The 57,671-nt window shown below is 54.8% G+C and carries 55 protein-coding genes, 1 pseudogene and 1 other annotated feature (1 of these 57 running past the window's edge); of the genes and pseudogenes, 24 read left to right on the top strand and 32 right to left on the bottom strand.

The annotated features are described in order from the left end of the window. The 8 genes from fimA to K2184_RS00245 all read left to right on the top strand — a co-directional run. Positions 1–528: the 3' portion of a type 1 fimbrial major subunit FimA gene (gene fimA, locus K2184_RS00280; protein ID WP_004103576.1), read on the top strand. Its footprint begins 15 nt before the window's first position; the window shows 528 of its 543 coding nt (coding positions 16–543); its start codon lies beyond the left edge, outside the window; it ends in the stop codon at positions 526–528. Positions 529–600: 72 nt separating this feature from the next. Further along, positions 601–1,140: a fimbrial protein gene (locus tag K2184_RS00275; RefSeq protein WP_023321258.1), complete on the top strand. Its 540-nt coding sequence runs from the start codon at positions 601–603 to the stop codon at positions 1,138–1,140. A 76-nt stretch (positions 1,141–1,216) separates the two neighbouring features. Beyond that, the gene (locus tag K2184_RS00270) at positions 1,217–1,900 is read left to right on the top strand and encodes a fimbria/pilus periplasmic chaperone (RefSeq protein ID WP_172438011.1); all 684 of its coding nucleotides are present in this window, start codon (positions 1,217–1,219) and stop codon (positions 1,898–1,900) included. A gap of 71 nt (positions 1,901–1,971) precedes the next feature. After that, a complete protein-coding gene (locus K2184_RS00265; protein WP_163525807.1) occupies positions 1,972–4,599 on the top strand; it encodes a fimbrial biogenesis usher protein in 2,628 nt (875 codons plus the stop codon). A gap of 13 nt (positions 4,600–4,612) precedes the next feature. Then, positions 4,613–5,140, top strand: a complete 528-nt coding sequence (locus K2184_RS00260; protein ID WP_024274432.1) for a fimbrial protein — start codon at positions 4,613–4,615, stop codon at positions 5,138–5,140. Positions 5,141–5,152: 12 nt separating this feature from the next. Further along, entirely contained in the window at positions 5,153–5,653 is a 501-nt protein-coding gene (locus K2184_RS00255) for a fimbrial protein (protein WP_004103586.1), read from the top strand. 17 nt (positions 5,654–5,670) lie between these two features. Continuing rightward, entirely contained in the window at positions 5,671–6,576 is a 906-nt protein-coding gene (locus K2184_RS00250) for a fimbrial protein (protein WP_004103588.1), read from the top strand. Next, positions 6,563–8,020, top strand: coding sequence for an EAL domain-containing protein (locus K2184_RS00245; protein WP_196552810.1), 1,458 nt, complete (start codon positions 6,563–6,565; stop codon positions 8,018–8,020). The genes K2184_RS00250 and K2184_RS00245 overlap by 14 nt, the downstream gene beginning before the upstream one ends. 38 nt (positions 8,021–8,058) lie before the next feature. On the opposite strand, the gene K2184_RS00240 is transcribed toward K2184_RS00245, so the two are convergent. Together K2184_RS00240 and K2184_RS00235 are read right to left on the bottom strand one after the other, a co-directional pair. Further along, positions 8,059–9,387 (bottom strand): 6-phospho-alpha-glucosidase, encoded by a 1,329-nt coding sequence (locus K2184_RS00240; protein ID WP_023321262.1) that lies wholly within the window; start codon positions 9,385–9,387, stop codon positions 8,059–8,061. A gap of 11 nt (positions 9,388–9,398) precedes the next feature. Beyond that, positions 9,399–10,934 (bottom strand): PTS transporter subunit EIIC, encoded by a 1,536-nt coding sequence (locus K2184_RS00235; protein ID WP_004113899.1) that lies wholly within the window; start codon positions 10,932–10,934, stop codon positions 9,399–9,401. A 259-nt stretch (positions 10,935–11,193) separates the two neighbouring features. On the opposite strand from K2184_RS00235, the gene K2184_RS00230 reads away from it, so the two are divergent. After that, a complete protein-coding gene (locus K2184_RS00230; protein WP_032744796.1) occupies positions 11,194–11,892 on the top strand; it encodes a GntR family transcriptional regulator in 699 nt (232 codons plus the stop codon). 118 nt (positions 11,893–12,010) lie between these two features. Here the strand turns inward: K2184_RS00230 and K2184_RS00225 are convergent, their stop codons facing one another. The 4 genes from K2184_RS00225 to K2184_RS00210 form a co-directional block, all read right to left on the bottom strand. Next, positions 12,011–12,349, bottom strand: a complete 339-nt coding sequence (locus K2184_RS00225) for a DUF1869 domain-containing protein (protein ID WP_004113900.1) — start codon at positions 12,347–12,349, stop codon at positions 12,011–12,013. A 1-nt stretch (position 12,350) separates the two neighbouring features. Further along, positions 12,351–12,683 (bottom strand): DUF1971 domain-containing protein, encoded by a 333-nt coding sequence (locus K2184_RS00220; RefSeq protein WP_163525808.1) that lies wholly within the window; start codon positions 12,681–12,683, stop codon positions 12,351–12,353. A 210-nt stretch (positions 12,684–12,893) separates the two neighbouring features. Further along, on the bottom strand, positions 12,894–14,816 hold the full coding sequence (locus K2184_RS00215) for a putative bifunctional diguanylate cyclase/phosphodiesterase (RefSeq protein ID WP_004103601.1): 1,923 nt from the start codon (positions 14,814–14,816) through the stop codon (positions 12,894–12,896). Between the two features lie 10 nt (positions 14,817–14,826). Beyond that, positions 14,827–15,324, bottom strand: coding sequence for a molybdopterin-dependent oxidoreductase (locus K2184_RS00210; protein ID WP_004103602.1), 498 nt, complete (start codon positions 15,322–15,324; stop codon positions 14,827–14,829). A gap of 303 nt (positions 15,325–15,627) precedes the next feature. On the opposite strand from K2184_RS00210, the gene shiA reads away from it, so the two are divergent. Both shiA and K2184_RS00200 read left to right on the top strand, forming a co-directional pair. Then, positions 15,628–16,962, top strand: coding sequence for a shikimate transporter (gene shiA, locus K2184_RS00205; protein WP_004103603.1), 1,335 nt, complete (start codon positions 15,628–15,630; stop codon positions 16,960–16,962). Between the two features lie 9 nt (positions 16,963–16,971). Next, the gene (locus K2184_RS00200; RefSeq protein WP_004103604.1) at positions 16,972–17,703 is read left to right on the top strand and encodes a lipoyl protein ligase domain-containing protein; all 732 of its coding nucleotides are present in this window, start codon (positions 16,972–16,974) and stop codon (positions 17,701–17,703) included. On the opposite strand, the gene K2184_RS00195 is transcribed toward K2184_RS00200, so the two are convergent. Beyond that, positions 17,696–18,613 carry a LysR family transcriptional regulator gene (locus tag K2184_RS00195; RefSeq protein WP_163525686.1) on the bottom strand — a complete coding sequence of 306 codons (918 nt, stop codon included), beginning with the start codon at positions 18,611–18,613 and terminating at the stop codon, positions 17,696–17,698. The two genes, K2184_RS00200 and K2184_RS00195, sit on opposite strands and share 8 nt — an antisense overlap. Before the next feature lie 113 nt (positions 18,614–18,726). On the opposite strand from K2184_RS00195, the gene K2184_RS00190 reads away from it, so the two are divergent. Beyond that, the gene (locus K2184_RS00190; protein ID WP_134882863.1) at positions 18,727–19,116 is read left to right on the top strand and encodes a tautomerase family protein; all 390 of its coding nucleotides are present in this window, start codon (positions 18,727–18,729) and stop codon (positions 19,114–19,116) included. Here the strand turns inward: K2184_RS00190 and K2184_RS00185 are convergent. The 6 genes from K2184_RS00185 to K2184_RS00160 form a co-directional block, all read right to left on the bottom strand. Beyond that, on the bottom strand, positions 19,113–20,117 hold the full coding sequence (locus K2184_RS00185; protein WP_032744789.1) for a LacI family DNA-binding transcriptional regulator: 1,005 nt from the start codon (positions 20,115–20,117) through the stop codon (positions 19,113–19,115). The two genes, K2184_RS00190 and K2184_RS00185, sit on opposite strands and share 4 nt — an antisense overlap. A gap of 123 nt (positions 20,118–20,240) precedes the next feature. Further along, positions 20,241–21,182, bottom strand: coding sequence for a sugar phosphate isomerase/epimerase family protein (locus K2184_RS00180; protein ID WP_016809176.1), 942 nt, complete (start codon positions 21,180–21,182; stop codon positions 20,241–20,243). After that, positions 21,179–21,628, bottom strand: a complete 450-nt coding sequence (locus K2184_RS00175) for a PTS sugar transporter subunit IIA (RefSeq protein ID WP_004103610.1) — start codon at positions 21,626–21,628, stop codon at positions 21,179–21,181. The genes K2184_RS00180 and K2184_RS00175 overlap by 4 nt, the downstream gene beginning before the upstream one ends. 23 nt (positions 21,629–21,651) lie before the next feature. Then, a complete protein-coding gene (locus tag K2184_RS00170; RefSeq protein WP_004113905.1) occupies positions 21,652–22,662 on the bottom strand; it encodes a Gfo/Idh/MocA family protein in 1,011 nt (336 codons plus the stop codon). 21 nt (positions 22,663–22,683) lie between these two features. Further along, positions 22,684–24,108 (bottom strand): sugar porter family MFS transporter, encoded by a 1,425-nt coding sequence (locus K2184_RS00165; protein WP_016809178.1) that lies wholly within the window; start codon positions 24,106–24,108, stop codon positions 22,684–22,686. A 377-nt stretch (positions 24,109–24,485) separates the two neighbouring features. Beyond that, positions 24,486–25,223 carry an HPP family protein gene (locus tag K2184_RS00160; RefSeq protein ID WP_004103617.1) on the bottom strand — a complete coding sequence of 246 codons (738 nt, stop codon included), beginning with the start codon at positions 25,221–25,223 and terminating at the stop codon, positions 24,486–24,488. A gap of 186 nt (positions 25,224–25,409) precedes the next feature. Between K2184_RS00160 and K2184_RS00155 the strand changes: the two genes are divergently transcribed. Next, positions 25,410–26,519, top strand: a complete 1,110-nt coding sequence (locus K2184_RS00155) for an adenosylhomocysteinase (RefSeq protein ID WP_135800787.1) — start codon at positions 25,410–25,412, stop codon at positions 26,517–26,519. Between the two features lie 244 nt (positions 26,520–26,763). Here K2184_RS00155 and cobS read toward each other — a convergent pair whose 3' ends face one another. The 7 genes from cobS to dacD form a co-directional block, all read right to left on the bottom strand. After that, entirely contained in the window at positions 26,764–27,504 is a 741-nt protein-coding gene (gene cobS / locus K2184_RS00150; RefSeq protein ID WP_016809180.1) for an adenosylcobinamide-GDP ribazoletransferase, read from the bottom strand. A 43-nt stretch (positions 27,505–27,547) separates the two neighbouring features. Continuing rightward, the gene (locus K2184_RS00145; protein ID WP_071530297.1) at positions 27,548–27,775 is read right to left on the bottom strand and encodes a bifunctional adenosylcobinamide kinase/adenosylcobinamide-phosphate guanylyltransferase; all 228 of its coding nucleotides are present in this window, start codon (positions 27,773–27,775) and stop codon (positions 27,548–27,550) included. A 188-nt stretch (positions 27,776–27,963) separates the two neighbouring features. Then, positions 27,964–28,299, bottom strand: a complete 336-nt coding sequence (locus K2184_RS00140) for a DUF496 family protein (RefSeq protein WP_004103624.1) — start codon at positions 28,297–28,299, stop codon at positions 27,964–27,966. A gap of 168 nt (positions 28,300–28,467) precedes the next feature. After that, positions 28,468–29,526, bottom strand: coding sequence for an FUSC family protein (locus tag K2184_RS00135; RefSeq protein WP_004103626.1), 1,059 nt, complete (start codon positions 29,524–29,526; stop codon positions 28,468–28,470). Between the two features lie 96 nt (positions 29,527–29,622). After that, a complete protein-coding gene (sbmC, locus tag K2184_RS00130; protein WP_016809182.1) occupies positions 29,623–30,096 on the bottom strand; it encodes a DNA gyrase inhibitor SbmC in 474 nt (157 codons plus the stop codon). Positions 30,097–30,222: 126 nt separating this feature from the next. After that, positions 30,223–31,659 carry a capsule assembly Wzi family protein gene (locus tag K2184_RS00125; RefSeq protein ID WP_032745091.1) on the bottom strand — a complete coding sequence of 479 codons (1,437 nt, stop codon included), beginning with the start codon at positions 31,657–31,659 and terminating at the stop codon, positions 30,223–30,225. A gap of 153 nt (positions 31,660–31,812) precedes the next feature. Then, positions 31,813–32,979 (bottom strand): serine-type D-Ala-D-Ala carboxypeptidase DacD, encoded by a 1,167-nt coding sequence (gene dacD, locus K2184_RS00120; RefSeq protein WP_032745156.1) that lies wholly within the window; start codon positions 32,977–32,979, stop codon positions 31,813–31,815. 180 nt (positions 32,980–33,159) lie between these two features. On the opposite strand from dacD, the gene sbcB reads away from it, so the two are divergent. Then, entirely contained in the window at positions 33,160–34,584 is a 1,425-nt protein-coding gene (sbcB, locus tag K2184_RS00115; RefSeq protein ID WP_032745093.1) for an exodeoxyribonuclease I, read from the top strand. A 105-nt stretch (positions 34,585–34,689) separates the two neighbouring features. On the opposite strand, the gene fusA is transcribed toward sbcB, so the two are convergent. Then, the gene (gene fusA, locus K2184_RS00110; RefSeq protein WP_032745095.1) at positions 34,690–36,792 is read right to left on the bottom strand and encodes an elongation factor G; all 2,103 of its coding nucleotides are present in this window, start codon (positions 36,790–36,792) and stop codon (positions 34,690–34,692) included. Positions 36,793–37,027: 235 nt separating this feature from the next. On the opposite strand from fusA, the gene K2184_RS00105 reads away from it, so the two are divergent. Then, positions 37,028–37,339: an ArsR/SmtB family transcription factor gene (locus K2184_RS00105; protein WP_004103633.1), complete on the top strand. Its 312-nt coding sequence runs from the start codon at positions 37,028–37,030 to the stop codon at positions 37,337–37,339. 251 nt (positions 37,340–37,590) lie between these two features. Here the strand turns inward: K2184_RS00105 and K2184_RS00100 are convergent, their stop codons facing one another. The 4 genes from K2184_RS00100 to K2184_RS00085 all read right to left on the bottom strand — a co-directional run bounded on the left by K2184_RS00100 (position 37,591) and on the right by K2184_RS00085 (position 40,990). Then, positions 37,591–38,949, bottom strand: coding sequence for an APC family permease (locus K2184_RS00100; RefSeq protein WP_004103635.1), 1,359 nt, complete (start codon positions 38,947–38,949; stop codon positions 37,591–37,593). Beyond that, positions 38,939–39,001: a membrane protein YoeI gene (yoeI, locus tag K2184_RS00095; RefSeq protein WP_096335043.1), complete on the bottom strand. Its 63-nt coding sequence runs from the start codon at positions 38,999–39,001 to the stop codon at positions 38,939–38,941. Before yoeI ends, K2184_RS00100 begins: the two co-directional genes overlap by 11 nt. Positions 39,002–39,236: 235 nt before the next feature. Beyond that, positions 39,237–40,127 carry a LysR family transcriptional regulator gene (locus K2184_RS00090; protein WP_023321271.1) on the bottom strand — a complete coding sequence of 297 codons (891 nt, stop codon included), beginning with the start codon at positions 40,125–40,127 and terminating at the stop codon, positions 39,237–39,239. A 38-nt stretch (positions 40,128–40,165) separates the two neighbouring features. Beyond that, positions 40,166–40,990: an SDR family oxidoreductase gene (locus K2184_RS00085; protein WP_004103637.1), complete on the bottom strand. Its 825-nt coding sequence runs from the start codon at positions 40,988–40,990 to the stop codon at positions 40,166–40,168. Positions 40,991–41,165: 175 nt separating this feature from the next. Between K2184_RS00085 and hisL the strand changes: the two genes are divergently transcribed. The 9 genes from hisL (at position 41,166) to hisIE (ending at position 48,402) form a co-directional block, all read left to right on the top strand. Further along, on the top strand, positions 41,166–41,216 hold the full coding sequence (hisL, locus tag K2184_RS00080; protein ID WP_009654477.1) for a his operon leader peptide: 51 nt from the start codon (positions 41,166–41,168) through the stop codon (positions 41,214–41,216). Beyond that, positions 41,192–41,314 (top strand) — a sequence feature (His leader region). Its footprint overlaps the gene before it by 25 nt. Positions 41,315–41,361: 47 nt before the next feature. Next, a complete protein-coding gene (hisG, locus tag K2184_RS00075) occupies positions 41,362–42,261 on the top strand; it encodes an ATP phosphoribosyltransferase (RefSeq protein ID WP_004103638.1) in 900 nt (299 codons plus the stop codon). A gap of 39 nt (positions 42,262–42,300) precedes the next feature. Further along, complete coding sequence (hisD, locus tag K2184_RS00070) at positions 42,301–43,605, top strand: histidinol dehydrogenase (RefSeq protein ID WP_004103640.1); 1,305 nt, start codon at positions 42,301–42,303, stop codon at positions 43,603–43,605. After that, on the top strand, positions 43,602–44,663 hold the full coding sequence (hisC, locus tag K2184_RS00065; protein WP_004103642.1) for a histidinol-phosphate transaminase: 1,062 nt from the start codon (positions 43,602–43,604) through the stop codon (positions 44,661–44,663). The genes hisD and hisC overlap by 4 nt, the downstream gene beginning before the upstream one ends. Further along, positions 44,660–45,727 (top strand): bifunctional histidinol-phosphatase/imidazoleglycerol-phosphate dehydratase HisB, encoded by a 1,068-nt coding sequence (hisB, locus tag K2184_RS00060; RefSeq protein WP_004103644.1) that lies wholly within the window; start codon positions 44,660–44,662, stop codon positions 45,725–45,727. The genes hisC and hisB overlap by 4 nt, the downstream gene beginning before the upstream one ends. Continuing rightward, positions 45,727–46,317: an imidazole glycerol phosphate synthase subunit HisH gene (gene hisH, locus K2184_RS00055; RefSeq protein WP_004103646.1), complete on the top strand. Its 591-nt coding sequence runs from the start codon at positions 45,727–45,729 to the stop codon at positions 46,315–46,317. The genes hisB and hisH overlap by 1 nt, the downstream gene beginning before the upstream one ends. Beyond that, the gene (gene hisA, locus K2184_RS00050) at positions 46,317–47,054 is read left to right on the top strand and encodes a 1-(5-phosphoribosyl)-5-[(5-phosphoribosylamino)methylideneamino]imidazole-4-carboxamide isomerase (protein ID WP_016809191.1); all 738 of its coding nucleotides are present in this window, start codon (positions 46,317–46,319) and stop codon (positions 47,052–47,054) included. The genes hisH and hisA overlap by 1 nt, the downstream gene beginning before the upstream one ends. Then, the gene (hisF, locus tag K2184_RS00045) at positions 47,036–47,812 is read left to right on the top strand and encodes an imidazole glycerol phosphate synthase subunit HisF (protein WP_004113932.1); all 777 of its coding nucleotides are present in this window, start codon (positions 47,036–47,038) and stop codon (positions 47,810–47,812) included. Before hisA ends, hisF begins: the two co-directional genes overlap by 19 nt. Continuing rightward, positions 47,806–48,402: a bifunctional phosphoribosyl-AMP cyclohydrolase/phosphoribosyl-ATP diphosphatase HisIE gene (hisIE, locus tag K2184_RS00040; RefSeq protein ID WP_004103655.1), complete on the top strand. Its 597-nt coding sequence runs from the start codon at positions 47,806–47,808 to the stop codon at positions 48,400–48,402. The genes hisF and hisIE overlap by 7 nt, the downstream gene beginning before the upstream one ends. 41 nt (positions 48,403–48,443) lie before the next feature. Here hisIE and K2184_RS00035 read toward each other — a convergent pair whose 3' ends face one another. The 7 genes and pseudogenes from K2184_RS00035 to K2184_RS00005 all read right to left on the bottom strand — a co-directional run. Then, positions 48,444–49,559, bottom strand: a complete 1,116-nt coding sequence (locus K2184_RS00035) for a glycosyltransferase family 4 protein (protein ID WP_004103657.1) — start codon at positions 49,557–49,559, stop codon at positions 48,444–48,446. Between the two features lie 9 nt (positions 49,560–49,568). After that, positions 49,569–50,714 (bottom strand): glycosyltransferase family 4 protein, encoded by a 1,146-nt coding sequence (locus tag K2184_RS00030; RefSeq protein WP_123829771.1) that lies wholly within the window; start codon positions 50,712–50,714, stop codon positions 49,569–49,571. Between the two features lie 46 nt (positions 50,715–50,760). Next, positions 50,761–53,283 carry a glycosyltransferase family 4 protein gene (locus tag K2184_RS00025; RefSeq protein ID WP_123829772.1) on the bottom strand — a complete coding sequence of 841 codons (2,523 nt, stop codon included), beginning with the start codon at positions 53,281–53,283 and terminating at the stop codon, positions 50,761–50,763. A gap of 10 nt (positions 53,284–53,293) precedes the next feature. Further along, a complete protein-coding gene (locus K2184_RS00020) occupies positions 53,294–55,351 on the bottom strand; it encodes a class I SAM-dependent methyltransferase (RefSeq protein WP_196557168.1) in 2,058 nt (685 codons plus the stop codon). 19 nt (positions 55,352–55,370) lie between these two features. Further along, the gene (locus K2184_RS00015; RefSeq protein WP_032728450.1) at positions 55,371–56,663 is read right to left on the bottom strand and encodes an ABC transporter ATP-binding protein; all 1,293 of its coding nucleotides are present in this window, start codon (positions 56,661–56,663) and stop codon (positions 55,371–55,373) included. Between the two features lie 2 nt (positions 56,664–56,665). Beyond that, a complete protein-coding gene (locus K2184_RS00010; RefSeq protein ID WP_439237709.1) occupies positions 56,666–57,451 on the bottom strand; it encodes an ABC transporter permease in 786 nt (261 codons plus the stop codon). Positions 57,452–57,456: 5 nt separating this feature from the next. Continuing rightward, positions 57,457–57,671: pseudogene (locus K2184_RS00005) on the bottom strand (phosphomannomutase CpsG); the annotation flags it as partial.

The raw sequence follows: 57,671 nt of genomic DNA, 5'->3' as shown, positions 1-57,671 counted from the left end.
CTTATCGTTATTTCAGCATTGTCCCTGAGTTCTGCTGCGGCTCTGGCCGATACCGTTACGGTGAACGGCGGTACGGTGCATTTTAAAGGGGAAGTGGTTAATGCGGCCTGCGCAGTTGATGCCGGTTCTCTCGATCAAACCGTGCAGTTAGGCCAGGTGCGCTCAGCGAAACTTGCCACCGCGGGTAGCACCAGCTCTCCTGTTGGCTTCAACATCCAACTGAATGATTGCGATATCACCGTTTCCGAGAAGGCCGCGATCGCTTTTGCTGGCACCGCGATTAACAGTACAAACCCAACGGTACTGGCCCTGCAGGGTTCTGCCGCAGGCGGCGCGACTAACGTCGGCGTACAGATCCTTGACCGTACCGGCACCCCGCTGGCGCTGGATGGCGCGTCTTTCGGCGCACAAACCACGCTTAGCAATGGTACCAACGTCATCCCATTCCAGGCACGCTACTTTGCAACAGGCGTCGCGACTGCCGGTACCGCTAACGCGGACGCCACCTTTAAAGTGCAGTACGAGTAATTTCTTCATCAGGCAGGGAAGCACGTCGGGCCAGGAAGGCCCGTTATCCGAAAAAGACTGAGGGTAATAACGATGCAAAGAATGAAGTCAGGTCTGTTGATATTCCTGCTCCCGCCGCTGGCGCTGGCCGGTAACCAGTGGAACGTTATGCTGCCCGGCGGAAACATGCGCTTTCAGGGGATAGTTATTGCCGAGTCGTGCCGCGTTGAAGCGGGTGACCGCCAGATGACGGTCAATATGGGACAAATCAGCAGCAATCGGTTTCATTCGGCCGGGGAAGACACTAACCCCGTCCCCTTCGATATCCACCTGCAGGAGTGCAGCACCGCCATCAGCCAGCGCGTTGGCGTGGCGTTTTACGGCGTTGCCGATGGTAAAAACCCGGACGTGCTCTCGGTGGGCGAAGGACCGGGGATAGCGACCGGCGTGGGCGTTGCTCTGTTTGATAAAACCGGCAGCCAGATCCCGCTCAATGCGCCGCCAGGAAGCTGGTCGCCGCTGCACACCGGCCCGACCACCCTGCATTTTGTCGCTAAATATCGAGCCACCGGGAATCAGGTGACCGGGGGAGCGGCCAACGCTCAGGCATGGTTCTCCCTGACCTACCAGTAAACAGCGCCGGTAACAGGAAATAATTTTGAAAAAGAAAGAGATAAGCATGAAATACACACTGGCTACCCGGCGCGGGATGCGCGGTTTACTGGCGGCTCTATTACTGCTCGCCACCAGCGGTTTTAGCGCTCAGGCCCAGGCCGGCGTGGCGCTGGGAGCGACCCGCGTCATCTATCCTGCCGGGCAAAAGCAGGTTCAGCTGGCGGTCACCAACAACGACGAAAAGAGCACTTATTTGATTCAGTCATGGGTGGAGAATGCCGACGGCGCGAAGGACGGCCGCTTTGTCATCACCCCGCCGCTGTTCGCCATGCAGGGAAAAAAAGAGAATACCCTGCGCATCATTGATGCCACCAACAACCAGCTGCCGCAGGATCGGGAAACGCTGTTCTGGATGAACGTCAAAGCGATCCCGTCGATGGATAAATCAAAGCTCAGCGAAAACACGCTACAGCTGGCGATCATCAGCCGCATCAAGCTCTATTACCGCCCGGCAAAGCTGGCGCTGCCGCCGGATCAGGCTGCCGAAAAGCTGAAGTTCCGTCGCGGCGCAGGCACGCTTACGCTGATCAACCCCACTCCCTACTACCTGACGGTCACCGAACTCAACGCCGGTACCCGGGTGCTGAAAAATGCGCTGGTTCCGCCGATGGGTGAAGCCAGCGTCAGCTTACCCGCCGATGCGGGTCGCGAGATTACATACCGGACGATTAACGACTACGGCGCGCTGACTCCGCGGATGCAGGGCGCTACCCAATAACTGACGGGAGACCCATTCTCCCGGAAATAAAAATAAGAACTGACAGCCGGGCGACTTTTACCGGAGGGACTATGTCACATCTGAAATATGGACTCGACCACCTGGGCTCCCGGCGTGTTACTCCAGGAGCTGCTCGCGCATTTGCGCAGATCCCCCTTGCCCTTTTGCTGGCCTCACCGGCTTTTTACGCGCAGGCAGAACTCTATTTCAACCCACGTTTTTTAGCGGACGATCCCGCTGCCGTGGCGGATCTGTCCGGTTTTGAAAAAGGCCAGGAGCTGCCGCCGGGTACCTACCGCGCGGATATCTACCTCAATGACGGGTATATGGCCACCCGCGATATTACCTTTAATATTGATGAAAAAGGCCACGGACTGGCACCCTGCCTGACGCGCAGACAGTTGGCCAGCATGGGCGTCAACACGTCCGCCATTGCCGGTATCGATGTGATGGCGGCAGATGCCTGCGTACCGTTAACCGAAATGATCAAAGACGCCACCACCCGCTTTGATGCCGGGCAGCAGCGGCTGTACCTGACCGTACCCCAGGCGTTTATGGGCAACCGCGCCCGCGGCTATATTCCGCCTGAGCTCTGGGACCACGGGATTAACGCCGGGCTGCTGAACTACAACTTCACCGGCAACAGCGTCCATAACGACATCGGCGGCAGCAGCAACTACGCGTACCTGAACCTGCAGAGCGGGCTGAATCTCGGCGCCTGGCGTCTGCGCGATAACACCACCTGGAGCTACAGCAGCAGCGGCAGTTCGTCGACCAGTGAAAACAAGTGGCAGCACGTCAATACCTGGCTGGAGCGCGACATCACCGCGCTGCGTTCGCGCCTCACCTTGGGCGACAGCTACACCAACGGCGACGTCTTCGACGGCATTAACTTCCGCGGCGCGCAGCTCGCCTCCGATGACAACATGCTGCCGGACAGCCAGAAGGGGTTTGCCCCGGTTATCCACGGCATTGCCCGCGGTACCGCTCAGGTGTCGGTGAAGCAGAACGGCTATGAGATCTACCAGAGCACGGTGCCCCCCGGCCCGTTCACCATCAACGATCTCTACTCCGCCGGCAACGGCGGCGACCTGCAGGTGACCATCAAAGAGGCCGACGGCAGCAGCCAGGTTTTCACCGTCCCTTACTCGTCCGTGCCGGTGCTCCAGCGCGAGGGCCATACCCGCTATGCGGTCACCGCCGGGGAGTACCGCAGCGGCAGCAATCAGCAGGAAAAACCGAAGTTCTTCCAGGGAACTTTGCTGCACGGTCTTCCGGCGGGCTGGACCCTGTACGGCGGTACCCAGCTGGCGGACCGCTACCGCGCCTTTAACCTCGGCGTCGGCAAAAACATGGGGGAGCTGGGGGCGCTGTCGCTGGATATCACCCAGGCCAACGCCACCCTGCCCGATGACAGCGAGCATCAGGGGCAGTCGGTGCGTTTCCTCTATAACAAGTCGCTGACGGATACCGGCACCAATATTCAGCTGGTGGGCTACCGCTACTCGACGCGCGGCTATTTCAGCTTCGCCGACACCACCTACAACCGGATGAGCGGCTACAACGTCGAGACCCAGGACGGCGTGATTGAAGTGAAACCGAGGTTCACCGATTACTACAACCTCGCGTACAACAAGCGCGGCAGGGTACAGCTCAGCGTCACCCAGCAGCTGGGGCGTACCGCCACGCTCTACCTGAGCGGCAGTCACCAGACCTACTGGGGCACCGGTAAGGCCGACCAGCAGCTTCAGGCCGGGCTTAACGCCGCCGTCGACGATATCAACTGGACCCTGAGCTACAGCCTGACCAGAAACGCCTGGCAGCAGGGGCGCGACCAGATGCTGGCGCTTAATGTCAATATTCCGTTCAGCCACTGGATGCGCTCCGACAGCAAATCGGCGTGGCGGCACGCCAGCGCCAGCTACAGCATGTCCAACGATCTGAACGGCAGGACCACCAGCCTTGCCGGCCTGTACGGCACGCTGCTGGAGGACAACAACCTGAGCTACAGCGTACAGACCGGCTACGCCGGCGGCGGCGATGGCAACAGCGGTGGCACCGGATACGCGGCGCTGAATTACCGCGGCGGCTACGGTAACGCCAACGTCGGCTACAGCCGCAGCGACGGTATCAAACAGCTCTACTACGGCCTGAGCGGCGGCGTGCTGGCCCACGCTGACGGCGTCACCCTGAGCCAGCCGATGAACGACACGATCGTGCTGATCAAAGCCCCGGGCGCCGACAATGTGAGGGTAGAAAACCAGACCGGGGTACAAACCGACTGGCGCGGCTACGCCGTTCTGCCCTACGCCACCGAATACCGGGAAAACCGGGTGGCGCTGGACACCAATAGCCTGGCCGATAACGTCGATTTGGACGATGCGGTAGCCAGCGTAGTACCGACCCACGGCGCAATTGTCCGCGCGGAATTTAAGGCGCACGTCGGGCTCAAGCTGCTGATGTCGCTCATCTATAACGGGAAGCCGGTTCCCTTCGGCGCGCTGGTGACCTCTGACGACAGCCAGGGCAGCAGCATCGTCGCCGATAACGGCCAGGTCTACCTGAGCGGGATGCCGCTGGCGGGCAAGGTGCGGGCGAAATGGGGCGAGGGTCCGAACACCAGCTGTGAGGCCAGCTACAGCCTGCCGCCGGAAAATCAGAACCAGACGCTGAGCCAGCTCTCCACGGAGTGCCGCTAAGGAAACCATGATGATGAGAAAAACCCTGTATCTGTTGAGCGCCCTCGTCTCGCTGGCGGCCAGCAACGCCGGCGCGGCGGACAGTACCATTACTATCAGCGGCTACGTTCGCGATAACGCCTGCGCCGTGGCGGGTGAATCAAAAGATTTTACCGTCGATCTGATGGATAACGCCGCAAAGCAATTCCATGCGGTTGGGGCAACCACGCCGCTGGTCCCCTTTCGTATTGTGCTGTCGCCCTGCGGTAGCTCGGTTACCGCGGTGAAGGTCGGCTTTGTTGGCGTTGCCGACAGCATCAATAGCGATCTATTAAAGCTCGACGGCGGGGCTTCGGCGGCGGCGGGGATGGGCGTGCAGATCCTTGACGCGCAGCAGACGATGCTGCCGCTCAACGCAGCCTCATCGGCCATTGCCTGGACCACGCTGACGCCCAGCCAGCCCAACACCCTGAACTTTTATGCCCGGCTGATGGCCACCCAGCTACCGGTCACCGCCGGGCACGTTAATGCAACCGCGACCTTCACGCTTGAATTTCAGTAACCGGAGGCTGAAATGAAATGGACTCATGCACCCTGGCTGCTGGCGGTAATGATGGCCTTCGCCAGCGCCCCCCGCGCCGCCGACGTGACCATTACCGTTAACGGCAAAGTGGTGGCTAAACCCTGCACGGTCTCCACCGCTAACGCCACCGTCGATCTCGGCGATCTTTATACCTTTAGCCTGGTCTCCGCCGGCTCTTCCTCACCCTGGCACAGCGTGGCGCTTAACCTCAGCAACTGTCCGGTCGGCACCTCGCGGGTCACCGCCAGCTTTAGCGGCACGGCGGACGCCACCGGCTACTACAAAAACCAGGGTACCGCCGGCAACATCCAGCTTGAGCTGCAGGACAATGGCGGCACCACGCTGAACACCGGCGCGAGAAAAGAGGTCCAGGTGGATGACGCCACCCAGTCCGCCAGCTTCCCGCTACAGGTCAGAGCGCTAACGGTCAACGGCGGCGCTACCCAGGGAACGATTCAGGCGGTGATTAACGTCACCTATACCTACGCCTGAGCCAGGAGAACAGAGTAATGAAAAAGATAATCCCCCTGCTGATGACGCTGCTGCTGGCAGGCTGGTCGTTTAACGCCTGGTCTTTCGCCTGTAAAACCGCGGCGGGCGTGACCATTCCCATCGGCGGCGGCTCGGCGAACGTGTACGTAAACCTTGCGCCGGCGGTCAGCGTCGGACAGAACCTGGTCGTGGATCTTTCGACACAGATTTTTTGTCATAACGATTTTCCGGAAACCATGACCGATTACGTGACGCTCCAGCGCGGATCGGCCTATGGCGGCGTGCTGTCGAGCTTTTCCGGTACCGTCAGGTATAACGGCACCAGCTACCCGTTCCCCACCACCAGCGAAACGGCGCGGATGACCTACAACTCGATAGTCGATAGACCCTGGCCTACCGTTCTCTATCTGACGCCCGTCAGCAGCGCAGGTGGGGTCGCCATTTCCGCCGGTTCGCTAATCGCTGTCCTGATCCTGCGCCAGACCAATAACAAGGATAACGACGACTTCCAGTTCGTGTGGAACATATACGCCAACAACGATGTCGTGGTGCCAACCGGCGGCTGCGACGTTTCTGCTCGCGATGTGACGGTGACGCTGCCGGAATATCCCGCTTCGGCCGCCATTCCGCTAACGGTTTACTGCGCGCAAAACCAGAACCTGGGCTACTACCTCTCCGGTACTACGGAGAACGCGGCCAATTCGATATTTACCAATACCGCATCGGCCTCTCCGGCCCTGGGGGTTGGCGTTCAGCTGACTCGCAACGGCAGCGTCGTTCCCGCGAATACCACGGTGTCGTTAGGCAACGTGGGAACCTCGGCGGTCAGCCTTGGCTTAACCGCCAACTATGCGCGCACCAGCGGACAGGTGACCGCGGGTAACGTGCAGTCAATTATCGGGGTGACTTTTGTTTACGAATAACCTCCCGGAGAGTGACGGCATCCTGTCGCCCTGTTCGCTGGTCACAGAGGGCCTGGTGCGGTTGATGGAAGACGGGGGCGCCCGGCCCGTGGTGTTAACCTCAGCGTTACCGACGCTGCCCCCTGACGTACGCCGTCTGGTGGTGTTTCTCCCTGAATCCCCTGTTCGGCTACTCTCAACCCTGAAGCGTGCCGCTATGCTGCTGGAACAGTCCGCAACGCCGCTACCGATGCTGTTTCTCAGCCGCAGCCCGGCCAGTTGGCTATGGTCCACCCTGCTACACCAGGTCGCAGAGCGGCGTCAGCTTTCCGCGGTGCGGGCGGCCGCCTCCGACCTCCCGGTCCCCTGTCTGGCGGCGCTACTGCGCGACGTCATACCCGAGGGATATCCTTCCCTTGAACAACTGGCAGATGAAGAAGCGCGGGCATTGGGTAAGCGCCCTGCCGGGCTAACCCGACCGGAGCTGAACGCCATCCTCGGTTTGCTCTGCGGATACCGCGCCAGCGATCAGGCCAAACGCCGCGGCATCAGCCACAAGACGCTCTACAATCAAAGAACCGCAGGATTGAAAAAAATGGTGGAACACCACCCGCAGATGGCCGCCCGCTTTCCCGGCAGTCAGATAAGAGAACACAAAAGCGAGCCCATCGCCGCCCTATGCGCTTTCGAGCGTGAATTTGTCCATGCAATCCATAGCCGACAAATTTTCCCGGTTTTCCAGCCCATAACCGATGAACATCGTCAGCTAAGGGGGATGGAGATCCTTGTCCGCTGGCGCCGGAACGGCAGCGTTTTGTTTCCCGCTGATTTTTTACCGCAGCTACGCTCGGAATATGCGTGGCTGGTGCTCACCGCGTTTGTGCTGCAGGAAGCCGTGCAGAATATCAATCTGTACAGTGGTGAATTTTATTTCGCGGTGAATATTCCCGCGGCTGTCGCCAGCAATGAAAACCTGATTCGCATGATGGAAACCGCGCGCCAGCAGCTGCGTCAGCCGCAAATATCGCCGCGGCTGGTGCTGGAGCTTGCCGAAAATGCCGACCTCAGCCGCCACGGGAAAATAGCCGGAAATATGGCCCGGCTACAGCAGCGTGGCTTCCGAATTATGCTTGATGACTGCTTCTCGCAAAGCAGCGTGCTGTTCCCGGTGCGGGCGTTGACGTTCAACGCCTACAAGCTGGATATGGGCATCATCAATGATATGCAGCGCGATGCGCACGCCCTGGCGCTGATTAAAAGCCTCATCTACTACTGCCGGCTGATCGGCAGCCGCTGTATTGCCGAAGGCGTAGATAGCCTGGAGAAATTCAACAAACTGAAAACGCTGGGAGTCGACCATTTTCAGGGAAACGCCATCTCGGCGCCGGTTGGCAGAGAAAACGTGGCGGAGATCATACAGCAACTCTCCGGCGAAGCGGAGTATCCGTCCGGCATCGCAGTGTAGGTAACGCCCGATGAAATACATCGGGCGTTAGCGGCACTTTAGCTCAGCTCCGGCCAGTAACCACGATTGGCCTCGATCAGTTCATCGAGAATAGCTTTCGCAACCGACGCGCTCGGAACCGTTTTGGACAAGGTCAACGCCTGCCAGAGCTTTTGGTAGCTTCCTTCAACCCAGGCGTCGACAACCAGTTTTTCCACCGCGACCTGCTGCTCCATCAGCCCCTTTTGAAACAGCGGTATTTTCCCCATCGCCAGCGGTTCGGGACCGTTAACGCCGACCAGGCAAGGCACTTCAACCATCGCGGTCTCGTCAAAATTCGCGATAGCGCCGTTGTTCTCTACAATCAACAGCATTCTTTCCTGGGTATTAAAGGCGATGGCGCAGGCGAGATCGACAATAAAGGTGGCATGCGCCCCGGCATGGAAATGCGCCGCTTTGGCGCTCCGCCGGGCAACAATGTCTTTCGCCATATCGAATACCTCTTTCTCTCTCCCGGCCATCACCTCATTCGCGCGCGTAAAGTTCGGGTCCGAGTGAGCTACCTCGTAGTCGGCATAAAAATAGTATTTTAGGTAGGTATTGGGCAACGTGTCGGTATCCAGCGCAAAGACGTCCTTCACCTTTTTGAAGGTCTCAATCCAGCTTGGCGCTTTGTGCTGAAAATCCTCTTTCGGACTGCAATACCCCAGCTCAGACACATGCTTTTTTAACGTCGGCATTAAATCATTACCGGCCTTATCGGTAATGCTGGTCCACCAGCCGAAATGGTTGAGGCCGAAATAACGCACGTTCATCTCTTTACGTGATTTCAGACCAAGGATATCGGCGAATAATCCTTCAATTGCCACCGGCATATCGCAGATATTAATAATTTTAGCCGCTGGCCGTAATCGACGAGTGGCCTCGGCAACGATCGCCGCCGGATTGGAATAGTTGAGCATCCACGCGCCGGGGGAGTACGTTTCCATATAGTCAACCAGTTCAAGTACCCCGGCAATGGAACGCATACCATAAGCGATACCGCCAGGGCCACAGGTTTCCTGGCCAATCACGCCATGCTTAAGCGGTATTTTCTCGTCCTTTTCGCGCATCTCATAGAGGCCGACGCGAATATGGGCCATCACAAAATCAACGCCGGTAAAAGCTTCCTGCGGATCGGTGGTGTAGCTAAAAGCCACTTGCGGATAACGTTCAGCCACCAGAATCGCGCAGGCTTCACCGATCACGCGCTGGCGATCGTGATGATTATCATAGAGACGAATTTCGCTCAGCGGAAATCTGTCCATATTTTCCAGCAGCATCATAATAATCCCTGGTGTATAGGTACTGCCGCCGCCAGCTATCGTAACAACAAATTTATTTTGCATCTTCCACCTCATTATTCATGTACATCTAAATAGCGATCCACAGCATTACGGATTTTATTCACCCCTAAACCATAAATAACCTGAACGTGATTACCTTTGATAATGACGCTGGTACCGCCGCTGGTTTTCAGAATATGTTCCTGAATTAATGCCGGGTCCCGCACGTCAACCCGAAGTCGGGTAAAACAATTGCCGACAGAACACACATTGTCTTTCCCGCCAAGCCCCAGAATGACCTGTTCACCGGAAGCCTTAGCTGGGACGCTTGCGCTCGCCGCTCGGCTTAGCGCCTCATCCTGTTGTTCCTGGCCTGGCGTTCGCATCCTGAAACGCAGAATCAGGAATTTACCGATAAAATACATCGCCGCTGTTTCCGCTAACCCCAGCGCGACAAAAACAGGCCAGCGCGTCAGATGGGCTCCCGCCGGTATGTTATAAACAATAAAATCGATAATGCCGTTGGTTGCGCAGACCCGAACATCGAGCAGCCACGCCAGCATCTGGAAAAAGCCATCCACTAACGAATAAACCAGCCATAACACCGGTGCGGTGAAGATAAATAAAAACTCAAAAGGTTCGGTTATCCCGACGAAGAAGGAGGTCACAATCAGCGGGATAAGCGTGACTTTCAACTTTTGTTTATTTTCAGGTTTCGCCGTCTTATAAAAGGCCAGGGCCATTCCGGCCGTGCCAAACATTTTGACCATTCCATAAGTCAGGAATCGCGCCGAGTCGCTTAACGCTCCCCCGGTGTTATCGGCAATTTCAGCGAGGAAAATGGGCTTTGCCCCGACTATCGTCTGCCCATCAATTAACAGCTGTCCGCCAATAGAGGTAAAAACGAAGGGTGACCAAATGAGATGATGTAAACCGGTCGGGATAAGAAAACGATTGAGAAAACCATACAGAAAAACGCCGGCGGCGCCGAAAGTTTTCATGACGCCGGTCAGCGCCGATATACCGTGTTCAACAATTGGCCAGAAATAGACCGTGGCGATGGCAAACACGCCGACCAGCGGGATCATTACGATCAGAACCAGCTTACTGTTGCCATAAATTGAGAATGCGCCGCGAAACTCGATATCGACAAAGCGGTTATGAATGAAAGCCACCGCGCAGCCCAGAATGATGCCAAGAAACACGCCCATATCGATGACCTGGAAACCGAAAATAAAGGTTTGCCCGCTGCCGTAAAGCTGCGCGTTGCTGCTCCCCTCAACAAGCCGCCTGGTCAGAGTAAGCCAGCTATTGTTGGCCGCCAGGTACATAAACCAGGTCATTGCGGCGACAAACGCGGCTTCCGCTTTGCGAGTTTTTGCCAACCCGCTCGCCAGACCGAGGCAAAAGAAGAAGCCAAGATTGTTCATGATTGCCCAGAGCATACTGGAAGCATATTTCCCCAGCAGGAAAAGCGAGCTGTCTTCTGCCACCCATAATTTATTGGTGGTCATACTGAGCAACGCAATCAACAGACCCACAACCGGCAGATATAAAACCGGCCCAATCATCGCCCTGGAAAAATCTTGTAATTTTTTTACCCCGATCATCCTCTTCCCCTCTCCTGCTTATCGACTGCCAGCGCTCAGAACTTGCGAATCAGCCTATGCGCCAGAGGGGATTAATCAGAGGAGATAAAGTGTCATTTGTGATGAAAGTCATATATCTTCGGAAGTAATAGATATATAAATAAAAACAAATAACTAGATGACCAGTTTATGAACACCTTGCGAATGAAAATATTTAATCTAAAAATCATATAGTTACATTTATTCGCCAACAATTCACTTCGCCATGAGACATCTATAAGTGATATACAAATCCATTGCCGAACGGCTGAAAAATCGCATCAACAGCGATGAGTTTGAAGTCGGAGATGCGTTACCGAGCGAGAAAGCGTTAGCCAGCGAGCTACAGGTATCAGTGATGACCATCCGCAAAGCGCTAACGCTGCTGGAAAGGGAAAAATTGATCGTCAAACGCCACGGCAGCGGTTCATACGTTGCGCGAAAGAGCAATTATCACGGCGGGGAGCTTGATGGGTTCAACTATCAGATGCATATCGTTGGCGAGACCAACTATCGCAACAAGGTCATCGAGTTCACTATGCTCGATGCGCCTCTGGCCATCGCACAACAGTTAAAAATTGAGCCCGGAGAAAAAGTCTATTATGTCAGGCGCATTCGGATGATTGATGACGTGCCCATTCTGATAGAAAACAGCTATATACCGGTAGCGATTTTCCCATGGCTTAGCATCGGAAATCTGGAAAGGTCAAAATTTAACTACTTTAAGAAGGAGTGCAACATCACCATTCTGGAAAGCCACCGTAGCTATTCCCCGGTTCTGGCCACCCGCGAACAAGCGGAACTCCTGCAGGTTGCGCAAAACAGCCTGTTGCTACGCGTGCAATCGATCAGCTTTGCGCAGAATAATCTCATCGTCGATTTATCCGATATTTACCAAAATACCAATAAATACAATGTAAAACATATCACTCGCCGTTGAAGGATAGTTAAGCCCGGAGTTTCGGCTTCTCCAGCGGCGCGTCTCTCAGCCGTGATGCCCGCCAGCAGGTCTGCGGCAAGGTTGCGAAGCGGCAGCTGGCGGTTCGGCTCCGTTACGCTTACCAGCCGCAGACGTTAGTCTCTTCGTCGGACTCGTAGCCGCGCACGATATTAATCAGATCTTTTACCGCATCGGCAGCCGTCTGCGGATCCTGCAATTCAGCCAAAGTTGCAAATTCACTGTCGACCGACACGCCATTATTATTGTTGGTTACCGTTACGATAAATCCCTTATCCCCGGCGTTATCGACTGAGAGATCGGAAATAAGCTCAGCGATGGCCTGCGCTGCGATATCAGGCACGTACAGAGCCATGGGCTTAAGATACACTTTTTCTTTTTTATCTTTATTATTGCCGTTGATTACCGCTAACGCATAACCTTTATTTTCACTGTTCATATTATCCCTCGATAAGAATTTTAGGATCAACGTAAAAGTCGACGTTAAATACGGTGTCTTCCGTTAACGCCTCAATGCAGTGCCATTTTTCGGGTGGGAAAACGCCAAACTCCCCTTCAGCAATGGTCAGGGTTTCGACCGGATCCGGGCTGGTCTCATCAGCGTAGCCCAGATAGCGTATCGCGCCGCACATCACCGACAGTCGTGGGTAGACGCCCTGCCGGGTGCCCGCGTCCAGATGCCGCTTCCAGATCGACGCTGGCGCCGTCTCTTTTGTCCACAGCGGGGTGCTACGGGTATGCACATAGTGGGTCGGGATGATGATTCGCTGCATGATTCTGCCTCTCTTTACGCCCGCGGCACGGGGCCGAAAACAGGAAAATATGTTGCATATCATATACCCCTTTTAATCACTGAGGGTATTATTTTTTATCAAAATCGTTTCCCCCCTCTATTTCTACCCATTAGGGATTAGACCACTTACTAAAATAAATACGGGCGAATTCAGCTACGCTAAAGTCGCCCGCAAATAAACACAAATGACTTATTTCCCTGCTGAAGTAAGCGGCCCCGGTTTACCGATCAAATAGCCCTGAACCAGATCACAACCTAATTTTCGTAACGACTTCAGCTGTTCTTCCGTTTCGACGCCTTCTGCCACAATTCGCATATGCAGGCTTTTACCCATGCTGATGATCAGGCGCACGATATCCAGATCGTCTTGCTGATGGGGTATATTAATAACAAATGATCGATCGATTTTTATCTTATCAAACGGGAAATAGCTTAAACGCGAGAGCGACGAATAGCCAGTACCAAAGTCGTCAATAGAGATCTGCACGCCAAGCTCACGCAGCTGACTCAGGATCTCTAACGAGCGGGTATTTTCATTAAATACGTCAGACTCGGTAATTTCCAAATCCAGCCGATACGGATCCAGCCCGGTTGTTCTTAAGATAGTTACCACGGTATCGGTCAGTGAACTGTTCATTAACTGAACCGGCGACACGTTAACCGACACCTTGAGCGGCGACGACCAGCTGGCGGCCGCTTCACAGGCGGTTTTCAATACCCACTCGCCTAACGCATTAATCAGGCCGATTTTCTCCGCCACCGGGATAAATTCCGTCGGCGGAACGCTGCCGCGTAGCGGATGAAACCATCGAACCAGCGCTTCATAGCCGTAGATTTCACCATTCATGGCATCGGCAATCGGCTGATAGTAAACCCTGAACTCCCCTCTCTCGAGCGCCTGCATCAGGTCATCTTCGAAAGATTTATTCTCCTGCTGGCGCTGAAGCATACCGGGGCGGAATATCTGGACGTAACCGGAGCCCTCTTTTTTCGCTTCATACAGCGCCAGGTCGGCGCATTTGTATAAATAGTCGGTGCGGCTTTCTCCGTCAGAGATGACAATCCCGATACAGGCGCCGATCTGAATCTGCGAGTCGTAAATCTGATACGGCTGGCTAATCTTTTCCCGGATCACCGTTGCCCGCTCCAGCGCCATCTCTTCGCTAAGATCGTGGGTCACCAGAGCAAATTCGTCTCCCCCCAGTCGGTACAGCGTTTCTGACGTTTTACGAAAAAATGAGAGACGGCTGGCCAAATCCTGCAATAGCTTATCTCCGGCGTCATGACCCTGCGTGTCGTTGACGTCCTTGAAATTATCCAGATCGAACAACATAACCACCGCCGAGCCGTGATAGGGCCGCACCTGGTTAACCACCTCCTGCAGGCGTTGCCAGAAAGAGAGCCGGTTGGGCATCCCGGTCAGCGAATCATGATAGGCATCGTACTGCAGCCGACGGTTTTGCACCTGTAGCTTTTCTTTGGAAGCCTGCAGATCGGTAGCCAGTAATTTCATCCGCACGTGAGCGCGACGCAGGGTGTTATTCTGCTTCAGCATCAACATCCCGAGCGTGATACAGAGAATAATCAGCAGAATAGAAATGGCCGAATAGATGTAATAGAGGTTCTGTATTTTATCGTGGGTGAGATTAACCAGATTAAAATCCTGGGCGAGAGAGGTGGACGCGAGCGAGGTCAACGGCCCGTCCAGGGTGCTCATCTCTTGTAACATCAGCTTCAGCTGTGCTGTCGTCATGGTATCCAGCTGCTTATCCAGCCGGTCCAGAAGAGTAATCAGGCTGTCAACTATCGCCTTACGATGAGGATCTTTGCCGATAAACTTTCCCAAATCACCCTGCTGCAGCAGCGCAATCTGGCTCATCATGATTTCCAGACGCAGGCGCACCTCATCGTGGTCGCTTCCCTTTACCTCCAGCCCCATCGCACTCAGTCGCGCCTCAAGACGCATGTACTCGGAGACTATCTGGGAAACGGACCACGAATCAGTATAACGGGTTAATTTTTGCAGCTCACTTTGCCGCTCATGGACCAGATAAGTAATGTAACCGGTCACAATGAAGAGCGACAAAATAATGGCAGTGAGTATTCGATTCAAGATCAAACCCTTACTCAATTATAATCTTCGAAACCTGCCATGCCGAACGGGAATAATAAATCTGATTCTGCAATTCCGGGCTACTGTCGTAGGGATAAACAATAAATAAAGGCCCTTTATCACGAATGCGCATATATTCGCCGTTCATTTTTAAAGCCAAAATTACTGGAAATTTATGAAAGTCATCGATGGGAACAATGGTGGTGTAATCATTCAGCGCCAGCACCCGCGCCGACTTGCCTTTGGCACCGACTAAATCCATGAGTTTACTGAGGGAAACGCCGTCAAAGCGAACCTTTCCCGAATACCACGGGGTGGTTGTTACGATCGTTTCCATGCCCAGTTTTTCCAGTGCCGCCACATCAAAAACGGCGGTATCGCCCTCATTCGTATTAGTAATCAGGCCGGAAATAGTTAAAACGGGTTTACCCACGGGCGCCGGCAGTTTTTCTGCAAAAGCGGAAGGCAAAACCATGACACAAAATAAAGCTGCAAAAATTAAACGCATTTAACTCACCCTTCCGAAATTGGAGACTTGTTAATTGTAAACCATTTAAGTCATTTCTTAAAAGGTGTCCTCAGCGGGTACAAAAATTTAAATTAAACACAATAAGCCAAGTCCTAAGCTCGCATTCCGAACGGCCCAGCCGGGCTGCACCCGGCCGGTCAGGCAAACGCTTAATGCCTTTAAACACGCAGAGCAGGTAAAAATCTTTTCACTTGCCCTTCTGCGCGGTAGTCTCAGGACAGGCGCGAATTCGGAAAGCGTCTCATTCCAATAATTAGAAACTTAGCAACAGACAGGACAGGTATGGAATCAACGTTAATTTCTCAGGGCTCCGGCAAGGAGGCATGTTCTCTCAACCGCGCCCGCAGAGCGGCCTGGGGCAGCTTCGCCGGGGCCGTGGTCGACTGGTACGACTTTCTTCTCTATGGCATCACCGCCGCGCTGGTATTTAACCGGGAGTTTTTCCCGCAAATCAGCCCGGCAATGGGTACCCTCGCCGCGTTTGCCACCTTCGGCGTCGGTTTCCTCTTTCGCCCGCTGGGCGGCATTATCTTCGGTCATTTCGGCGATCGCCTCGGGCGCAAACGCATGCTGATGATGACGGTGTGGATGATGGGGATCGCTACCGCCTGCATCGGTCTCCTGCCCTCGTTCAACCAGATAGGCTGGTGGGCGCCAGTTCTGCTGGTTCTGCTGCGCGCCGTACAGGGTTTTGCGGTGGGCGGAGAGTGGGGCGGCGCGGCGCTGCTGGCGGTTGAGAGCGCGCCGAAAAATAAGAAAGCGTTCTACAGCAGTGGCGTGCAGGTGGGTTATGGCGTCGGATTGCTGCTCTCAACGGGGCTGGTGTCGCTGATAAGCGCCTGTACCACCGATGCGCAGTTCCTTAGCTGGGGCTGGCGTCTGCCGTTCTTGTTTAGCGTCGTGCTGGTGCTGGCGGCGCTCTGGATCCGCAACGGCATGGCGGAATCTGCCGAATTTGAACAGCAGCAGCGCGAACAGCAGCAACAGCCGCAGAAAAAGCGTCTGCCGGTAGTAGAAGCGCTGTTCCGCCATCCGGGCGCGTTCTTAATGATTATCGGTCTGCGCCTGTGCGAACTGCTGACAATGTATATCGTCACCGCCTTCGCGCTTAACTACTCCACGCAGAATCTCGGCCTGCCGCGCGAGCTGTTTCTTAACATTGGCCTGCTTGTCGGGGCTATCAGCTGTCTGACGATCCCCTGCTTCGCCTGGCTGGCGGATCGCTTTGGCCGACGCCGCGTCTATATCACCGGGGCGCTGATCGGCACCCTCAGCGGCTTCCCGTTCTTTATGGCGCTCGAAAGCCAGTCATACTTCTGGATCCTGTTTTTCGCGCTCATGCTGGCGAATATTGCGCACGATATGGTGGTTTGCGTCCAGCAGCCGATGTTTACCGAAATGTTCGGCGCCAGCTATCGCTACAGCGGGGCCGGAGTGGGATATCAGGTCGCCAGCGTCGTCGGCGGCGGTTTTACGCCGTTTATTGCCGCCGCTCTGGTCACCCTATCCGGAGGCTCCTGGCATAGCGTTGCGATCTATTTGACCGTGGGTTGCCTGCTATCTGCCCTTACGGCGATGCTGATCAAACCTTGTCGCCACGGCGATGAACCGCTTTAAGGAGTTACCATGATTCAGGAGCCCTGCTGGCCGCAGCGCTTTCATCACCAGCAGCTGCCGCTTCACTACTGCGCCGATCCGACGCTTGCCGAGCAGCCGCTGTTTGACCGGGCACGCGACGGGGAAGCGGTGGCCCAGCTCTGGCAGGCCCCGCAGGGATTTGTGGTGCCGGGAAGCTATCGCAAATTTGCCGAACTCCCGGCGGTAAGCGAGCAGTTTGCCAGCCGGGGATGGCCGGTCTGGCAGCGCCGCTCCGGCGGCGGCCTGGTCCCGCAGGGGCCGGGAATTGTCAATCTCAGCCTGGCCTGGCCGGTTTATCACTCGCTGGGCGAAGCCGCAGAGCCGATTTATCTTTTCCTCTGCGGCCTGTTGCAGCGTACGCTTTCAACCTTTGGCGTAGCCAGCCACTTTCAGGCGGTCAGCGGTTCATTTTGCGATGGTCGCTATAATCTGGCCTGCGGCGAAGGCGGGCAGGTGCGAAAAATAGCCGGCACGGCCCAGTACTGGCGCCCCATGCCGGCAGGACGGGGCCATGTGGTCCTCGCGCACGCGGTGATCCTGCTGGACGTCGAGCTGCAGGCTGCCCATCGGGCGGCCAATGATTTCGAAGCCCGGCTCGGCAGCGGACGGGTATACCGCGCCGAGAAAACCGTGACGCTTGCCGAACTTGTGACACAACCAGCCGATTTGCTCCCCCGCTTTCGCGAGGCGCTGGTGCAGGAGTTACAGAATATTAGCTGAAGGTCGTCTTCAGATAGCGGCTAAAGGTCTCTACTGCCCGCGATACGCGCGGCGCGTAGGGGCGAATAACGTAGAGACTTTCCGCAAACACATCCACCGGCCGCCATTCCGGCAAGAGCTCCTGTACCAGCCCGCGGCCAATCGCCTCCCTGGCGCTAAAATCCGGCAGTAAGGCAATTCCCAGCCCCGCCAGCACCGCATCGCGCAGGGATTCGCTGTTATTGGTGGCGAAGGGTCCCTGCACCTTAACGCTCACCCGCTCATCGTTGCGCTCGAAGGTCCAGTGCGGGCTTTGCGGCCCGCGCGGGTAGGTCAGGCATTGATGCTGACGCAACGCGTCAGGCGAATCGGGGCGACCAAAGCGGCGAATATAGTCCGCCGAGGCGCCCACCAGGGTTGCCGTACGGCACAGCGGCCAGGCTACGTGGGTCTCCGGCAGCAGCTCGCGACGACAGTGGCGAATGGCAATATCAAACCCTTCGCTGGCGAGCGACACCAGCCGATCGGTCACCTCCAGCTGCAGATGAAGCTGCGGGTGCTGATGCAGAAAAGGCGTGATGGCCGGAACCAGCTGCTGTCGAGAGAACGCCACCGGCGCGGTAAGGCGCAGCGTTCCGCGCAGCGGGCCGCCCTCATCGTCGCAGGTGCCGGTAAAAATCTCGCGGATCTGCCCAAACGGTTCGTTTAGTTCCGCCACCAGCCGCTGGCCATCTTCGCTTAGGGTCACGCTGCGGGTGGTGCGGTGCACCAGCGTCTTGCCGGTGACTCGCTCCAGTTCGCTTATTTTCTGGCTAATGGCGGACTTGCTGACCGCCAGCTTTTCCGCGGCGCGAGTATAGCTTTTTTGCTCCTCCAGTACCGTCAGCCAGTACAGGTGGGTCCAGTAAATGTCCGGGCGGATTTCGCTCATCATGATTGTTCACAGAGAAAAACAATGAGTTCAAATATAGCGGTTTTTACCGACTTCAGCACGAGGTAGCATCTCTTTCACCGAGGTAAATCTGACAATAAGGACCATCTGCTATGCCATTACTGACGTTTGATATCATTGAAGGACGCAGCGAAAACGAGATCAAAACCCTGCTGGATGCGGCACATCGCGCCGTTGTGCAGGCGTTCAAGGTGCCAGAGCGTGACCGCTACCAGATTGTTCACGAAAACAAAGCTCACCATATGATTATTGAGGATACCGGGCTGGGGCTGACGCGAAGCCGGGACGTAGTGGTGGTGAGGGTTTATACCAGCCCGCGCAGCGAAGCGCAGAAGCAGCTTTTTTATGCCACTCTGCAGGCTGAGCTTAAGGAGCACTGCGGTCTGAGCGGCGAGGATCTCATGATCTCGGTGATCGGCAACCACAAGGGGGACTGGAGTTTCGCTCACGGCGTAGCGCAGTATATTACTGGCGACCTTTAGCCCTGCCGACGATGCGACTGGCGCACGATGGGCTCCCCAGTGCGCCACGTCGCCGTCGGCCCTTCAGCAGCATCAATGAGCCGATTCAACGCCTCTTCCACCAGCCGCTCGCGTCGCTGATCGTAGGTCGTTAGCTGCCATTCCGGCGCCGCCGCCTCATCGATATTATCGAAACCGACAATACCCATCGTTAAATCGCGCTCGCGCAGCGCCTGAAGCGCGCCTATCGCCAGAATATCGTTTTCACAAAACAGGGCATCTACTCTTTCGCCTGCGGGCGTCGCGTCCAGATAGTCACTCATCGCCGCATATCCCCGGGTACGTAAATACTGGCCGGCAACCAGCAGAGTATCAAGCCGGCAGCCTGCCTGCTCCAGCGCCGCTTCGTATCCTTCCATCCTCATTAAATGGTGGGAAGCGGTATCCGGACCCTTCATATAGCCAAAAGTGCGATGCCCCTGCGCCAGTAGCAGTTCAGCAAGCTGCTTTCCGGCAAGCCGACCATCGATATTGACCACCTGGATTTCCGGATGATCGGTATTACGGCCAATCTGCACCAGCGGAACGCGATGAATTTCAGTGGCAATCGCGATAAGTTCCGGTGTCAGCACCGTGGCCATAAACAAGATACCGTCAACCTGGAGCTGGTAAGCCAGCGCCATCGCTGTGCGGGTATTTTCTTCATCGGTGACGTTAATCACCAGCGCCATGTAGCCACGATTCTGCAGCTGGCGAGTCACTTCGTTAAGCAGCAGCACCATGTTGGGATTGCGTAACTCGTCGACCGCCACGCCAATAATATGCGTTTGCTTTTGCGTCAGGCTACGCGCCAGTAAATTTGGTCGATATCCCAGAATATTAGCGGCTTTCATCACCTCTTCCCGGGTTTTGGGCTGGATGGAGGCCCCGGGGGTAAATGCCCGGGAAACCGTCCATTTGGAGACGCCAGCCAGTAACGCAACGTCGCTGGCGGTCGCTTTTTGTCGTTTTGGGGCGCTCATACTCGGTTTTAACGTTCCTGATAAAAAACATCCAATAGAACGTAAAATACAGCAAGATAGAATCCGCTCAACAAAAAACGCGCCGCGTTCTCCCGCCCCCCGGAGGGAAAACGCGGCCCGTTGTCACTGACTTAATGTGGCGTTGAGGGCATCAATCGACGTCCGTAGCCCTGCTTCAACGCTCATCGTCAGGTCCTCCATCTCCAGCGACACATAACCGTTATATCCGGTCATGCGCAGCACCGAGAAGAACTCTTTCCACCACTTCAAATCCTGTCCACAGCCAACCGCCACGTAGTTCCAGGTGCGGGTTTTGGTCTGCGTGACCGGCTGGTATTCCAGTAAGCCGTCGACATCCGCCAGCCCGCGTTCAATACGCGCGTCTTTACCGTGGACGTGATAAATCACCCCTTCAAGCTTACGGGCTGCGGCAATCGGGTCTGCCCCCATGGCGATCAGATGCGACGGATCGAGATTCATGCCGATTATGTCGCCAACCGCATCGCGCAGGCGCAGCAGCGTGCTCGGGTTGTAAACCAGCTGGCTGGGGAATTCCTCGAGAGCAATCTGTTCGATGCCGTGTTCAGCCGCATGGCGGGTAAAAGCCTGCCACCAGGGAATAGCAACCTCGTTCCACTGGTAATCGATCACGCCTGGCATATAGTCCGGCCAGGAAACCGTCGAGGTGATCCAGTTAGGGATTTTATCGTCCGGCCCGCCGCCCGGCAGGCCGCTCATCATGACAATCTTTTTCACCCCCAGCTTTGCCGCCAGCTCGACGGTACGATAGCTGCTGGCGGTATGCTTCTCGCCCAGCGCGCCGGGGGCCAGCGGGTTACCCGAACAGTTCAGCGCAACGATCTCCATTCCGCGCTTTTCCAGTTCTCCGCGAAACGCCGCCAGCGCTGCCGAAGAAGCCAGCAGTTCTTCAGTTTTAACATGTGGACAGGGCGACCAACCGCCTGCGGTCATCTCCACGCCCGTAATGCCGTACTGCTTGACGCGATCGAGCATTTCCGGGAACGCCAGGCCGGCGAGAACATCGGTACAGAGTGCCAGTTTCATATTCTATCCTTCTTAAATGAGTGTCCTTCGAGGATCTGCATAAACGCGTCTTTGCTGTCGGCGCTAGCCAGCAGCGTGGTTTTCACTTCGTCATCAAGCAGGTCTGCCAGATCCGCTATAACATCAATGTGTTCATTATTTTTTGCCGCCACGGCGACCACAAGGAAAGCCACTTTCCCCTCCCCCCAGCCCACGCCATCCGGGAACTGAAACAGCTGGAAACCGGTTTGCCGCACCAGGTCGATCCCCTCTTTGCTACAGTGGGGCATCGCCACTCCCGCCCCGAGCCAGGTAGAGAGCGCCTTTTCGCGATCCACCATCGATTCAAAAAAACCCTCGCTGACGTAGCCGCTGGCCTGCAGGGAATCCGCGGCAATACGCAGCGCCTTTTTCTTTGAATTCGCCCGACAGCCAATAAAAATATCTTCTGGTTTCAGCGTTAACATGCGCCTCTCCCTTCGTTAATGGGTCAGCGGTAGAGCGCCGGACACTCCGGCAGAGAGACCGCGTGCTTTTCGCCATCCTTCAGCGATGCCAGGCCAGCATCGCATACCATCGCCACGACAAATCCGTCCCACGATGATGGCCCGCTCATCTCCGCCCCCAGGTTTACCCGGTCAACGAAATTCTGCACCTCGCGATCGTAGGCGGTGGCGAAACGTTCCATACAGGTTTTGGGGATAGCACGGCTATAACCCTGTGCCGAACGGACGGTGGTGAGAGCCTGTTCGGTCAATGCGCTAATGGCATTTTCGCCAATCACTTCGCAGCGAATGTCGTAACCATAATCGCAGTTAACAAACAGCTCATCATCAATACGTACGCCGGATTCGGTTTCAAAAATCACAATCAACGGATCCTGCAGATGCGCGCAGGCTCTGCGCGTTTTCTTCTGTGGTTTATCGACGCGTACCGAAACGATATTTTCGTTAAGCAGATAGCGGATAATATCGATCTCGTGGGTCGCCGAATCGTTAATCGCCATCTCCAGGGTGTAGCTTTCTGGCACGGAGGCGTTGCGATGTGCGCAATGGATGAGCAATATTTCCCCCAGTTCACCGCTATCCAGAGTCGCTTTAAGCTGGTTGTACCCTGGGTCGAAACGGCGCATAAAACCCAGCTGCAGCATACGTTTGCCGTAGGCCACTTCAGCATCAATAATCGCTTTGGCTTCATCCGCGGTTGGGGTCAGCGGCTTTTCGCAAAACACCGGTTTACCTGCCTTGATGGCGGCCAGAATTTGTTCTTTATGTACCGGACCAATAGAGCAAATAAAGATCGCATCCACGTCGTCCGATTGAATCATTTCGACCGCATCGTAATAGGGTTGAGCGCCATATTCGCGGGCAATAGTGTCGGTAACATTACGATTGATATCGCAGACGGCGCTGACCCTGGCGTTCTGAATCACCGTCTGAAAACGCTGGAGATGATCGCGCCCAATCATACCTAAACCAATTAAACCGATATTAACTGTCATATATTCCTCCATGTCGCTAAATCAGAATCTGAATTTTTGTTCAATTTGTTCAAGGGTTAAGCCACGGGTTTCCGGCAAGAACTTCACCAGCAGAATCAGCATTATGACGTTGGTTACCGCGAAGAAACCGAAGGTCATTCCGCCGCCGTAGCTGTTGAGTAAAATCGGGAAAATAGACTGAATGATGAAGTCAAATATCCATAAACCGAATACCGCAAAACCCATACCCAGACCGCGCATCCGCAGCGGGTAAATTTCCGCGAGCATCAGCCAGAACACCGGTGCGATCCAACCCTGCATAAAGGTCAGAAACATCAGCATCAGGGCAAGGATGATGTAGCTGGCGCCGGTAAAGTTGGCGTGCAAGCCACTGACGCCATCAACGGTTTCCATATGGAAGAAGAGCTTGAACGAGAGACCAATCAACACCAGGCTAAGGGTGACGCCGATCTGTCCGGTAAAGAACATTTTCCGTCGGGAATGCCTGCCAATTAACAGCATCCCTAGTAGCGTGGCCAGAATAGACACGACGCCATTAGCCACGGCGCCGGTCACCGCCGCCGCATCGCCAAGTCCGGTGGCTTTCAGCACCGTCGGCGCATAGTACATAATGGTATTCACGCCGGTTACGCGCGTTGCCAGCACAATCATCAGCCCGATCAAAATCAGCTGCAGCACCCATTTTTTCTTCAGCTCGTCAACAAATCGGCCATGGTTGATGCCAATCTGACTCACCTGCTGGATATCGCGGATCTCCTGCTCCACCTCTTCAGGCCGACGAATCGTTTTCAGCACCGCAACCGCTTTGTCTATTTGCCCCTTACGCACGAAGAAGCGCGGAGACTCCGGCATTACCAGCATTCCAATCCACAGCAGCGCGCCGGGCAGCGCCGGAATAGCCAGCATCAGCCGCCAGTTGTGCGACATGTCGGGATAGAAATTGACGATGGAAGCGTTGACGGAGTAAGCGAGAAACTGCCCGGTGACGATCATCAGTTCGTTGACCGTCACCAGCCGTTCACGCTGCGCGGGCCGCGCCAGCTCTGAAATATAAATCGGCACCGTCACTGACGCACAACCAACCGCCAGGCCGAGGATAAAGCGGGCGATTATCATCGACGACATATCCCACGCGACGGCGGTACCGAGGGCGCCAAAGATAAAAATCACCGCTACCCACAGAATATTTTTCCGCCGCCCCTGGCGGTCGGACAGCCAGCCGCCGCCAACGGAGCCGATTGCCGCGCCGAATAATAAAAACGATGTCACCAGCCCTTCCTGCAGAGGAGTGAGGCCAAGATCGTTCTTCATGAAAATCAGCGCGCCGGAAATAACCCCGGTGTCATAGCCAAAACACAGCCCACCAATGGTTGAGACGAGGGTTATTAATCTGATTTTCTTATCATTATCTGTTTTACGACTTTCAGTTATCACATGATCGGTCATTTTGTTGTCCTGTCAGGGATGAGCGTTCTATCGTTTTGTTTTTATGAATAAAAAGATCACATTGCCGATCCAGATACGGCAGGTTCTGGCATCAGGAATACATTTGCACCTTTTTGCACCCGGGTGCATTATTTAACAACTTGTTATACTCTCACGGATTAAAAAATCCATAACAAGTTATTTTGAAATATTCATTTCGTTAAGGGCGTCAACTTTTTGCTCATTGAATGGCCAATTTTGTCGATCGCAGTCACGATCCGCAGAGCTTGTCGCTTTCGGGGGGAGCAAAATGCGTGGTTCAGGCTAATGGCTGGGGAGGAAGGCTATACGAAGGGGAACCCGTGGATTAATCCGCGTTCCCCAGAGAGCCAGGGACGTCAGGATCGCTGGGCGCTGGCGATACGCTGTCTGGCTTTTTGTTCAATATTTTCCAGCAGCTCCTGCACGTCGTCTTCATCAATGTCGAGAAACTGACCGTCCAGCAGGGCCGCATGAATATCTTCGCGCGTCACGGATATGCCCAGCGGCACCGCCTCCGCTTTCGCCTTCACTTCCTCCGCCGCCAGCGGATGCGGGTAGCGCCGTCCGACCAGGTTATTAAAAACAATGGCCAGCATCGCCAGCATCAATGAGTTGAGTAACACCGGGGTCAGAACAAAGTGATAGCCTTCGCTCTGTATCCCCGCCCCGCCGAGGATCGCCGTTAACGCCACCGCTCCGCCCGGCGGATGCAGGCAGCGCAGGAAATACATGCCGGCGATCGCCAACCCTGCCGCCACGCCGCAGGCCAGCGCCAGGTTCGGGATGGCGATTCCCACGGTCACGCCAATCAGCGCTGAAAGGACATTACCGCCGACTATCGACCACGGCTGGGCCAGTGGACTGCTCGGCACGCCAAACAGCAGCACCGCCGACGCGCCCATCGGGGCGATAAACCAGATATTGACCTCGCCTAATAGCCAGTGGCTAAACATACTGGTGACCGCCAGCCCCGTCCCGGCGCCTATTGACGCCAGAACGATATGTTTTCTGGCGACCGGTAACGCGTGCGGCTTAAGGCGGCCAAGGAAAATGCGGATCCGTGAAAAGAGCGATCCGGGTAAAACGCTTAACATCGTGCAGCTCGCTTACATCATAATAAGAACTTATGTTTCATTTTCTTTTTTTAACCTTGTTTTAACAACCACGCCTTTATCGTGGCTTTTCGTTATTCATTTTGTGAATGTAAAAAAGGCGCGCGCTACGCTAGAATCGCCCTTACGTCTGGGTATCAGTACTCTATGGATTGAAGGTCAAATACGTTGAATAACAAGATAAAATTAGAGAAAGAAATCGCATGGGCCAGCCAGAATATGCCGCGTACGCTGCGCCAGGTCGCCGCCCTGCCCGACCTCAGCCAGGTTCGTCTGGCCTGCTGTATGCACCTGGATATGAAAATGATCCCACTGGTGCAGGGAATTCTGGAAAAAGGGGCGAAGGTTTTCCTGACCACCTGTAACCCAACCACGGTGCAGGATGATGTGGTCGCCTGGCTGGTGGAGCGCGGCGCTGAGGCTTGCGCATGGCGTGATATGAGCGATGCCGACTGGCAGCAATCGTGGGAAAAAGCAATTGCCTGGCAGCCGACGCATCTGTGCGAAATGGGCGCGGATATAACAACCCTACTGCATCAGCGCGGGGAGTTCGGCAATGTTGTCGCCGGGCTTGAAGCGACAGGCTCTGGCGTTAGCCGCCTCGGCGATATTCGGCCCGGCTATCCGATTTTTAACTGGGATGATTTGCCGGTTAAGGAAGGTCTGCATAACCGTCATATGGTCGGCCTGACCGCGTGGCATACCTTCTTCCAGACGACCCACCTGACCCTGCATGAGAAAAAAGTAATGGTCATCGGCTATGGTCTGGTCGGCCAGGGGGTTGCGGCGGCGGCGAAGGCCTTCGGCGGCCAGGTCATGGTGGCGGAAATCGACCCGGCACGGAGATTACAGGCTGCCTACGACGGCTGGCACGTTGTTGAATTACAGGAGGCGATAGCTTCGGCGGACGTGGTGGCCACGGCTACCGGCGGCAAAAAAGTCGTTAACAGCCAGGCGCTTGATAAATGCAAAGATGGAGTGTTTATCCTCAACGTGGGTCACGTGGCGGAAGAGATTGATTGCGAGTACCTGCACCAGTTCAGCCATGAAGAGGTCATGCCCTATATCAACGCTTACCGGATGGGCCAGAAAACGATCTATCTGATGGCGAACGGTTCAATGCTCAACCTGACCGCGGGTTTTGGCGATAGCCTGAACGCCTTTGACGTCACCCTGGCGGTGATGGCCAGCGGCATCCAGCATATTGTAACCGACGGCATGACGGCGCCGGCAGACGTTTATCTGCTGCCGCAAAGCGTATGGCAAAAAGCGCTGTAACCACATGCGCTGAATAATTTTCCCGGAGGCGGCGCGATGCGCCTTGTCCGGGTTACCGGCCCGCAGACTGCTGTTAACCTGTAGCCCGGCTAAGCGCAGCGCGAGCCGGGAAGAAATCATGCCGATCCCTCACCTCAGCACATCCTCCGCAGGCGGCGCGATGCGCCTTGTCCGGGTTACCGGTCCGCAGACTGCTGTTAACCCGTAGCCCGGTCAGCGCAGCGCCACCGGGAAGAAAGCAAACTTACAGCAGGGCCAGCAAAAATATGACTTCACCGAGCTCAATCGCCGCGCCTAAGGTGTCGCCGGTTTGCCCGCCCAGAGTACGCTTCAGCGCCTGGCCTAGCGCCCAGACCAGCACCAGCGTGATAAGCGCTGCGCGCAGACCGTTAACGCCGAGCAGCAGCGTCGCCAGCGCCAGAGCGATCCCCATGGCGATCAGCGTCTGTTGCAGCGAGATTTTACCGATAAACAGATTGCCCAGCCCCTCTTCGCGGGCGTAGCGCTGACGGTACATCAGCAGCACCGCCATACCACGGGCCACGGCGCAGGCGGCCGCCAGGGCGGCAACCGCAGACGTACCGCGCAACGTGACCTCGCTGACCACCAGCACTTTTGCAATCAGCACAAAAATCAGCGCCAGCCCGCCGTGAGTGCCCAACCGACTGTCGCGCATAATCTCCAGCATCCGCTCGCGGCGGCGGGCAGAGAAAATGCCATCACAGGTATCCGCCAGCCCATCCAGATGGAAGCCGCCGGTCAACAGCGCCAGCGCCAGCACGCCGAGCAGCGCGGCAAGCGGGCCGCCGCACCAGGGCTGGAGCAGTATCACGACAACCCCCGCGATCGCCCCCAGCAGCAGGCCAACAAAGGGAAAAGTAACGATACTGCGTTGATATTGTTCAATTTCCAGCCCCTGAGACAAACGCGCCGGGACCGGCAGGCGGCTGATAAACGATAATGCGGCAAAAAATGACTTAATCATGGAAAGATGACTCCTGTCGTTAAACCTTGCGACCAGCGGTTATTCACCGCCGCCGCCGACCGTAACCTGACTTATCTGCGTAGCTGCTGCGTGGACGCTCTTCCAGCCGCCAGTGAGCCAGCCGGGTATCGCGGTGATGTTGAATGCGTGCAGCTATTTGGTTATCGGATATCCGGGAGGTAGCGATATAGATCGCCGAAACGAAAGAGTTGAGTAGAGATTGGGCATCACGGCGTAGGCCGCTAAGCGCGTCGCCGGTCATCAGTATCATCGCGGCGGCACCTGTTGCAGGGACAGCATGAGATAAAACCTTCCGATATCAATATGTTTACGGCGGAAGTATACCAAATTCCTGGGGAAAGGTTCAGCGTTACAGAGGCTGTTTTGCTAAGGAATGCGAGATGACGCAAGAGGAGGAATCACTCCGGCAGCGAGAGCCGCCGGAGCACGCAAACGAGATTACTCGGCAGATTTATCTTCTACTTTCGCTTCGCCCATTGCTTTCAGCTTTTTAGAGATATCGCGACGTTCTTTGGAGATCTCGGCGTTTTTAATGATGTAGTCGTCAACGCGATCTTCGTAATCGCTCTTCATGCTGGCAATGATGCCCTGGATAGCTTCAACGCTCATGCCCGGCTTGATGTAGTCGCTCAGGTTGTCCAGCAGCAGTACGCGCTTCTGGTTATCACGGATCTTTTTCTCAACGTCCTGAATTTCACGCTGCAGTTTATTCTTACGACGATACAGGCGAACAAACTCCAGTACGTCCTGGAAAGAAGGCTTAGTTGTTTCCATTTTTACACCCCTAATATTTGAGATTCGGATTCGCTAAAGCGACTGCTACATCGGGCTAACATAACTGTTAGCAGCCGCTGATGACAATGTTTTTTCCTTTGCCTTTATCATAACCCTAAACGCTGCTGAATCGAAGCAAGCGATGGGCAAACCGCGCGTATCTGGTCTTTATTTACGCAACGCCCGGCAGATTAAATGCGACAGCAGCTCAAGCTGCCGCGCCAGTTCGATGGTTAGCCAGACATAACCATGGATTGGCGTTTCAGAGAAATTGTCGTCCTGCTGCTCTTTGATGAGCTGGCGCAGCTCGGCCACAATTTCGTTGAGCTTTTCATTGTTAGCAAGAATCGGCTGCGGATTGCCCTCATACAATGCATGGGCGATAGTCAGCAACGTCTGCTGGGTCATTTGCTGCGTTTCGCGCAGCGTATGGGCATTCAGCATAACAAAATGGCCGGGACGCGATGCCCAGTAGGCGTTGATTTGCAGCTCCAGCATGCACACCAGATTCCGGCTAACAGTCTGGATCGCTTCAAAGATGGCCTTCTGGATATGCGTCTCTTTGCTGGCGGGCGTAATTAATCCGCGCATTTTGACCACATCGTTAAGCACCTTCTGCATATGCTTTTCCAGACGCGGACGCTCGACGAGGTTCGGCGAGAAACCCGCCTGATACAGACGGTTGAAGGCGGTGACGTAGCTGGCCATCTGGATGCGCCAGTGCAGGAAAGCCCGCTGCGGCCAGATACCGGTAAACAGCATAGCCAGCAGGGAGCCAAAGATAACGTCGCCGCTTCGCCATAGCGCGGTCGTCATATCGCCCGGCGGCGCGCCGACCACCACCGCCAGCGTGATGCCGATCAACAGCGCCTGGTAGGGCTTTTTACCCAACGCCAGCCAGCCGCAGAGGAACATCGCCACCGCGCACCACAGCAGCATAATGGGCAGAGAGATAAGTTCCAGCTTGAGCGCCACCAGCCCGAGCGCCGAGCCGAGGATCGTGCCGCCGATACGCTCAAACGCGCGCGGGACGACGTTTCCCCAGAAGGAGATAGGCCCCATCACCACCACCAGGGTGATGAGAGGCCAGGTACCTTCCGGCACGTTAAGCAGGCGCACCAGCACAAAGGTGAGCACAAAGGCCAATGCTATTCGCACGCCATGGACGATGCGGTAATGGCGATACAGCCGAATTTCAAATGGCTTAAGTGATTTATCCGCGCGCACAACCGACTCCGACACAACGAAAAGGGCAATTGTAACTGCTTTTTCGCCGCAAGCATCACGCGAATGTAAGAAACCTTGTCAATTAAAGGGATAAGTTCACTTCACTACGGGTTCAACCGCGATATACATATCAATGTCCCAGTAGCCGTCCTGGTTACCATCGTTAAGGTAGACTTCAAAACAGGGCTTCATCGCCATCTGATGCTCTGTGCTTTGCATCAGACTTTCGAAGAACTGATACCACGGAGTCGCAAAATCAAAATTCTCGACTCTGGCGCGGGCAACGGCATACTCGCCGCCGGCGATTTCGGTCATCATCACGCCTTCACTTCCTTCAGGGATCTGATAGTCTTCCGCCACCGTGACGGCGGTGTCGCAGCGCAGCTTTTCCGCCGGGACTTCGTCTGGATTGTCGTAGTAAACGGCCACCCACTCCTGCGCAGGAACCCGGCTGTTGTCGACCCACATCATCAGCTGTTCAAACCCCTGTTTAACCGTCTGTTCCCAGGGGCCGACCAGATGAAAACCGGCAATTTTCTTCTTGCCTACGGATTTAACGTTATAGTCCATGTTGCCTCCACTGTTGATAAAATACTGTATGTATATACATATAATCTAACAGTACAATCACCCATAGTATGTGCGGTAATTCACAAATCCGCGCGGCAAGAAGATTAAAAAAACGCCACCAGCGGGTTATAAACTGAACGGCAGTTCAATGCCGATGCTGGCCCCAACATCGTCGCTGGCGCTGTGGTTTGCATCGGTGTACCACATGGAGGTATTCAGGCGAACCGTCGGCATGACATCGCCGCTCCAGCCCAGCTGTACGCCCTTCAGCGTGTCGGCGTGCGGGAAGGCTTTATTGATTCGTTGGTTCTTCGGATTGACTTCCGCGTAGACCAGGCGCGCGCTCCAGCGCTGATTTTCTTCGGTGACCAGCTCCACCTTACCGGCATACAGGCGTCCATCGCCGCCCATCGCATCGCCCAGCGGGTAGCCCTGCTGATAGTAGCCATCTTTATAGATAAAGTGGTTATAGATATAGTTGGTGCGTCCCATATTCGAGCGGGTATCGTGGGCTTCCAGATACCAGTTAACCGCATTGCTGTTCCACTGATGGTGCCCTTCCACGCCGCCAAGGTAGAGGTGCGCCGAGGGCAAGTATCCGGCTTCATCCTCGCCGATCATCTGGCCGTAAATGCTCACCGGCCAGCCCAAGGTTGGCGCCAGCTTCAGCTTGAAATCAAAACCGGCCAGCTGATTGCCGGGATCGTCGGCCGATTCACCGGTGTTATCATTGCCGGTCAGGCCGTCCCAGAAGCTGCTGAATGATGAAGGTCGCCCTTCGCCGCCCCACTGCATAACGCGCGAAGCGCCCAGTTCCAACGAGGAGATGGGCGAAAACGTCAGGCGACCGCCGAAGATTTTGGTATGCGGTACGGCGGCGTACTGGTTCATCTGGCTGGCGGAAAGTTGATACTGCCAGGGGCCAATCCAGCTTAGCCATGAGGTTTCCGGCGCCCGCTGTTCTGCACGCTGCAGCAGAAAACCGGTCATGGGACGCGCGGCATCGGAGCGAATCAAACTCCCTTCATAACCCGGTCCCCACCACTGCGGGATTTGCCCGAACGCCAGCCACTGGTTCCACAGTTTTACCGCGCCGTATGCGCCGTTGGCGTTTACGCTGGAGCCGTTGTCGATGCGTTTGTCGCCTTCAACATTGCCCTGTAGATGCAGATCCCACCATTCACCGCTGTTGTTCAGGGCGAGAGAAAGCGACTGGTCAGCAGGATAAGACTGGGCAAACCCCTGCGGAGTTCCCGGCTTATCAGTGGAACTGTAACCGGTAACGCGCACGTCGGCTTTGAGCGCCCTTAAACGCTGATTTACCCGACTCAGAACCACCCGCTCGGCGGATGTTGTCGGATGGGCATTGGCCAGCGCACGATTAATCTCTTCTTCGCTCAACGGCCAGGTGGACAAACTTAAAGAGAGGGTTCCGCGGTCGGATAACCAGGTTAAATCATTGCGGAATTCGTTATCGGCCAGAACGAGGCCAGAGGCAAAACCAGAGGTGCTAAAAACGGCGAAAAGTCCCAGAGAAAGCGCACTACGCGCAAAGTATTTCATCTTCCCAGCTCCATTTTGGGCGCACAAGCGCCAGGGGATTTCCTGAATGGTGACCGGGTAAGGTAAGGGATGGACACTAAACAAAGCGCCAACCGAAGCAGCATAATAATCAAACAGCTACGAGATGCCGCTCCGGGCGGAGCGGCGGAGAAGTTACAGTTTTTGATGCAGATAATCGCTAAAGCGCGACAGCATGCCGCCCTTGCCGACGCTTTCCAGCGTCACCAGCGGCCAGTGGGCGACGACTTTATCGCCATCATAAAGCGAGATTTCACCGACCCGCTGGTGGGCGGCAATCGGCGCTTCCAGCACTTTTTTATCCAGCACATATTTCGCCTTAATGCGTGAGACTTCCGATTTCGGCAGCGCTAACCAGAAGTCCTGATCGGTCCCCAGCCTAATCTGCTCTTTATCGCCATACCAGATACGCTCAACGCCGACCTGCTTGCCGTCCTGCAGGACCTGGACGGTATCGAAGTTTTGCTGGCCCCAGTGCAGCAGCTTCGCCGCCTGCTGTTCACGCCCTTTCGGACTGTCGGCCCCCATGACTACCGCAATCAGCCGGCGCTGGCCGTCCACCGCGGAGGCAATCAGATTGAAGCCAGCGCCGGAGGTATGGCCGGTTTTCAGACCATCAACGTTCATAGTTTTATCCCACAGCAGACCATTGCGGTTCTGCTGGGTAATGCCGTTCCACGTCAGACTCTTCTGGCTGTACATATGATAAACGTCCGGCTCGCCGTGAATAATCGCCCGCGAGAGTACCGCCAGATCGTAGGCTGAGCTATGCTGCCCCGGCGCGTCGAGGCCGTGAACGGTTTCAAAATGGGTATCCTGTAAATGCAGTTTGTCCACATAGCTGTTCATCAGCGCGACAAACTGCGGCTGGCCGCCGGCAACATAATCCGCCAGCGCCACGCAGGCATCGTTGCCGGAGTCAACGATGAGCCCGCGGCTCAAGTCGCGTACGCTAACCCGATCGCCGGGCTTAAGAAACATCAGGGAAGATCCCTTAAAGACCGGATTGCCCTGCGCCCAGGCGTCTTTACCGACGGTGACGATGTCGTCAAAGGTGATGCGGTGGCTGTCGATGGCGCGATCGACCACATAGCCGGTCATCAGTTTGGTCAGGCTGGCGGGATTGCGCTGCTGATGCTCGTTACCGGCGGTAAGGACCTGGCCGGTGGTGTAATCCATCAGCACCCAGGAACCGGCCTGAATGGAAGGCGGCGTCACGTTGACGGGAAAATCATTGGCGGCAAATGCGCAAGAAACGCTCGCAGCGAGCAAAGATACAGCAATAAACAAACGGCCTTTCAACGGCATATCCTCTAAATTGACAGATTCGCCGTCCTTTTTACGGAACTTCTCGTTTCATATCAGGGTTTAATTGCAAGAAAATATGACACTGGCGGTGTCAGGTAAGGCCGATACCCTTCTGATGGCCCGGCAAATCGTTTACCATGATGGCTGCTCGCCACCAGGGATAATGAACAGATTATGCAAGATAGCGCCAACCAGCCCGGATTTTTGTTTCACGATTACGAGACCTTCGGCACCAGCCCTTCGCTCGACCGGCCGTCGCAGTTTGCCGCCATCCGTACCGATGAAGACCTGAATGTCGTCGGCGAACCTGAAGTGTTCTACTGCAGGCTCGCCGACGACTATCTGCCGCAGCCGCAGGCGGTAATGGTCACCGGGATAACGCCGCAGGAGGCCAATGCCAAAGGCGACAACGAAGCCGCGTTTGCCCGCCGCGTTCACGATCTGTTCACGGTGCCGAAAACCTGCATCGTCGGCTACAACAACGTGCGCTTCGATGATGAAGTCACGCGCAATATCTTCTATCGCAATTTTTACGATCCTTACGCCTGGAGCTGGCAGCATGACAACTCCCGCTGGGATCTGCTGGACGTGATGCGCGCCTGCTATGCGCTGCGCCCCGAGGGGATCAACTGGCCGGAAAATGATGAGGGCTTACCGAGCTTCCGGCTGGAGCATCTGACCGTCGCTAACGGCATCGAACACAGCAACGCCCACGACGCGATGGCCGACGTTTACGCCACTATCGCGATGGCAAAGCTGGTGAAGACTCAGCAGCCGCGCCTGTTCGACTATCTTTACGCCCACCGCAACAAGCGCAAGCTGGCGACGCTGATTGACGTGCCGCAAATCAAGCCGCTGGTGCATGTTTCCGGTATGTTCGGCGCGGCGCGCGGCAACACCAGCCTGGTCGCCCCGCTGGCGTGGCACCCGGATAACCGTAACGCGGTGATTATGGTCGACCTGGCCGGTGATATCGCCCCTCTGCTGGATCTGGATGCCGATGCCCTGCGCGAACGGCTGTATACGCCGAAAAGCGAGTTGGGCGATCTGGCTGCGGTGCCGATCAAGCTGGTCCACCTCAATAAGTGCCCGGTGCTGGCGCAGCAAAATACCCTGCGCCCGCAGGATGCTGACCGGCTGGGCATCAATATCCAGCGCTGTCTGGAGAACGCCCAGCGGCTGCGGGCTAATCCACAGGTGCGCGAGAAAGCGGTGGCGATTTTTGCCGAAGCGGAGCCGTTTGTGCCGTCCGATAACGTCGATACGCAGCTGTATAACGGCTTTTTCAGCGATGCCGATCGCGCGGCGATGAAAATCATACTCGAGACGGAGCCGCGCAATCTGCCGGCGCTGGACATTACCTTTGCCGACAAGCGTATTGAGCGTCTACTGTTCAACTATCGCGCGCGCAATTACCCGGGCACGCTGGATGAAGCCGAGCAGCAGCGCTGGTTGGAGCACCGTCGCCAGGTGTTTACGCCAGAGTTTTTGCAGGCCTACGCCGATGAGCTACAGATGCTGTATCAGCAATATGCGGATGATAAAGAGAAGCTGGCGCAGCTGAAGGCGCTGTGGCAGTACGCGCAGAATATTGTTTGACTGGAAGAAATTCCCGGGTTGCGGCTAACGCCTTACCCGGGCTACAAACGTTGGCAGGACTCGTATCCCGGGTAAGACGCCTCGCGTCGCACCCGGGAACGTAGTTTAGCCTTTGGCGCGGCTGGCGATAATCGCCTCTGCCACGTTGCGCGGGGCTTCCGCGTAGTGGTGGAATTCCATGCTGTAGGTCGCCCGGCCCTGGGACATTGAACGCAGCGTGGTGGAATAGCCAAACATCTCGGCCAGCGGCACGTCGGCGCGAATAATCTGGCTGCCGAACCGCTCCTCCATTCCCTGCACCATCCCGCGCCGGGAAGAGAGATCGCCCATAATATTGCCGGCGTACTCTTCCGGGGTCTCCACTTCCACGTGCATCACCGGTTCAAGAATAACCGGGTCGGCCCTGCGCGCCCCTTCCTTGAAGCCGAATATTGCCGCCATCCGGAAAGCCATCTCCGAGGAGTCGACGTCGTGATACGAACCAAACGTCAAGGTCGCCTTAATATCCACCACCGGATATCCCGCCAGCACGCCGGTGCCCATCGCTTCGCGCAGCCCTTTTTCGACTGAAGGGATATACTCGCGCGGCACCACGCCGCCTTTGGTCGCGTCCTCAAACACGAAACCGCTTCCCGGCGCCAGCGGTTCAAGGGTCAGCACCACGTGACCATACTGCCCTTTACCGCCGGACTGGCGAACAAACTTGCCTTCCACCTCTTTGACCGTTTTGCGGATCGTCTCGCGATAGGTCACCTGCGGACGCCCGATGTTCGCCTCGACGCCAAACTCGCGCTTCATGCGGTCAACGATAATCTCCAGATGCAGTTCGCCCATCCCGGAAATGATCGTCTGGCCGGACTCCTCGTCAGTATGCAGACGAAACGACGGATCTTCCGCCGCCAGCCGCTGCAGGGCGATGCCCATTTTTTCCTGATCGGCTTTGGTTTTCGGTTCTATCGCCAGCGAAATCACCGGCTCCGGGAACTCCATCCGTTCAAGGGTAATCACCGCATCCGGGTCGCACAGCGTGTCGCCGGTGGTGACATCCTTCAGGCCGACGCAGGCGGCAATATCTCCGGCGTGCAGTTCGTCCACTTCATGGCGATCGTTGGCCTGCATCAGCACGATGCGGCCGATGCGCTCTTTCTTGCCTTTCACCGGATTCCACACCGCATCGCCTTTTTTCAGCGTCCCGGAATAGACGCGGATAAAGGTCAATTGGCCGACGTAGGGGTCGGTCATCAGTTTAAATGCCAACGCCGAGAACGGTTCGTCGTCGCTCGGGTGACGTTCAGCGGGCCGCCCTTTCTCATCCACGCCCTGAATCGCCGGAATATCCAGCGGCGACGGCATCAGCTCAACCACCGCATCAAGCATCCGCTGCACGCCTTTGTTTTTAAACGCGCTGCCGCACAGCACTGCCTGGATTTCCCCCTTCACCGTGCGCTGACGCAGTCCGGCGACGATTTCCGCCTCGCTCAACTCGCCGGTTTCAAGATAGTTATCCATCAGTTCGTCGCTGGCTTCCGCCGCCGCCGAAACCATTTTTTCCCGCCACAACCGGGCGGTTTCCAGCAGTTCGTCGGGCACCGGCGCATAGCTGAAGGTCATTCCCTGGGTAGCGTCATCCCACAAAATAGCGCGCATTTTGATGAGGTCCACCACGCCGGTGAAGTGCTCTTCGGCGCCCACCGGGATCACAATCGGTACCGGGTTCGCCTTCAGGCGATCGGTCATCATCTGCACCACGCGGAAAAAATCCGCGCCGGGGCGGTCCATCTTGTTGACGAAGGCCAGCCGCGGGACGTGGTATTTGTTCGCCTGGCGCCAGACGGTTTCCGACTGCGGCTGCACGCCGCCCACGGAGTCGTAAACCATGACCGCACCGTCCAGTACGCGCATAGAGCGCTCGACTTCAATGGTGAAATCCACGTGCCCGGGGGTATCGATGATATTAATCCGGTGTGGCTCAAAGCTGCGGTCCATACCGGGCCAGAAGCAGCTCACCGCCGCGGACGTAATGGTGATCCCACGCTCCTGCTCCTGCGCCATCCAGTCGGTAGTTGCCGCGCCATCGTGTACTTCCCCCAGCTTGTGGCTCATCCCGGTGTAAAACAGGATGCGCTCGGTGGTGGTGGTTTTGCCGGCATCGATATGCGCGGAGATACCGATGTTGCGATAACGTTCGAGGGGGATGGGTCGGGGCATGATGCGTCCTTAGTCATTTTGACTGTCAGTCAGCGGCCGGAATGAGCCGCCGTTCATTTAACGGCTTTCATCATAGTACAACTGTACGAGTATATTCGAACTATTTTTGCTATCGTTACGATTGGTATGGCTGCGACGACGCGCGTGGCTTTAGAAAAAGAGTTTGGGTATATTACCGGCCAGCCGCCGATAACGGCTGCTCGCGGATCTGCGCCGCCGCCGACACAGGAATATTATGATCGCCAATCACCCCGAACGTGAACAAATTCGCCTCGAAAATGTGCTTTTCGCCCTCGGTAACCCGCTGCGGCTTGAGATTATCCGGATCCTTGCCGACGGCAGCGAGCAGAGCTGTAACGCCCTGCGTCATGAAGATGTGGCGAAGTCGACCATGACTCACCACTGGCGCGTCTTGCGCGACAGCGGGGTGATCTGGCAGAGGCCTCAGGGGCGGGAGAATTTGATTTCGCTGCGCCGGGAAGATTTAGACGCGCGCTTTCCCGGCCTGCTGGATACGCTGCTTAAGGTGATGCAGCAGGAGAAGTAAATCGCCCACATTTCTGCCGAATCTACCGGAGGCGATGCTGCGCCTCTATCCGGACAACCACCCCGCAAAACCACACGAACTCGTGCCCGGGAATCCCGGGTTGCGGCGTACACGCCTTACCCGGGCTACCAGACCGTGGGCAGCGGTGAATCTGTAGTCCGGCTAAGCGTAGCGCGAGTCGGAAAGATCGACATCCGCCAGAAACAAAAAAGCCGGAGGTTTCCCTCCGGCTTTCTCATCACCAAACGCGATCAGGCAACGTCTTCGTACTGCGGTACCGGGTTGCGGAAGCTTTTGGTCACGCAGGCCAGGTAGACCAGACCAATACCGCCCCAGATCAGGCCGAGAACCATGGAGCTCTCTTCCAGGTTGATCCACAGCGCGCCGACGGTCAGCGCGCCGCACACCGGCAGAACCAGATAGTTGAAGTGGTCTTTCAGCGTCTTGTTGCGTTTTTCACGGATCCAGAACTGCGAGATCACCGACAGGTTAACGAAGGTGAACGCCACCAGCGCACCGAAGTTAATCAGCGCCGTTGCCGTCACGAGGTCGAATTTAATCGCCAGCAGCGCAATCGCGCCAACCAGCAGTACGTTCCACGCCGGAGTCCGCCATTTCGGATGCACGTAACCAAAGAAACGCGTCGGGAACACGCCGTCGCGGCCCATCACGTACATCAGACGGGAAACGCCCGCGTGCGCAGCCATGCCGGACGCCAGTACGGTGACGCTGGAGAAAATCAGCACGCCCCACTGGAAGGTTTTGCCCGCAACGTACAGCATGATTTCAGGCTGCGATGCGTCCGGATCCTTAAAGCGCGAGATATCCGGGAAGTACAGCTGCAGGAAGTAGGAAGCCCCGATAAAGATCAGGCCGCCAATCAGCGCCGTCAGGAAGATAGCCTTCGGGATCACGCGCTCTGCGTCTTTGGTTTCTTCAGACAGCGAAGAGATACCGTCGAAGCCGAGGAACGAGAAGCAGAGAATGGTCGCACCGGTAATCATCGGCACCACGTGCGCGCCTTCAGACCAGAACGGACGGGTGCTGGTCAGCGTGCCCGCGCCTTCGCCGTGCATAACGCCGTAGATAATCAGGCCAACAATCACCGCTACGATACCCATCTGCAGGATAACGATCAGGGTGTTGAAGTTCGCCACGGTCTTAATGCTGCGCAGGTTGGAGATGGTCATAAAGGCCACCAGCGCAACAACAAAGATCCACGACGGAATGGAAGGCACCAGCGCTTCAAAGTAAATTTTTGCCAGCAGAATGTTGATCATCGGCATGAACAGATAGTCCAGCAGCGATGACCAGCCAACCATAAAGCCAACGGCCGGGCTAATGGATTTCTGTGCGTAGGTATAAGCGGAACCCGCCGACGGAAAACGGCGAACCAGTTTACCGTAGCTCAGCGCCGTGAAGAGAATGGCGATCAGCGCGAAGGCGTAAGCCGTCGCAACGTGACCATCAGTCAATCCAGAGACGATACCAAACGTATCGAACAGCGTCATTGGCTGCATATAGGCAAGGCCCATCATTACAACCGGAATCAACGTAAGCGTTTTACGTAATTCCACGCGAGAGGTTTTTGGAGTAGCGTTATGCGACATAGTTATCCCCTTTTACGGTGAACGCCAGCGCGTAAGCAAAAAATTGCCCCATTTCTTTGTATTCCTCAGCGACAACCACTGTCGGTTTTTAGTAAATATCTATCCGGTACGAAGCCCGGCCTCTTGGTATTGAATGATGTGTCTTTCAACCAAAAAAATAACCGACACTTTAAAAAAGCGTCGGCCAGTTTCTGATTTTCAGGACGCGTATTTTGCAACAACTACTGGCACGATGACAAGATGTTGCAAGGCTTAATAATTACAGCCAATCTCTAACAGATTAATATTCATACGATTTTAGTATTATAGACCTGATGGATAGCACTATTTGCTAATATCTCTGCTCGCCACCACTCGCCCGCCAGACCACCGCCCTCTTCATGCCAGCCAATCCACGCGCGATTTACCGGCGCAACCATCCTGGTTTGAATTATTCGCAGCTCGCCGCGCGCTAATAAAGGCTGCACCTGAAATAGCGGCAAATAGCCCCATCCCAGCCCGGCGCAAAGCAGCGTCAGCTGGCCGGAAAGATCGAATACCGTCAGGCTGTCCTGATTTTCTGCCTGCGGCAACGAGCCGCAGTTGGCAATCGCGCGATAACGGCGCAACGTGCGCCAGCTCAGCGGTTCGGTAATTTGCGCCAGCGGATGCTGGGGCGAAACGACAAATACCTGCGTCAGTTCACCGAGAAGCAGACAACCGTAGCCGCTTAGCGCCGGCGGGTCGCTCTGAACCCCGAGCAGCAGATCCGCCCGCCCTTCCGCCAGGGTCTGCCAGCCTGCTGCGAGGGTATCGCGGCGAAATTCCAGACGGGTGGCGTGATGCTGGCGATAAAACGCCGTTATCAGCGGCGCCAACAGGTGAAACGGGAAACCGCTATCAACGTTCAGCACCAGCCTGTCTTCCCAGCCCTGATGCAGCCTGACGGCCTGCTTTTCCAGCTCGCGGGCGGTATGCAGCACGTCGCGCCCTTTTTCCAGCAGCATCTGACCGGTACGGGTAAAGCGCGCCCGGTGGCCGCTGCGATCGAGTAGTTGAATATTGAGGTCGCTTTCCAGCTTATGAATGGTATAGCTCAGCGCGGAGGGTGTTTTATAGAGCTTTGCCGAGGCGGCGGCAAAACTGCCCTCTTTGTCGAGGGCATCAAGAATGACGAGCACATCCAGCAGTGGTTTCATCGCTACCCCCTTACGGTACGCGATTCACCGCTGGCGGATCACTCCATCGGCATCACCAGCGGGTCGGGGTATTGGTATTCAAACCCCAGTTCGTTGCAAATACGGCTGCCATCCACGATCTTGCCGCTACCGTTTTCCGGGTTATCAGAGAAGACGGGAACGGGAAGCCCAAGCTCCCGGGCCATCAGCGGATAAAAGACGCCGCGCGCGGGATGCTTAGGCGCACATATATTATAGATGCGTCCGCCTTTCGGGGACTGCAATAACAGCTCGATCGCGGCGATCGCATCCTGGAGATGCACCAGGTTCACGCCGTGCTGGCCGTCTGGCGCGGATTTTCCGGCAAAGAAGCGCCCCGGGTGACGAGACGGCCCCACCAGCCCGGAAAGGCGCAGAATGTCCACCGAGGTGCCAGGAAGATTGTGCAGCCAGTCCTCCAGCTCTTTCAGCACTTGTCCGCTGGCGGTTTGCGGATTACGGGGCGAGCTCTCTTTCAGCGTGCCGCTGGCGTTGCCGTAGACGGAAGTCGAGCTGGTAAACAGGATGCGCGGCACGTGATGCGCGAGCGCGGTATCAACGATTTCCTGTACCGCCTGACGATAGAAGTCGTCTCCCGGCCCGGTCCGGCGCGCCGGCAGGGTAATCACCAGCGCGTCGACGTTCATTAATGCATCCAGATCCTCAGCGTCGCAGACCAGCTGCGGCTCCAGACGCAGCGGGTAGCTGTCGATACCGCACATCCGCGCCGCCTCTACGCCATCCTGGGTGGTCTTACTGCCGGTGACCTGCCATCCCCGCGACATCAACGACAGCGCAAGCGGCATACCCAGCCATCCTAATCCTACAATTGCGACCTTCTTCATCCCCTTGCTCCTGAATTTTCGCTGTGCTGACTTAAGGCTACGCCAGCCGGCGGCAACTGACAATTTCTTCGGTCAATATGAAATGAATTAATGATAGAAAAAAGCCCTTGCTTTATGCGAGTGAAGTGGTTTAGGTTAAAAGGCATCAAATGCATAGTCATTCACAGAGAATTTTATGAACAGCGTTCAATTTAAAAACCACCATCATCACCATCATCCTGACTAGTCTTTCAGGCGATGTGTGCTGGAAGACATTTGGATCTTCCAGTGGTGCATGAACGCAAAGAGAGCCCCCGGAAGATTCACTTCCGGGGGCTTTTTTTTGGACCGCATTCGGACAGATTCAGACAGGGTTACAGAGGAAAATAACAATGTTAGACAACAGCCGTTTACGCATAGCTATTCAGAAATCAGGGCGTTTAAGCGAAGATTCACGCGAATTACTCAGCCGCTGCGGCATCAAAGTGAATCTGCACACCCAGCGCCTGATCGCGATGGCGGAAAATATGCCGATCGATATTCTGCGCGTGCGTGATGACGATATTCCTGGCCTTATCATGGACGGCGTGGTCGATTTGGGGATTATCGGTGAAAACGTGCTGGAAGAAGAGCTGCTGAGCCGCCGCGCCCAGGGCGAAGATCCGCGCTACTTTACCCTGCGCCGTCTCGACTTCGGCGGCTGCCGCCTGTCGCTGGCGACCCCGGCGGATGAACCCTGGGACGGCCCTGCGGCACTGGACGGCAAACGCATCGCGACCTCTTACCCGCACCTGCTGAAGCGCTACCTTGACCAGAAAGGCATCTCCTTTAAATCCTGCCTGCTGAACGGCTCGGTTGAAGTGGCCCCGCGCGCTGGCCTGGCCGACGCGATTTGCGACCTGGTCTCTACCGGCGCGACTCTCGAAGCGAACGGCCTGCGCGAAGTGGAAGTCATGTTCCGCTCCAAAGCCTGCCTGATCCAGCGCGACGGTGAGATGGTGGATAGTAAACAGCAGCTTATCGACCGCCTTCTGACCCGTATTCAGGGCGTGATTCAGGCTCGCGAATCGAAATACATCATGATGCACGCGCCCACCGAGCGCCTGGAAGAGGTTGTCGCCCTGCTGCCCGGCGCCGAGCGTCCGACCATCCTGCCGCTGGCGGGGGACAAGCAGCGCGTCGCCATGCACATGGTCAGCAGCGAAACCCTGTTCTGGGAAACCATGGAAAAACTGAAAGCGCTGGGCGCCAGCTCCATTCTGGTTCTGCCGATTGAGAAGATGATGGAGTAATCCGGCGGGTCGGTCACGGGACAAACAGGGGAAACAATCATGAGCTTCAACACAATTATCGACTGGAACGGCTGTGGCGCAGAACAACAGCAACAACTTTTAATGCGTCCGGCCATTTCCGCCTCCGAGAGCATCAGCAAAACGGTGGCGGAGATCCTGAATAATGTTAAAGACAACGGCGATGCGGCCCTGCGTGAATACGGCGCAAAGTTCGACAAAACCGAGGTCACAGCGCTGAAAGTTAGCGAAGAAGAGATTGCCGCCGCCGGTGCGCGCCTGAGCGACGAGCTCAAGCAGGCGATGGCCGTAGCGGTTAGAAATATCGAAACCTTTCACAACGCGCAGCGGCTGCAGGCCGTAGATGTGGAAACCCTGCCGGGCGTGCGCTGCCAGCAGGTGACCCGCCCTATCGCCTCCGTCGGCTTATATATTCCCGGCGGCTCGGCGCCGCTGTTCTCAACGGTCCTGATGCTCGCCACGCCGGCGCGCATCGCGGGCTGCCAGCAGGTCGTGCTGTGCTCGCCGCCGCCGATTGCCGATGAAATTCTCTATGCCGCCCAGCTATGCGGCGTGCGCAATATCTTTAACGTCGGCGGCGCGCAGGCAATTGCCGCCCTCGCCTTCGGCACGGAGTCGGTGACGAAAGTCGATAAAATCTTTGGCCCGGGCAACGCCTTCGTCACCGAGGCCAAGCGTCAGGTGAGCCAGCGTCTTGACGGCGCGGCTATCGATATGCCCGCCGGGCCATCGGAAGTGCTGGTGATCGCCGACAGCGGCGCAACCCCCGATTTCGTCGCCTCTGACCTGCTTTCCCAGGCGGAGCACGGCCCGGATTCGCAGGTGATCCTGCTGACGCCGGATAGCGCGATGGCCACCCGCGTCGCCGAAGCCGTTGAGCGCCAGCTGTCCGCGCTGCCGCGTGCGGAAACCGCCCGTGAGGCGCTCTCCGCCAGCCGGATCATCGTGGCTCGCGATATCGCCCAGTGCGTGGAAATATCCAACCAGTACGGCCCTGAACACCTGATTATTCAGACCCGCAACGCCCGCGAACTGGTCGATGGCATCACCAGCGCCGGCTCGGTGTTCCTCGGCGACTGGTCGCCGGAATCCGCCGGGGATTATGCCTCCGGAACCAACCACGTGCTGCCGACCTACGGCTACACCGCGACCTGCTCCAGCCTCGGCCTGGCGGACTTTCAGAAACGCATGACCGTGCAGGAGCTGTCCCGCGACGGGTTCGCCGCCCTCGCTTCCACCATTGAGATACTGGCCGCCGCCGAGCGCCTGGACGCCCACAAAAACGCCGTTACGCTGCGCGTTGCAGCCCTTAAGGAGCAAGCATGAGCATCGAAGATTTAGCCCGCGCCAACGTCCGCGCGCTGACGCCGTATCAGTCTGCTCGCCGTCTGGGCGGTAAGGGCGACGTCTGGCTGAACGCCAATGAATTCCCCACCGCGGTTGCGTTCCAGCTGACCGAACAGACGCTGAACCGCTATCCGGAACCGCAGCCGAAAGCCGTCATTGAACGCTATGCGCAGTATGCTGGCGTTAAGCCGGAGCAGGTGCTGGTCAGCCGCGGCGCCGACGAAGGCATTGAACTACTGATCCGCGCCTTCTGCGAGCCGGGCCAGGACGCGGTGCTCTACTGCCCGCCGACCTACGGCATGTACAGCGTCAGCGCCGAAACCATCGGCGTGACCTGTCGTACGGTGCCGACGCTCGCCGACTGGCAGCTGGATCTGCCGGGCATCGCAGCCAATCTTGACGGCGTGAAAGTGATTTTCGTCTGCAGCCCGAATAACCCGACCGGACAGATTATCAACCCGAAAGATTTCCGCACCCTGCTGGAGATGGCGCGCGGTAAAGCCATCGTGGTCGCGGATGAAGCCTATATTGAGTTCTGTCCGCAGGCGACGCTGGCAACCTGGCTGAACGAGTATCCGCATCTGGTGGTTCTGCGCACGCTGTCCAAGGCGTTTGCCCTGGCTGGACTGCGCTGCGGCTTTACCCTCGCCAACGTCGAGGTCATTAACGTACTGCTGAAAGTTATCGCGCCCTATCCGCTCTCGACGCCGGTCGCCGATATTGCCGCTCAGGCGCTGAGTGCGGAAGGGATTGCCGCCATGCGCGAGCGCGTGGCGCAGATCCTCAACGAACGCGATTATCTGGTCAGCCAGCTGCGCAGCATTGCCTGCGTGGAAGAGGTGTTCGCTTCCGAGACCAACTACGTACTGGCGCGGATCACCGCGTCCAGCGCGGTGTTTAAATCTTTGTGGGATCAGGGCATTATCTTACGTGACCAGAATAAACAACCTTCATTAAGCGGCTGTTTGCGTATCACTATCGGTACCCGTGCAGAGAGCCAGCGCGTCATTGACGCTTTGACTGCGGAGAATGTATGACCCAGAAGTTTCTCTTTATTGACCGTGACGGTACGCTGATTTCCGAGCCACCGGTTGATTTTCAGGTAGACCGCTTCGATAAGCTGGCGTTTGAGCCGCAGGTGATCCCGGCCCTGCTCAAGCTGCAGCAGGAAGGGTATAAGCTGGTGATGATCACCAATCAGGACGGACTGGGAACCGCCAGCCTGCCGCAGGACGAGTTCGACGGCCCGCACAACCTGATGATGCAGATCTTCTCCTCACAGGGCGTCAACTTTGACGAGGTGCTGATTTGCCCGCATCTCCCGGCGGATAATTGCGACTGCCGCAAGCCGAAAACCAGGCTGGTGCTGCCGTGGCTGGAGCAAGGGGTGATGGACACCGCCAATAGCTACGTGATTGGCGACCGGGCCACCGACATTCAGCTGGCGGATAACATGGGCATTACCGGACTGCGCTACGATCGCGAAACGCTTGACTGGCCGACCATTTGCGAACAGCTTACCCGTCGCGACCGCTACGCCCACGTTGAGCGCATCACTAAAGAGACCCAGGTGGATGTCAAAGTGTGGCTCGATCGCGAAGGCGGCAGCAAAATCTCCACCGGCGTCGGCTTCTTCGATCATATGCTTGACCAAATTGCCACCCACGGCGGCTTCCGTCTGGAGGTCAAGGTCGGCGGCGACCTCTATATTGACGATCACCACACCGTGGAAGACACCGGCCTTGCGCTGGGCGAAGCGCTGAAGCTGGCGCTCGGCGACAAGCGCGGCATCGCCCGTTTCGGCTTTGTGCTGCCGATGGACGAATGCCTGGCCCGCTGCGCGCTGGATATTTCTGGCCGCCCGCACCTTGAATACAAAGCTGATTTTACCTATCAGCGCGTTGGCGATCTGAGCACCGAGATGGTCGAGCACTTCTTCCGCTCGCTCTCCTATACCATGGCGGTCACTCTGCACCTGAAAACCAAGGGCAAAAACGACCACCACCGCGTTGAGAGCCTGTTTAAGGCCTTCGGTCGCACGCTACGCCAGGCCATCCGCGTCCAGGGCGACACGCTGCCATCTTCGAAAGGGGTACTCTGATGAACGTGGTGATCCTCGATACCGGCTGCGCCAATCTCAATTCGGTGAAATCTGCGGTGAGCCGCCACGGCTACGAGCCGCAGGTCAGCCGTGACCCGGACGTGGTGCTGCGCGCCGATAAGCTGTTTCTGCCGGGTGTAGGGACGGCTCAGGCGGCAATGGACCAGCTGCGCGAACGGGATTTAATCGATCTGATTAAAGCCTGCACCCAACCGGTGCTGGGCATTTGTCTCGGTATGCAGCTGCTGGGAAAACGCAGCGAAGAGAATAACGGCGTCGACCTGCTGGGTATTATCGACCAGGACGTGCCAAAAATGACCGACCACGGCCTGCCGCTGCCGCATATGGGCTGGAACCGGGTATATGCTAAAGCGGGCGATCGTCTGTTTCGCGGCATTGAAGACGGGGCGTATTTTTACTTCGTCCACAGCTACGCGATGCCGGTCAACGTTAACACCATCGCTCAGTGCAGCTACGGCGAGGCCTTCACCGCGGCGGTGCAGAAAGATAACTTTTTTGGCGTCCAGTTCCACCCTGAACGCTCCGGCAGCGCCGGGGCGCAGCTGCTGAAAAACTTCCTGGAGATGTGATGATCATTCCTGCTTTAGATTTAATTGACGGTACGGTCGTCCGTCTCCATCAGGGCGATTATGGCCAGCAGCGCGACTACGGTAACGATCCGCTGCCGCGCCTGCAATCCTATGCCGCGCAAGGGGCCGAAGTACTGCATCTCGTCGATCTGACCGGAGCGAAAGATCCGGCGAAGCGCCAGATCCCCCTGCTGAAAACGCTGGTTGCCGGCGTGAACGTGCCGGTGCAGGTCGGCGGCGGCGTGCGCACGGAAGAAGACGTGGCCGCCCTGCTTGACGCGGGCGTGGCGCGCGTGGTGGTGGGCTCGACGGCGGTGAAGTCGCCGGAGGTGGTGAAAGGCTGGTTTAAGCGTTTTGGCCCGCAGCATCTGGTGCTGGCGCTGGACGTACGGATCGATGCGCAAGGCAGCAAGCAGGTGGCCGTTAGCGGCTGGCAGGAGAATTCCGGCGTAACCCTGGAGGAGCTGGTGGAGAGCTATCAGTCCGTCGGCCTGCAGCACGTGCTATGTACCGATATTTCCCGCGACGGGACGCTGGCCGGGTCTAACGTCTCGCTGTATGAAGAAGTCTGCGCCCGCTATCCGCAGGTGGCGTTTCAGTCCTCCGGCGGCATTGGCGATCTGCATGATATCGCCGCGCTGCGCGGAACAGGGGTGCGCGGGGTGATTGTCGGCCGGGCGCTGCTGGAAGGTAAATTTAACGTAACGGAGGCCATTCAATGCTGGCAAAACGGATAATCCCCTGTCTTGACGTTCGCGACGGCCAGGTAGTGAAAGGCGTGCAGTTCCGTAATCACGAAATCATCGGCGATATTGTCCCGCTGGCAAAACGCTATGCCGACGAAGGCGCGGATGAGCTGGTGTTCTACGATATCACCGCCTCGAGCGACGGTCGCGTGGTGGATAAAAGCTGGGTATCGCGCGTTGCGGAAGTGATCGACATTCCCTTCTGCGTCGCCGGCGGCATTAAGTCGCTGGAAGAGGCGGCGCAAATCCTCTCCTTTGGCGCGGATAAAATCTCCATCAACTCCCCTGCCCTGGCGGACCCGACGCTGATTACTCGCCTGGCCGATCGGTTCGGGGTGCAGTGTATTGTCGTGGGTATCGATACCTGGTTTGACGCCGAAAGCGGGAAGTATCACGTCAATCAATATACCGGCGATGAGAGCCGTACGCGGGTGACGCAGTGGGAAACGCTGGACTGGGTGCAGGAAGTACAAAAGCGCGGGGCCGGCGAGATCGTCCTCAATATGATGAATCAGGACGGCGTGCGTAATGGCTACGATCTGCAGCAGTTAAGCAAGGTACGCGCCGTGTGCCACGTGCCGCTGATTGCATCCGGCGGTGCCGGGACTATGGAGCACTTCCTGGAAGCCTTCCGCGACGCCAACGTCGACGGCGCGCTGGCCGCCTCGGTGTTCCACAAGCAAATTATCAATATTGGTGAACTAAAAACGTACCTGGCAGCACAGGGCGTGGAGATTAGGGTATGTTAAGTGAACAGCTGGATTGGCAAAAAACCGACGGTCTGATGCCGGTCATCGTGCAGCACGCCGTTTCCGGGGAAGTGCTGATGCTGGGCTATATGAATCAGGATGCGCTGGCGAAAACCGAAGAGACCGGTAAAGTGACCTTTTATTCACGGACCAAACAGCGTCTGTGGACCAAGGGGGAAACGTCGGGCAATTTCCTCAACGTGGTGAGCATCACCCCGGATTGCGATAACGACACCCTGCTGGCGCTGGTAAATCCGATTGGCCCAACCTGCCATAAAGGCACATCGAGCTGCTTCGGCGAAACCGGCCACCAGTGGCTGTTTCTCTACCAGCTGGAGCAACTGTTGGCCGAACGCAAGCACGCTGACCCGGAGAGCTCTTACACCGCGAAGCTGTACGCTAGCGGCACCAAGCGCATTGCCCAGAAGGTGGGAGAAGAAGGCGTTGAGACCGCGCTGGCCGCCACGGTGCATGACCAGTTCGAGCTGAAGAATGAAGCGTCGGATTTGATGTATCACCTGCTGGTGCTGCTGCAGGATCAGGGGCTGAATTTAACGGACGTGATTAACAATCTTAAGAGCCGTCACTGATGCCTTGCGCCCCCGCGCTGGCGGGGGCGATTTGCGGCCTATCAGGGTTTCTGCTCCAGCAGTGTGCTGTAGAGATTCACGTAGGCATCAATCATATGTTCGGCGGTAAACATCTCCTCAAAGCGGCGACGTGAATTTGCGCCATAGCGCGCTGCCGTTTCATCACTGTGCCACAGTTCGTTCATCGCTTCGACCAACGCTGCGCTGTTATCCGGCGGGATCACGCAACCATTGACCTTATCCTGGTTGATAAACGAGGTTCCGGTGCCAATTTCACACGAGATCAGCGGCCGGGCGAACCGCGCCCCTTCCAGTAAGGTAATGCCAAACGCCTCTGAGCGCAGGTGCGAGGGAAAGACCACCCCGCGGCACAGATGAAAGAGAATATATTTATCCTCATCATTCAGCATGCCGGTGAATATCACGTTATTCAGGCCGCGCTGTTCAGCCTCACGGCGAACTTCCGCTTCAAGCGGGCCGCCGCCGACAATAACGATCGGCAGTCGACTGCGCTCTGCGGCATCCAGCAGAATATGCAATCCCTTATAGTAACGAAATGCGCCGACAAAAAGGAAAAAGCGCTCGCCGACTTTCTCTCGCCAGTAAGCCAGGCGCTGCGGATTATGCTGCACATCCTTTTGCTCGAGGCCGAAGGGAATGACCACCGTTTTATCGAGGTATTTTTGCAGCGTCTGGCTGGAGGCTACGTAGTTTGGCGATGAGGCCACAATGCAGTCAACGCTGGAGAGAAATTGCTCCTGCAGCGGTTGATATAATTTCATTAGCCGCTTTTGTTTCACAATATCGGAATGATAGGTGACAACGGTTTTCGCTTTAGGATGCGCCATCAGATGTAGCATATCCATAAAGGGAAACGGGAAATGATAGTTAATAATATCGTAGTTATCTTTAATTTTATTAAATCGCTTTAACGCGCCGAGTGAGAATGGCGTCGAGGCGATTTCAATTAATTGCTTATTATAGATAACCTGATGCTGTTCGTAAGCCACTGGCCCGGTATTTTTATCCGGGGAAAAGGTGAAGACGTCGGCCGCGATCCCCCGACGAGCGCAGCCCTGGCACAACTGATAAATGACCTGTTCAATACCACCGTAGGTATTCGGATAATAGGTCTTATAGACGTGTAAAACTCTCAACTTGCACCCTTAGAGTAATTTATAGGCATCGATCGTCTGGGCCGTACAGGTTTCCCACGAAAACTGTTGTGCCTGAATAAAACCGCGCGCTACTGCTATCTCCCGCCAGTATTCATCCTGCAGACTTTGCAATATATGAGCGCTTATCGCGTCTACATCGTTAGGGTCGGATAACAACCCCGCATCCCCCGCCACTTCAGGTAATGATGTGACATTGGAGCATACTACTGGGATACCGCAAGACATTGCTTCAAGAATAGGTAATCCGAATCCTTCATAAAACGAAGGATAAATAAAGGTTCTGGCTGCCGCATATAAATACGGAAGATCGCCATCCGGGACATAACCCAGATAACGGATCCACCCTTCACGAGTCCCGCGTTCAACGATCTGCCACAGCGCATCGTCTTCCCACCCACGGTAACCGCTGAGAATCAGCGGGTAGCGCATGCGCGTCTCCATCGGCAGATGCTGGTACGCCTGCAACAGGCCTCGAATATTTTTCCGCGGCTCCATCGTGCCGATGTAAAGCGCGTAGCGCTGCCACTCCAGTTGATATTTCTGCAGAACCGGCAGACATTCATCCGGGCTGCGCGGAATATAGTCGCCGCTGCAGGCAAGATGGGTTGTTACGATCCGATCGGCAGGATAGTTAAACAGCCGGATAATTTCGCTGCGGGAAAAGTCAGATACCGTCAAAATAAGCTTTGCCGTGTCCAGACTTTCGCGCAGTGACTTTTCCATATAACGCACCCGGTCCTTTGGATGAAATTCCGGACAGGTGAATATGGAGATATCATGAAATGTGGTTACGGCACGTTCCAGACGATGCGGCAGATAAAAGTTAGGCCCATGATAGATATAATCTTTATAATCGCGCAGCGCCCACGCCTGGCGACGCGGATGCAACACGCGATAGGCTTCAATCAATAACGGCTGACGGCGTAAAAAAGCCGCCAGCTTACCGTGATTGCTGGCTCGGGTATCCGCTTTATTTTCAATCTGGGGAATGCTGTCAATAAATGAAGAGCCGTGAAATAATTTTAGCTCTTCAATTTCGCTGGCCACCGCCAATCGTTTTACCAGTTCGAGGGAATAACGACCGATACCCGTTAATGGATATTTGATTGGCTCAGTTGCAAATATAATTTTCATAAAAGCTCTTGACCGTGACACAGGAGACTGCCACGGCTAATATTGTTTATTTATTCGCGTCAGATTTAATAACCGGAAGATTCTCCACCAGGAATTCTGCACTTTGCTTCCATGTCAACCAGTTGATTTTTTCAGAGCGAGGATGAGCATTTTTCCGATATAATTCCAACCACTCGTCAATCGCTGTTGAAATATCTCCCGGCTGTTCACCAGAGAAATAGAATGCATGTTCTTGAGCAATCTCTTTAAACACCGGAATATCACGGATGATTACCGGTAATTTTTTCTGCGCAGCTTCAATTAATGGTAGCCCAAATCCTTCGCCGAGAGATGCGAAGATTAACGCACTAGATTGAGCATACAACTTCGCAAGGAACTCATCGCTAATATTTTGTAGCCAAAATAATCTCTTATTTAGCTGTGAGTGGTGACGTAAACGTTCACATAAATCATCAACATGCCACCCCTGTTTACCAATGATAAACAGATTGTAGTTCTTGCCCTGCCGCCACAATTCCTCAAATGCCGCTAGCGTCTGCGCATGGCCTTTGCGAGGTTCCATCGTTCCCACCATAATAAAGGAGGGTTCAGCAGCCATCTTAGTCAGCAAGTCATTCGCGTTATCCGGCATGCCCACAGAAGGAACGCTGGCATCCAGGTCGGCGCCAAGATGGAAATTACTCACCTGCAGCAATGGATTAGGTTTAACCCAGTTGGCATTTTCAGCAATCCACGATTTCACATCCTCTGCTACGCTTGCAGAAACACAAATCAGACGGTCAGCGTGCTGCGCAATGCAGGATAACCAAATAGGGAAAACGCGCTGCATTCCCTCATCGCTCCACTCCGGCCTTCTCAGAGGCAAGATATCATGCACAACAAAACAAACCCTGGCGCCGGATAAACGAATAAAATCCAGCTGGGCAGTAAGTTCAGGAAACAGATGTGCAGTCAGATCGGTAGCAACCAGAATATCATCTTTGGTAAACAGTACCGGTTCATCAGGCCCGAACTGGCCGTTAAAATGGGTATTCAGATATTCGTTGGCATAACGATAGCATTCACCCGGTCGATAATAAACCGCACTGACGGTGTAACCAGCAACGCCTGATTTCAGTAACTCACTAAGTATACTACGGGAAACTCGTTGAATCCCCGTTTTCGCATCATGTTCGACAAGGACAGAAATATCAACCAGCAGCTTGCGCTGATGCGTGGCAAAGCTGTTACGAGTAATAGCCCAGGCTGTTTGTAAGCGTTCAGCTTCACCTAATTCCGCAATATTTTTAATTTGATTAATGGTGTTTGCGGTGAAACTAGTTATATCCAGAGGCTCTGAAGCAGAAGCCGTATCAACAAGCCTTTCAAATCCCTTTAATGCGAGTTGCGCGGTGTGATCCCATGTGAATTTTGCCGCCTGCTTCGGAGCATGAGCTTTCAACGCTGAGTAGAACGCATTATCGGTCAAAGCCCTTTGCATAACACGGCAAATATCGTGAACATCCTGCGGATTAAATAAAGCCTCTTCCATACCGATGACCTCCGGTAAGCTGGTCACATTTGAACCCAGCGTAGCCGCGCCGCAGCGCATAGCTTCTAGTGGAGGCAGGCCAAACCCTTCATGTATAGAGGGGAAAACGAAAATTTTGCACAAATTGTAAAGTGCAATAAGGTCACCGTCGTTTAAGAAACCGGTAAAAACTAGCTGATTGCGGGATAAACCATAGTTCTCTGCAACGCGGTACAGCCTTTCCTTTTCATCAGTGCTAATTTTATAAGCTAAAACTAAGGGATAACTCTGTTGCAGGGTATCCGGTAATAAACTATACGCATGAATCAGCGCCTCAATATTTTTACGCGGCTCTATCATTGCCAAGGAGAGAATAAACTCTTGAGGCAGATGATATTTGTTACGTAAAGCATTGATATCGTCTTGAGTATAATCTGTAATATTAAATGAATCGCTGACTCCAGATGAAATATTAATGATCTTATCTGCAGGAATTGATGTATAATCAATAACTTCCTGCATGGATGATCTGGAAATAGCAAAAATAGCGTCCGACCTTTCATATTCAGCAAGTTTATCAAGATAATACTGACGGAAGTTCGGTTCGCCCAGATAGCGTTCTTTATTAAGTAACGGAATGAGATCGTGGCAAACACAAACTGTCTTCCACGGCACTGTAGTTTGAGGAATTGAGACGGTGTAACTGTCGTCAAAACCTTCGTAGAAATTAATGACGAAAACAATATCGGGGTTGATGTTAGCAATAGCAAGATCGCGAGCTAGTTTAGCGGCAACACTCCGCGGTTGATTTTCACGGTCGCGAAGAGCTGTCGGGCCCGCAGCTGAAAAAATAAACATTTCTTCCTGCGGTAGAATATCACCCCAGCTATTTTTAATTTCATTAATACTGTCAATCGGATACATGCCGTTCATTAAGATGCTGACTCGATGCTGGCCAGCATTTTTTATGATCGCACGACTCATTTCATAAGTGCTGCGACCAACTCCACGGAATTTACTTTCCGACTGATATCCTTGTACATCAATCAAAATATGCAAGTGACTCACCTTATCTCTTGTTTTTAAGCTCGCTAAAAATTGAATTAACTTCCGGAGGCAATAACTCTGGATGTAATATCTGTTTTTCAGTCTGCGACTGATTTTGTGGGTCGTTATGATAAGGGTTATGTGAACCAGGATTCATACGACGATGCAAACGATAAGCAAAGTCATAAATTCCAACTTTATGCAGTAGATTGATAGCTCTCTGCTTTAGCCGTGGATGTGCACGCAGAAAAATGAATATTTTGCCAAGTACTCGTTTCAGTAAATGCTTAAAACGCTGCCTGAAGCCATACTGGCGAAGTAAATAGTACTGCATGCCAGCATAACGATACCACTTCGTCATTTTCCATGAGCGGCTATTATGGATTTTAGCGATTTCATGGCGGAGATTCTCTGCCTCTTGTCGCGCATCATTGAGCTGAGTATGGAGTTGCATAACCTCTTCAGAATCTACAGTTTGACTCGGCTCAACCTCGACACACTGCTGTGCATCGGTGATAACGTCTTGTGGCGGATACTCACGCTTTTCAAGCGTCTGAATACTCTCACCCATCATATTTATCAGGGATGTGAGTTCATTGATTTGCGACTCGAGACGGCCAACCCGCGCATCCGTATTGCGTATTTGCGTTTGACCTTCCAACAATACGGGCTCCTGAGCCCGGACCCATAGATCAGAAGCATCCATAGCGGAGCTCGCAGCCGGTAGAGCATCTTTGGTATTAAAGAGTCGTTGGAGTAAAGCAAAATTCCACTCACCAACAGGATGTTTCCAGAATGCTGTCAACCAATTTGAATACGGTTCAGGCAACTGGAAAGGGCTTAATGGTGCGGAACGCCAGAACCCCCCCCAGGATTTATTTTCACCAAACAGTTCATTTACAAAAATAATGAACGACTGGAAAATATTAACTGGCCAGCTGCAGTCTTGTTGCACACTTCCAACCGAACCAAAATCTATTAAACGAGCGCTGTCATTATCGTCAATTAAAACATTCCAGGTTCTGAAATCATCATGATACAGACCATGCTCTTCCAAAATAACCAGCTGATCGAGAAGATCGGAAATAACTTTTTCCCGATTAATATGCCGTCCGCTGGCCAGAACGTCGTTTAACAGCTCTCCGGGTATTTTTTCCATTACCAGCCATCCCGCAACTTCATTCCCCCCGGAAGTAAACAACGCGGGCACTTTTAAGCCAGATGGCGGAGATTTGAGAAAAGCTTCTTCATGGGCGAGTTCTGTACGATTACGCTCGCTTTCCTTATCAGTTAGTAAACCACTTACCGTACTATAACGATAGAACTTACATATGAAATCAGAAGAGAAATAATAGCGACGGCTCTGCTTATGCGCAAAACCTGCCCCGGTATAAGGACTGTCGCGCCATGAAGTAAAAGGCTGATTAAATTCCGGAAGAATAACCCTGTGGTTACTGATAATATACATCGGACGTGAAATATTAGACAAATGAGTGTCAAATCTTCCAATCAATCGATAGAAAGCACACTGTTCAATAAGCTCACGCGGATCTTCTGGCTGGGATTCCCCCCAATACAGCGGTTCCTCTTTAACAGCGAGTTCGAGAATCATCGCCTGCGTCAGGTTTGCCAATCGCTCTAGCAGCGTTCTGACTTCCGCAATCCCATGCAGATGAACTATGTGGTGAAAAACACTTAGCCCAATGGCAAGATCGAACTGGTTTTCTTCCAGCGTGCTGATAATGTCTTCGATGCGCCCGACTTGAAATCTAACATCACAATGTGGGTTTTCTTCAGCAAGCGCCTGGCAAACATCAATGTTCTGCTGTAGAAAGTCGATACCTAATACGCTGGCGCCCTTGCTTGCCAGACTTAAACTGAAGAATCCCTGCGCACAGCCCAGATCGAGAACCCGCAGTGGCCTGCCTAACTCTCTGGACAAGGTATCATATTCTTCACTAATTAGCGCGAGCCGTTCATTACAGTCGCGTGCAGCATCACCATCCCACTCAGGATGCCCAAAAATAGTCTGATAAATCTCAGGTAATTCGCTAACCAATTTATGTGTATTAGTAGTCATGGAATATTTTTTCTCATCTTCATTGGTAACTATTGAACGTCGACTTCAGGTCAATCACACCCCAGAAATCCATGCTCTTAGTTACATGCAAAATGATGGAGTCATAGCGACGATCGAGCGGTGTCATATCGGTTTGCGGGCTTCCCTCTGAAATGCCAAACGACAGAAGATAGTCACCACTATTTAAATCAACCGGAAAACTGAATTTAAATACCCGAACGTCCCCACGTGATACCGAAATATTTTCCCGACCTTCCGAGGCCAGGAAGGAATTGGTACCATAGAGAAATAAACCATCCAAAGTCTTGATTAACAAACCAGGCACTACGCAGTCAAAATCATATTCAAAGACAACTTTCATCATGAAGTCAGTCTGCTGGTTTCCAGTCAGTGACGGTGGATAATCTATCCCGGAGCTTTGGATATGATAATCAATGATCTTTGCGCCCCCCTGTCCCCAACGATATTCTTCAGGTCGATAGCCTGGGCGGGTATGGAAAACGTCAGCAACCTCATCAAGTGACATATGGACGCCGCTGTCACTATTTTTTGGTTTTTTAGCCACTTGCGCAGCATTTTTGTCCGCTTTACCGAATAACTCATCAAGATAGCGGTTGGTCACTTCACGCGCGGAGCCATCGAGGCAAATATTACCATCTTTCAAGAAGATAGCACGATCGCAATGCTTAACTATATCACCGGCGCTATGAGATACGAGCAGTAAGGTTGTCCCCTGCTTTTTGAAATCAGCAATCCGTGCATAACATTTAGCCTGGAAACGAGAATCACCAACGGACAAGGCTTCATCAACGATCAAAATATCCGGACGGGAAGCAGTGGCGACCGCAAAAGCCAGACGCATCTGCATACCGCTCGAATAGATGCGTACCGGCTGGTTTATATAGTCGCCTATATCAGCAAAGGCCTCGATTTCCGGCATTAAACGCTCGATATCATCGCGATTTAAACCCATCATTAAGCCGGACATATAAACGTTCTGAATACCGGTAAAATCAGGATGAAAACCCATCCCTAACTCCAAAAGAGCAGCCACCCGGCCATGAATTTCAATTGACCCCTCAGTAGGCTGAGTCGTACCGGTTAACAATTTTAGTAAGGTACTCTTCCCGGCGCCATTAACCCCGACGATGCCGATAGACTCGCCAGGTTCAACGTTAAAGTTAATATCCTTGAGTACCCACTTTTTGCTGTGTCGCGACTTATTGCCCGGTAATAACTTCTCAATAACCCGGTTCCATTTCGATGAGTAATATTTATACGCCTTGCCGACGTTCTGAACTTTAATGGTCATGATCAAATCTCGTCCACAATATCAGCTGAGTGTTTCTTAAACAGGCGCCAGGCAAATAAGAACAGAATAAGGGATAGTATGGTTACCGGTAGCAAAGCCATCCAGTTAGGGCTTTGATGGTACAACATCACATTCTGGTAAGACGTTATAATTGTTACCATTGGGTTATACGCCAGCAGTCCCGAAACCCACTCTGGTAAAGTTTTAGAAACATAAACAATGGGAGTGAACCAGAACCAAAACTGGAGCAGAATGTTAACAAATTGCCCAACGTCACGGACAAAAACATTCAATACCCCGAGGATAATGCCCAGGCCCAAAGTAAACAGCATCTGTATCATCAACACCGGAATAATTTCGAAAAAGATCCAGCCCGGGAAATTACCGGTAATAAGCAGAAACAGCACAAACAGGCCAAATATGATCAAAAAGTTAATAAATGCAGAAGCAGTGATAATAATTGGCAAACAGATGCGCGGAAAGCTGAGTTTTTTGAGAATATTGGCATTCGACAAAAAAACGTTGACGAGATTGTTAAGCGTTTCGGTAAACAATCCCCACGTCAATACTCCCGAACAGAGATAGATGCTGTAAGCAAAGGGGCCATCCATACCGGCCAAACGTGCCCTCATCAGCTCCGAAAAGATCAGCGTATAGACGGAAATCATGGCAACAGGCTGTAAAATCAGCCATGCGGCCCCCAAAAAACTCGTTTGATAACGAGACTGGAAGTCTCGTTTAACGCTGTCAATGATAAAACCACGATAGCGATAGATCGCTGAAAACATCGGACTCAAAGCGATTCCTCTTTTAACATATTGAGCAACTCGGCAGTTTTCTCCTTCATCAACGCGGTATCAGCTTTTGACTCCACGTTGAGACGCACTACCGGCTCGGTGTTCGAGCTGCGCAGGTTAAAACGCCACTCCGGATATTCAATACTGATGCCGTCTGTGGTGTCCACGTTGACGGCATCCGGTTCATAGCGCTCACGGATGCGCGCTATTG

This window comes from Klebsiella sp. K5-306 (assembly GCF_051835185.1).
GTDB lineage: Bacteria > Pseudomonadota > Gammaproteobacteria > Enterobacterales > Enterobacteriaceae > Klebsiella > Klebsiella oxytoca.
The sequence above is the reverse complement of the archived record's forward strand: the minus strand, read 5'-3'. Positions and strand labels throughout refer to the sequence as shown.

Bases quoted from the DNA above. Each gene is read 5' to 3' on its own strand.
- K2184_RS00275 (WP_023321258.1), top strand. From the start codon at position 601: ATGCAAAGAATGAAGTCAGGTCTGTTGATATTCCTGCTCCCGCCGCTG.
- K2184_RS00270 (WP_172438011.1), top strand. From the start codon at position 1,217: ATGCGCGGTTTACTGGCGGCTCTATTACTGCTCGCCACCAGCGGTTTT.
- K2184_RS00265 (WP_163525807.1), top strand. From the start codon at position 1,972: ATGTCACATCTGAAATATGGACTCGACCACCTGGGCTCCCGGCGTGTT.
- K2184_RS00260 (WP_024274432.1), top strand. From the start codon at position 4,613: ATGAGAAAAACCCTGTATCTGTTGAGCGCCCTCGTCTCGCTGGCGGCC.
- K2184_RS00255 (WP_004103586.1), top strand. From the start codon at position 5,153: ATGAAATGGACTCATGCACCCTGGCTGCTGGCGGTAATGATGGCCTTC.
- K2184_RS00250 (WP_004103588.1), top strand. From the start codon at position 5,671: ATGAAAAAGATAATCCCCCTGCTGATGACGCTGCTGCTGGCAGGCTGG.
- K2184_RS00240 (WP_023321262.1), bottom strand. From the start codon at position 9,387: ATGCAAAATAAATTTGTTGTTACGATAGCTGGCGGCGGCAGTACCTAT.
- K2184_RS00235 (WP_004113899.1), bottom strand. From the start codon at position 10,934: ATGATCGGGGTAAAAAAATTACAAGATTTTTCCAGGGCGATGATTGGG.
- K2184_RS00225 (WP_004113900.1), bottom strand. From the start codon at position 12,349: ATGAACAGTGAAAATAAAGGTTATGCGTTAGCGGTAATCAACGGCAAT.
- K2184_RS00220 (WP_163525808.1), bottom strand. From the start codon at position 12,683: ATGCAGCGAATCATCATCCCGACCCACTATGTGCATACCCGTAGCACC.
- K2184_RS00210 (WP_004103602.1), bottom strand. From the start codon at position 15,324: ATGCGTTTAATTTTTGCAGCTTTATTTTGTGTCATGGTTTTGCCTTCC.
- shiA (WP_004103603.1), top strand. From the start codon at position 15,628: ATGGAATCAACGTTAATTTCTCAGGGCTCCGGCAAGGAGGCATGTTCT.
- K2184_RS00200 (WP_004103604.1), top strand. From the start codon at position 16,972: ATGATTCAGGAGCCCTGCTGGCCGCAGCGCTTTCATCACCAGCAGCTG.
- K2184_RS00195 (WP_163525686.1), bottom strand. From the start codon at position 18,613: ATGAGCGAAATCCGCCCGGACATTTACTGGACCCACCTGTACTGGCTG.
- K2184_RS00190 (WP_134882863.1), top strand. From the start codon at position 18,727: ATGCCATTACTGACGTTTGATATCATTGAAGGACGCAGCGAAAACGAG.
- K2184_RS00185 (WP_032744789.1), bottom strand. From the start codon at position 20,117: ATGAGCGCCCCAAAACGACAAAAAGCGACCGCCAGCGACGTTGCGTTA.
- K2184_RS00180 (WP_016809176.1), bottom strand. From the start codon at position 21,182: ATGAAACTGGCACTCTGTACCGATGTTCTCGCCGGCCTGGCGTTCCCG.
- K2184_RS00175 (WP_004103610.1), bottom strand. From the start codon at position 21,628: ATGTTAACGCTGAAACCAGAAGATATTTTTATTGGCTGTCGGGCGAAT.
- K2184_RS00170 (WP_004113905.1), bottom strand. From the start codon at position 22,662: ATGACAGTTAATATCGGTTTAATTGGTTTAGGTATGATTGGGCGCGAT.
- K2184_RS00165 (WP_016809178.1), bottom strand. From the start codon at position 24,108: ATGACCGATCATGTGATAACTGAAAGTCGTAAAACAGATAATGATAAG.
- K2184_RS00160 (WP_004103617.1), bottom strand. From the start codon at position 25,223: ATGTTAAGCGTTTTACCCGGATCGCTCTTTTCACGGATCCGCATTTTC.
- cobS (WP_016809180.1), bottom strand. From the start codon at position 27,504: ATGATTAAGTCATTTTTTGCCGCATTATCGTTTATCAGCCGCCTGCCG.
- K2184_RS00145 (WP_071530297.1), bottom strand. From the start codon at position 27,775: ATGATACTGATGACCGGCGACGCGCTTAGCGGCCTACGCCGTGATGCC.
- K2184_RS00140 (WP_004103624.1), bottom strand. From the start codon at position 28,299: ATGGAAACAACTAAGCCTTCTTTCCAGGACGTACTGGAGTTTGTTCGC.
- sbmC (WP_016809182.1), bottom strand. From the start codon at position 30,096: ATGGACTATAACGTTAAATCCGTAGGCAAGAAGAAAATTGCCGGTTTT.
- K2184_RS00125 (WP_032745091.1), bottom strand. From the start codon at position 31,659: ATGAAATACTTTGCGCGTAGTGCGCTTTCTCTGGGACTTTTCGCCGTT.
- sbcB (WP_032745093.1), top strand. From the start codon at position 33,160: ATGCAAGATAGCGCCAACCAGCCCGGATTTTTGTTTCACGATTACGAG.
- fusA (WP_032745095.1), bottom strand. From the start codon at position 36,792: ATGCCCCGACCCATCCCCCTCGAACGTTATCGCAACATCGGTATCTCC.
- K2184_RS00105 (WP_004103633.1), top strand. From the start codon at position 37,028: ATGATCGCCAATCACCCCGAACGTGAACAAATTCGCCTCGAAAATGTG.
- K2184_RS00100 (WP_004103635.1), bottom strand. From the start codon at position 38,949: ATGTCGCATAACGCTACTCCAAAAACCTCTCGCGTGGAATTACGTAAA.
- K2184_RS00090 (WP_023321271.1), bottom strand. From the start codon at position 40,127: ATGAAACCACTGCTGGATGTGCTCGTCATTCTTGATGCCCTCGACAAA.
- K2184_RS00085 (WP_004103637.1), bottom strand. From the start codon at position 40,990: ATGAAGAAGGTCGCAATTGTAGGATTAGGATGGCTGGGTATGCCGCTT.
- hisG (WP_004103638.1), top strand. From the start codon at position 41,362: ATGTTAGACAACAGCCGTTTACGCATAGCTATTCAGAAATCAGGGCGT.
- hisD (WP_004103640.1), top strand. From the start codon at position 42,301: ATGAGCTTCAACACAATTATCGACTGGAACGGCTGTGGCGCAGAACAA.
- hisC (WP_004103642.1), top strand. From the start codon at position 43,602: ATGAGCATCGAAGATTTAGCCCGCGCCAACGTCCGCGCGCTGACGCCG.
- hisB (WP_004103644.1), top strand. From the start codon at position 44,660: ATGACCCAGAAGTTTCTCTTTATTGACCGTGACGGTACGCTGATTTCC.
- hisH (WP_004103646.1), top strand. From the start codon at position 45,727: ATGAACGTGGTGATCCTCGATACCGGCTGCGCCAATCTCAATTCGGTG.
- hisA (WP_016809191.1), top strand. From the start codon at position 46,317: ATGATCATTCCTGCTTTAGATTTAATTGACGGTACGGTCGTCCGTCTC.
- hisF (WP_004113932.1), top strand. From the start codon at position 47,036: ATGCTGGCAAAACGGATAATCCCCTGTCTTGACGTTCGCGACGGCCAG.
- hisIE (WP_004103655.1), top strand. From the start codon at position 47,806: ATGTTAAGTGAACAGCTGGATTGGCAAAAAACCGACGGTCTGATGCCG.
- K2184_RS00030 (WP_123829771.1), bottom strand. From the start codon at position 50,714: ATGAAAATTATATTTGCAACTGAGCCAATCAAATATCCATTAACGGGT.
- K2184_RS00020 (WP_196557168.1), bottom strand. From the start codon at position 55,351: ATGACTACTAATACACATAAATTGGTTAGCGAATTACCTGAGATTTAT.
- K2184_RS00015 (WP_032728450.1), bottom strand. From the start codon at position 56,663: ATGACCATTAAAGTTCAGAACGTCGGCAAGGCGTATAAATATTACTCA.
- K2184_RS00010 (WP_439237709.1), bottom strand. From the start codon at position 57,451: ATGTTTTCAGCGATCTATCGCTATCGTGGTTTTATCATTGACAGCGTT.